54 protein-coding genes and 1 pseudogene (1 of these 55 cut by a window edge) are annotated in these 55,340 nt (G+C 72.2%); 23 read left to right on the top strand and 32 right to left on the bottom strand.

What is annotated here, in order from left to right:
• Nucleotides 1-26: 26 nt before the first annotated feature.
• Together ACFYPH_RS09215 and ACFYPH_RS09210 are read left to right on the top strand one after the other, a co-directional pair.
• On the top strand, nt 27-875 hold the full coding sequence (locus tag ACFYPH_RS09215) for a helix-turn-helix domain-containing protein (RefSeq protein ID WP_387180418.1): 849 nt from the start codon (nt 27-29) through the stop codon (nt 873-875).
• On the top strand, nt 865-1,044 hold the full coding sequence (locus tag ACFYPH_RS09210) for a DUF397 domain-containing protein (RefSeq protein WP_387180415.1): 180 nt from the start codon (nt 865-867) through the stop codon (nt 1,042-1,044). Before ACFYPH_RS09215 ends, ACFYPH_RS09210 begins: the two co-directional genes overlap by 11 nt.
• Before the next feature lie 87 nt (nt 1,045-1,131).
• On the opposite strand, the gene ACFYPH_RS09205 is transcribed toward ACFYPH_RS09210, so the two are convergent.
• From ACFYPH_RS09205 to ACFYPH_RS09170, 8 genes are all read right to left on the bottom strand, one after another.
• Complete coding sequence (locus tag ACFYPH_RS09205; protein ID WP_387180412.1) at nt 1,132-1,560, bottom strand: hypothetical protein; 429 nt, start codon at nt 1,558-1,560, stop codon at nt 1,132-1,134.
• A complete protein-coding gene (locus ACFYPH_RS09200; protein ID WP_387180410.1) occupies nt 1,550-2,215 on the bottom strand; it encodes a hypothetical protein in 666 nt (221 codons plus the stop codon). Before ACFYPH_RS09200 ends, ACFYPH_RS09205 begins: the two co-directional genes overlap by 11 nt.
• Nucleotides 2,212-2,472, bottom strand: a complete 261-nt coding sequence (locus ACFYPH_RS09195) for a hypothetical protein (protein WP_387180407.1) — start codon at nt 2,470-2,472, stop codon at nt 2,212-2,214. Before ACFYPH_RS09195 ends, ACFYPH_RS09200 begins: the two co-directional genes overlap by 4 nt.
• Before the next feature lie 2 nt (nt 2,473-2,474).
• A complete protein-coding gene (locus tag ACFYPH_RS09190) occupies nt 2,475-2,738 on the bottom strand; it encodes a hypothetical protein (RefSeq protein ID WP_387180404.1) in 264 nt (87 codons plus the stop codon).
• 110 nt (nt 2,739-2,848) lie between these two features.
• Nucleotides 2,849-3,346, bottom strand: coding sequence for a DivIVA domain-containing protein (locus ACFYPH_RS09185; RefSeq protein ID WP_387180401.1), 498 nt, complete (start codon nt 3,344-3,346; stop codon nt 2,849-2,851).
• 101 nt (nt 3,347-3,447) lie between these two features.
• On the bottom strand, nt 3,448-4,635 hold the full coding sequence (locus ACFYPH_RS09180; RefSeq protein WP_387180399.1) for an NAD(P)/FAD-dependent oxidoreductase: 1,188 nt from the start codon (nt 4,633-4,635) through the stop codon (nt 3,448-3,450).
• Nucleotides 4,636-4,717: 82 nt separating this feature from the next.
• Nucleotides 4,718-5,662, bottom strand: coding sequence for an RNA polymerase sigma-70 factor (locus ACFYPH_RS09175; protein WP_387180396.1), 945 nt, complete (start codon nt 5,660-5,662; stop codon nt 4,718-4,720).
• Between the two features lie 47 nt (nt 5,663-5,709).
• A complete protein-coding gene (locus ACFYPH_RS09170) occupies nt 5,710-6,378 on the bottom strand; it encodes a hypothetical protein (RefSeq protein WP_387180393.1) in 669 nt (222 codons plus the stop codon).
• Nucleotides 6,379-6,452: 74 nt separating this feature from the next.
• On the opposite strand from ACFYPH_RS09170, the gene ACFYPH_RS09165 reads away from it, so the two are divergent.
• From ACFYPH_RS09165 to ACFYPH_RS09155, 3 genes are all read left to right on the top strand, one after another.
• Complete coding sequence (locus ACFYPH_RS09165) at nt 6,453-7,244, top strand: class I SAM-dependent methyltransferase (RefSeq protein WP_387180390.1); 792 nt, start codon at nt 6,453-6,455, stop codon at nt 7,242-7,244.
• A gap of 535 nt (nt 7,245-7,779) precedes the next feature.
• Nucleotides 7,780-8,049: a hypothetical protein gene (locus tag ACFYPH_RS09160; protein ID WP_354856293.1), complete on the top strand. Its 270-nt coding sequence runs from the start codon at nt 7,780-7,782 to the stop codon at nt 8,047-8,049.
• Nucleotides 8,049-9,086: a hypothetical protein gene (locus tag ACFYPH_RS09155; RefSeq protein ID WP_387180387.1), complete on the top strand. Its 1,038-nt coding sequence runs from the start codon at nt 8,049-8,051 to the stop codon at nt 9,084-9,086. Before ACFYPH_RS09160 ends, ACFYPH_RS09155 begins: the two co-directional genes overlap by 1 nt.
• 13 nt (nt 9,087-9,099) lie before the next feature.
• Here ACFYPH_RS09155 and ACFYPH_RS09150 read toward each other — a convergent pair whose 3' ends face one another.
• Nucleotides 9,100-9,630: an SRPBCC family protein gene (locus ACFYPH_RS09150; RefSeq protein ID WP_387180384.1), complete on the bottom strand. Its 531-nt coding sequence runs from the start codon at nt 9,628-9,630 to the stop codon at nt 9,100-9,102.
• Nucleotides 9,631-9,942: a metalloregulator ArsR/SmtB family transcription factor gene (locus tag ACFYPH_RS09145; protein ID WP_354856288.1), complete on the bottom strand. Its 312-nt coding sequence runs from the start codon at nt 9,940-9,942 to the stop codon at nt 9,631-9,633.
• Nucleotides 9,943-10,029: 87 nt separating this feature from the next.
• Between ACFYPH_RS09145 and ACFYPH_RS09140 the strand changes: the two genes are divergently transcribed.
• Nucleotides 10,030-10,959 carry an LLM class F420-dependent oxidoreductase gene (locus ACFYPH_RS09140; protein ID WP_354856287.1) on the top strand — a complete coding sequence of 310 codons (930 nt, stop codon included), beginning with the start codon at nt 10,030-10,032 and terminating at the stop codon, nt 10,957-10,959.
• A 13-nt stretch (nt 10,960-10,972) separates the two neighbouring features.
• On the opposite strand, the gene ACFYPH_RS09135 is transcribed toward ACFYPH_RS09140, so the two are convergent.
• The gene (locus ACFYPH_RS09135; RefSeq protein ID WP_387180380.1) at nt 10,973-11,398 is read right to left on the bottom strand and encodes a hypothetical protein; all 426 of its coding nucleotides are present in this window, start codon (nt 11,396-11,398) and stop codon (nt 10,973-10,975) included.
• Between the two features lie 101 nt (nt 11,399-11,499).
• Between ACFYPH_RS09135 and ACFYPH_RS09130 the strand changes: the two genes are divergently transcribed.
• Complete coding sequence (locus ACFYPH_RS09130; RefSeq protein WP_387180378.1) at nt 11,500-12,270, top strand: hypothetical protein; 771 nt, start codon at nt 11,500-11,502, stop codon at nt 12,268-12,270.
• Nucleotides 12,267-13,544, top strand: a complete 1,278-nt coding sequence (locus ACFYPH_RS09125) for an FAD-binding protein (RefSeq protein ID WP_355064130.1) — start codon at nt 12,267-12,269, stop codon at nt 13,542-13,544. The genes ACFYPH_RS09130 and ACFYPH_RS09125 overlap by 4 nt, the downstream gene beginning before the upstream one ends.
• Here ACFYPH_RS09125 and ACFYPH_RS09120 read toward each other — a convergent pair.
• The 3 genes from ACFYPH_RS09120 to ACFYPH_RS09110 form a co-directional block, all read right to left on the bottom strand.
• On the bottom strand, nt 13,529-14,674 hold the full coding sequence (locus ACFYPH_RS09120; RefSeq protein WP_355064131.1) for a site-2 protease family protein: 1,146 nt from the start codon (nt 14,672-14,674) through the stop codon (nt 13,529-13,531). The genes ACFYPH_RS09125 and ACFYPH_RS09120 overlap by 16 nt on opposite strands.
• A 349-nt stretch (nt 14,675-15,023) precedes the next feature.
• The gene (locus ACFYPH_RS09115) at nt 15,024-19,082 is read right to left on the bottom strand and encodes a hypothetical protein (RefSeq protein WP_387180373.1); all 4,059 of its coding nucleotides are present in this window, start codon (nt 19,080-19,082) and stop codon (nt 15,024-15,026) included.
• A gap of 11 nt (nt 19,083-19,093) precedes the next feature.
• A complete protein-coding gene (locus tag ACFYPH_RS09110; protein WP_387180371.1) occupies nt 19,094-19,411 on the bottom strand; it encodes a CU044_2847 family protein in 318 nt (105 codons plus the stop codon).
• 346 nt (nt 19,412-19,757) lie between these two features.
• On the opposite strand from ACFYPH_RS09110, the gene ACFYPH_RS09105 reads away from it, so the two are divergent.
• From ACFYPH_RS09105 to ACFYPH_RS09095, 3 genes and pseudogenes are all read left to right on the top strand, one after another.
• The gene (locus ACFYPH_RS09105) at nt 19,758-20,450 is read left to right on the top strand and encodes a hypothetical protein (protein WP_387180368.1); all 693 of its coding nucleotides are present in this window, start codon (nt 19,758-19,760) and stop codon (nt 20,448-20,450) included.
• Nucleotides 20,450-23,677: an ATP-binding protein gene (locus tag ACFYPH_RS09100; protein WP_387180365.1), complete on the top strand. Its 3,228-nt coding sequence runs from the start codon at nt 20,450-20,452 to the stop codon at nt 23,675-23,677. Before ACFYPH_RS09105 ends, ACFYPH_RS09100 begins: the two co-directional genes overlap by 1 nt.
• 159 nt (nt 23,678-23,836) lie before the next feature.
• Nucleotides 23,837-23,920 (top strand): annotated as a pseudogene (locus ACFYPH_RS09095) (hypothetical protein); the annotation flags it as partial.
• Here the strand turns inward: ACFYPH_RS09095 and ACFYPH_RS09090 are convergent.
• The 3 genes from ACFYPH_RS09090 to ACFYPH_RS09080 all read right to left on the bottom strand — a co-directional run bounded on the left by ACFYPH_RS09090 (nt 23,897) and on the right by ACFYPH_RS09080 (nt 26,488).
• On the bottom strand, nt 23,897-24,718 hold the full coding sequence (locus ACFYPH_RS09090; RefSeq protein ID WP_387180362.1) for a putative toxin-antitoxin system toxin component, PIN family: 822 nt from the start codon (nt 24,716-24,718) through the stop codon (nt 23,897-23,899). The pseudogene ACFYPH_RS09095 and the gene ACFYPH_RS09090 overlap by 24 nt on opposite strands.
• 44 nt (nt 24,719-24,762) lie before the next feature.
• Complete coding sequence (locus ACFYPH_RS09085; RefSeq protein WP_387180359.1) at nt 24,763-25,272, bottom strand: helix-turn-helix domain-containing protein; 510 nt, start codon at nt 25,270-25,272, stop codon at nt 24,763-24,765.
• Nucleotides 25,273-25,633: 361 nt separating this feature from the next.
• Nucleotides 25,634-26,488 carry an alpha/beta hydrolase gene (locus ACFYPH_RS09080; protein ID WP_387180356.1) on the bottom strand — a complete coding sequence of 285 codons (855 nt, stop codon included), beginning with the start codon at nt 26,486-26,488 and terminating at the stop codon, nt 25,634-25,636.
• Nucleotides 26,489-26,807: 319 nt separating this feature from the next.
• On the opposite strand from ACFYPH_RS09080, the gene ACFYPH_RS09075 reads away from it, so the two are divergent.
• From ACFYPH_RS09075 to ACFYPH_RS09060, 4 genes are read left to right on the top strand one after another with little or no spacing between them, the layout of a single operon-like run.
• A complete protein-coding gene (locus tag ACFYPH_RS09075; protein WP_234584431.1) occupies nt 26,808-27,707 on the top strand; it encodes an ABC transporter ATP-binding protein in 900 nt (299 codons plus the stop codon).
• Nucleotide 27,708: 1 nt separating this feature from the next.
• A complete protein-coding gene (locus ACFYPH_RS09070) occupies nt 27,709-28,533 on the top strand; it encodes an ABC transporter permease (protein ID WP_387180353.1) in 825 nt (274 codons plus the stop codon).
• Between the two features lie 26 nt (nt 28,534-28,559).
• The gene (locus ACFYPH_RS09065) at nt 28,560-29,699 is read left to right on the top strand and encodes a sensor histidine kinase (RefSeq protein ID WP_387180350.1); all 1,140 of its coding nucleotides are present in this window, start codon (nt 28,560-28,562) and stop codon (nt 29,697-29,699) included.
• Complete coding sequence (locus ACFYPH_RS09060) at nt 29,696-30,328, top strand: response regulator transcription factor (protein WP_354856249.1); 633 nt, start codon at nt 29,696-29,698, stop codon at nt 30,326-30,328. The genes ACFYPH_RS09065 and ACFYPH_RS09060 overlap by 4 nt, the downstream gene beginning before the upstream one ends.
• Before the next feature lie 10 nt (nt 30,329-30,338).
• Here the strand turns inward: ACFYPH_RS09060 and ACFYPH_RS09055 are convergent, their stop codons facing one another.
• Both ACFYPH_RS09055 and ACFYPH_RS09050 read right to left on the bottom strand, forming a co-directional pair.
• Nucleotides 30,339-31,250, bottom strand: coding sequence for a L,D-transpeptidase (locus tag ACFYPH_RS09055; RefSeq protein WP_387180347.1), 912 nt, complete (start codon nt 31,248-31,250; stop codon nt 30,339-30,341).
• 76 nt (nt 31,251-31,326) lie between these two features.
• Nucleotides 31,327-32,772: an alpha-amylase family protein gene (locus tag ACFYPH_RS09050; protein WP_387180345.1), complete on the bottom strand. Its 1,446-nt coding sequence runs from the start codon at nt 32,770-32,772 to the stop codon at nt 31,327-31,329.
• 267 nt (nt 32,773-33,039) lie between these two features.
• On the opposite strand from ACFYPH_RS09050, the gene ACFYPH_RS09045 reads away from it, so the two are divergent.
• Genes ACFYPH_RS09045 through ACFYPH_RS09030 form a run of 4 tightly spaced genes read left to right on the top strand, consistent with a single transcriptional unit; the run spans nt 33,040 to nt 37,716 of the window.
• Nucleotides 33,040-34,704 carry a hypothetical protein gene (locus tag ACFYPH_RS09045; RefSeq protein ID WP_354856245.1) on the top strand — a complete coding sequence of 555 codons (1,665 nt, stop codon included), beginning with the start codon at nt 33,040-33,042 and terminating at the stop codon, nt 34,702-34,704.
• A complete protein-coding gene (locus ACFYPH_RS09040) occupies nt 34,701-36,167 on the top strand; it encodes an NADH-ubiquinone oxidoreductase-F iron-sulfur binding region domain-containing protein (protein ID WP_387180342.1) in 1,467 nt (488 codons plus the stop codon). The genes ACFYPH_RS09045 and ACFYPH_RS09040 overlap by 4 nt, the downstream gene beginning before the upstream one ends.
• A gap of 41 nt (nt 36,168-36,208) precedes the next feature.
• Nucleotides 36,209-36,838: a thioredoxin-like domain-containing protein gene (locus ACFYPH_RS09035; RefSeq protein WP_387180340.1), complete on the top strand. Its 630-nt coding sequence runs from the start codon at nt 36,209-36,211 to the stop codon at nt 36,836-36,838.
• Nucleotides 36,835-37,716, top strand: a complete 882-nt coding sequence (locus tag ACFYPH_RS09030; protein ID WP_355064182.1) for a cytochrome c biogenesis CcdA family protein — start codon at nt 36,835-36,837, stop codon at nt 37,714-37,716. Before ACFYPH_RS09035 ends, ACFYPH_RS09030 begins: the two co-directional genes overlap by 4 nt.
• Nucleotides 37,717-37,744: 28 nt before the next feature.
• Here ACFYPH_RS09030 and serS read toward each other — a convergent pair whose 3' ends face one another.
• From serS to ACFYPH_RS09005, 5 genes are all read right to left on the bottom strand, one after another.
• Nucleotides 37,745-39,028: a serine--tRNA ligase gene (serS, locus tag ACFYPH_RS09025; RefSeq protein ID WP_355064184.1), complete on the bottom strand. Its 1,284-nt coding sequence runs from the start codon at nt 39,026-39,028 to the stop codon at nt 37,745-37,747.
• A gap of 95 nt (nt 39,029-39,123) precedes the next feature.
• Nucleotides 39,124-40,233 carry a MerR family transcriptional regulator gene (locus ACFYPH_RS09020; RefSeq protein ID WP_387180337.1) on the bottom strand — a complete coding sequence of 370 codons (1,110 nt, stop codon included), beginning with the start codon at nt 40,231-40,233 and terminating at the stop codon, nt 39,124-39,126.
• Nucleotides 40,234-40,258: 25 nt separating this feature from the next.
• A complete protein-coding gene (locus ACFYPH_RS09015; protein WP_355135151.1) occupies nt 40,259-41,479 on the bottom strand; it encodes a saccharopine dehydrogenase NADP-binding domain-containing protein in 1,221 nt (406 codons plus the stop codon).
• 49 nt (nt 41,480-41,528) lie between these two features.
• On the bottom strand, nt 41,529-42,677 hold the full coding sequence (locus ACFYPH_RS09010; protein WP_387180334.1) for an alcohol dehydrogenase catalytic domain-containing protein: 1,149 nt from the start codon (nt 42,675-42,677) through the stop codon (nt 41,529-41,531).
• Entirely contained in the window at nt 42,674-43,123 is a 450-nt protein-coding gene (locus tag ACFYPH_RS09005; RefSeq protein ID WP_355064189.1) for a hypothetical protein, read from the bottom strand. Before ACFYPH_RS09005 ends, ACFYPH_RS09010 begins: the two co-directional genes overlap by 4 nt.
• A gap of 135 nt (nt 43,124-43,258) precedes the next feature.
• Here ACFYPH_RS09005 and ACFYPH_RS09000 point away from each other — a divergent pair, with 135 nt between their 5' ends.
• The gene (locus ACFYPH_RS09000; RefSeq protein WP_387180331.1) at nt 43,259-46,177 is read left to right on the top strand and encodes a LuxR C-terminal-related transcriptional regulator; all 2,919 of its coding nucleotides are present in this window, start codon (nt 43,259-43,261) and stop codon (nt 46,175-46,177) included.
• Nucleotides 46,178-46,198: 21 nt separating this feature from the next.
• Here the strand turns inward: ACFYPH_RS09000 and ACFYPH_RS08995 are convergent, their stop codons facing one another.
• From ACFYPH_RS08995 to ACFYPH_RS08985, 3 genes are read right to left on the bottom strand one after another with little or no spacing between them, the layout of a single operon-like run.
• Nucleotides 46,199-46,747 (bottom strand): DsbA family protein, encoded by a 549-nt coding sequence (locus tag ACFYPH_RS08995; RefSeq protein WP_387180328.1) that lies wholly within the window; start codon nt 46,745-46,747, stop codon nt 46,199-46,201.
• Entirely contained in the window at nt 46,744-47,241 is a 498-nt protein-coding gene (locus ACFYPH_RS08990; protein WP_387180325.1) for a redoxin domain-containing protein, read from the bottom strand. The genes ACFYPH_RS08995 and ACFYPH_RS08990 overlap by 4 nt, the downstream gene beginning before the upstream one ends.
• Nucleotides 47,242-47,301: 60 nt before the next feature.
• Nucleotides 47,302-47,988, bottom strand: a complete 687-nt coding sequence (locus tag ACFYPH_RS08985) for a BON domain-containing protein (protein ID WP_387180323.1) — start codon at nt 47,986-47,988, stop codon at nt 47,302-47,304.
• Nucleotides 47,989-48,404: 416 nt separating this feature from the next.
• On the opposite strand from ACFYPH_RS08985, the gene ACFYPH_RS08980 reads away from it, so the two are divergent.
• Complete coding sequence (locus ACFYPH_RS08980; protein ID WP_387180320.1) at nt 48,405-51,140, top strand: cellulose binding domain-containing protein; 2,736 nt, start codon at nt 48,405-48,407, stop codon at nt 51,138-51,140.
• Nucleotides 51,141-51,305: 165 nt separating this feature from the next.
• Here the strand turns inward: ACFYPH_RS08980 and ACFYPH_RS08975 are convergent, their stop codons facing one another.
• Nucleotides 51,306-51,713 carry a hypothetical protein gene (locus ACFYPH_RS08975; RefSeq protein WP_234589221.1) on the bottom strand — a complete coding sequence of 136 codons (408 nt, stop codon included), beginning with the start codon at nt 51,711-51,713 and terminating at the stop codon, nt 51,306-51,308.
• A gap of 139 nt (nt 51,714-51,852) precedes the next feature.
• A complete protein-coding gene (locus ACFYPH_RS08970; RefSeq protein WP_354859433.1) occupies nt 51,853-51,996 on the bottom strand; it encodes a hypothetical protein in 144 nt (47 codons plus the stop codon).
• Nucleotides 51,997-52,397: 401 nt separating this feature from the next.
• Here ACFYPH_RS08970 and ACFYPH_RS08965 point away from each other — a divergent pair, with 401 nt between their 5' ends.
• Nucleotides 52,398-52,760, top strand: a complete 363-nt coding sequence (locus ACFYPH_RS08965) for an STAS domain-containing protein (protein ID WP_354859435.1) — start codon at nt 52,398-52,400, stop codon at nt 52,758-52,760.
• Between the two features lie 10 nt (nt 52,761-52,770).
• Here the strand turns inward: ACFYPH_RS08965 and surE are convergent, their stop codons facing one another.
• On the bottom strand, nt 52,771-53,598 hold the full coding sequence (gene surE / locus ACFYPH_RS08960; RefSeq protein WP_354859437.1) for a 5'/3'-nucleotidase SurE: 828 nt from the start codon (nt 53,596-53,598) through the stop codon (nt 52,771-52,773).
• A complete protein-coding gene (locus tag ACFYPH_RS08955) occupies nt 53,595-54,572 on the bottom strand; it encodes a PfkB family carbohydrate kinase (protein WP_354859439.1) in 978 nt (325 codons plus the stop codon). The genes surE and ACFYPH_RS08955 overlap by 4 nt, the downstream gene beginning before the upstream one ends.
• A 171-nt stretch (nt 54,573-54,743) precedes the next feature.
• Here ACFYPH_RS08955 and ACFYPH_RS08950 point away from each other — a divergent pair, with 171 nt between their 5' ends.
• Complete coding sequence (locus tag ACFYPH_RS08950; RefSeq protein WP_387180315.1) at nt 54,744-55,196, top strand: SRPBCC family protein; 453 nt, start codon at nt 54,744-54,746, stop codon at nt 55,194-55,196.
• A 117-nt stretch (nt 55,197-55,313) separates the two neighbouring features.
• On the opposite strand, the gene ACFYPH_RS08945 is transcribed toward ACFYPH_RS08950, so the two are convergent.
• On the bottom strand, nt 55,314-55,340 hold the final stretch of the coding sequence (locus tag ACFYPH_RS08945) for a hypothetical protein (RefSeq protein ID WP_387180312.1). Its footprint extends 534 nt past the window's final position; only the last 27 of its 561 coding nucleotides appear in the window; the start codon falls outside the window, past its right edge; it ends in the stop codon at nt 55,314-55,316.

Genomic DNA, 55,340 nt, shown 5'->3' with positions numbered 1-55,340 from the left:
GAGTGATGGTGGTGCACCATATGCGCATGCCTCGATTCACTCCTGCAACACCGCGCTCCCGCAGGCTCGGCCGGGAGCTGCGCAAGCTACGTGAAGCAAAGGGACTGACCGGTGACGGCGCCGCGGGGGTCGTCCGCTGCTCGCCGTCGCGGATCAGTCGGATCGAGTCCGGCGAGATCAAGCCTCGCGTCGGCGACGTCATGGAGTTGCTGGTCGCGTACGGCATCAAGATTGACGAGGAGCCCGGCACGTCGTTGCTGGAGCAGGCGCGTGGCCTGCGCGAAGAGGGCTGGTGGCAGCGCCTCGGCGGCAAGTACGCCACCTACATCGCCTACGAGACCGAGGCCATCGAGCTGAAGAACTTCGAGCCGATGCTGGTGCCGGGTCTACTCCAGACCGAGGCGTACGCCCGCGAGGTCAACCTCATCGGCCGGGAGACCGACCCCGAAGGCGTCAAGGAGCGGGTCGCCGCTCGGATGACGCGGCAGGAGGTGCTGCACCGCAAGCCGACACCGCTGCGGATGCACGCCATCCTCTCCGAGGCGTCGGTGCGGACCGAGGTCGGCGGTCCGGCTGTGCTGCGCGAGCAGCTCGACCACCTGGTCACGCTGAGCCGGCTGCCGAACGTCACGATCCAGGTGCTGCGCTTCGAGGCCGGCGCCCATCTGGCGGACGGCAGTGGCTTTGCGCTGCTTGCCTTCGAGCCGGACGATCCGCCGCTGGGCTACATCGAGACTCTTGCCGGCGAATTGTTCCTGGAGTCGAGCCGTGACATGGCGCGGCTGTCGGCGGCGTACGACAATCTGAGGACCCTGGCTATGTCGCCGACCGAGTCGATCAGGTTCATCAAGGAGTTGAGCGAGGATGCAACGTAGCGCTTGGCGCACGTCGAGCCGGTCCGGCAGCAACGGTCAGTGCGTCGAGGTGCGGGACCGGGGCGCTCAGGTGGACGTCCGCGACTCCAAGGCCCCCGACGCCGGCATGCTGAGCTTCGAACCGGCGGCCTGGGACACGTTCATCGGCAGCATCAGGGCGTCGCACTGACTTGCCAGGGTCTGCGGGGCAGCGGTTGATCCGCTGCCCCGCGCGTCGTTGCGGAAGCTGGTGCTCTGCGTTAGCGACGCCGGATGCCTACAGGTACTCGGCTGCGAGTTGTTCCGCCTCGTTCACAAAACCGTCAAGCTCGGAAGGTGACATCTTTGCCTCAAGAAGTAGTTGCCCGAGGACGAAGACCTCAGCCGCGATCATGGTGTCGGCGGGGATGTTGTCGGCCAGTTCCTCTTCGCCGAGGGCCGCACGGATGAGCCCCTCCATTTCCAGGACTGGCAGGGTGTCGCCTTCCTCGTACTGCGCGCGGGTTGCCGACACCCAGGCAGCCACCTCGCTTGGGGTAGCTTCGGGCTCGAAGCGCCGGTGGACGGCGAGGGCGAAGGCAGCCCCTATGACCTGGAGGCCGCCGACCCAGCCGCTCCCGCCGATCTCGCCTACCAAGGCATCGGCGGCATCCCAGTCAGCTCGGGCCAACGCCCGAATCAGATTGCTGAGTGCACTAACGTCCACGTCTCCAAAACCTCGCAATCAGTTTGCCGGTTACCGCTGCCAGTCGGCTTGCCGCCACACCCGCCAGCAAGCCGACTACCACGAGATTTCCCGCAGCCTCCGCACCATCGATCCTTGCCCGAGGTGCCGAACCCGGAACCGTAGGGGTGCCAGTAACCGTTGATTGTGTCCCTGAAGGACCTTTAGGGTTAGTAAGCACTTTGATCAACTTCTGTGTCTTGTCGGTGGCGTTGGCTGCGTGCTCTTGGAGATCGTCAGCTTTCCGTAGGGAGCGGTTGACCCAGCCCCGCGCCTTGGCGCGAGCCAGATCACGGCGATCATTGTCCGCCAGGAGATCCTCACCGGACGGTGGTCCCGTGGCGGCTGCCGTCGATCGCGGCACTGACCCGGGAGCGATGGCGTTCAGGAAGTCGGCGATGTTCCGGGCCGCGTCACTGCTCAGCCGGGCGAGCCGGTGGGCCTTGTCCGCCCCGGCCCGACTCTGGCTCACCGCCGCACGCAGCTTTGGATGGTCGGTGCCCCTGCCTACGTCGGCGTACCGGGCGCTTCCTTCGGCGACATCCGCTGCGGCGCGGTCCGCCTGCAATGCGACGGCGTCCAGCCGCTCGATCGTGGACTTGAGTTGGGCCACCACCTGAGCAAGCAGGCTGCTCACCCCAACGCCTTCCCGAACTCGTTACCACTCTCCTGTGCGGCGGTGACGGCGCGGAGGGTCAGCTTTACCTCGCGCATCGCCTCGGTGACGGCCTTGCGAGCCTTCGCCGCCTCATCACGCTGACTGTCATGCAGGGTCGCAAGCATGAGCCCAGCAGCCTCATTCAGGGAATCGCCGACACTCTCGACCGTGGTCCTGCCCTGGTCGAGCAGTTGGCTCGCTTCTCCGAGCGCGGCCTTGACCTCGCCGATGCTCACGGTCAGCCGAGAATGCTGATGTACTGCCGGGCTGCCGCAGTGCTGCCCTGGAGAGTGGTGGCTGCCTCGATCAGGCGTTGTTTACTCTGCTCGGCTCGGGCGATGGCCTCGGAGAGGGCGGGGTGCCCGGTGCCGGCGGCGACTGCGCGCAGTCGGGCTAGCACCTGCTCCGTGCCCTCGATGGTGGCCCGGATCTGGCTTGTCGTCGTGTTGCTCTGCTCGGCTGCCTGGGCGAGCGCGGCTTTGACTTGCTCGATGCTGGCCATGCCGTCCTTCCGATCGACTGCGCGGCGAGGGATGCCGGTGTTATGCACGTGCAGTAGCGACGCAGACACTACCCAACATGAATCCCTTTCCGTAGCCCGTCTCGTGGACGTCAGGCGTGACGGCTCGGATCGTCGTCCGCCGCCGCTCGGGCGGGCGGTATCGGAGAGGGCTCCCAGCGGGTACCGGTAATCCCGGCAGCCTGTTCGTGGGCCCGGTTCAGGATTGTCTCCGCCTCCCGTCGCGCGGCGGTCACGATGCCCTCCGCTTCCAGCCGCGCGACGGCGCGGTGGTCGTCGGCCTGCTTCTCGGCGAGGTCGAGGATCTGCTCCACCCGGGTACCCAGGCCGCTGAGGGTCGGCGTCTGTCGCTTCCGCCGTCGTTGCTCGGCGACCATCGTCGCGCCGGCCGCCGCCTCGCTGCCAGCGTCGCGGTCGACCAGGCCGTCCTCGACGAGACTCGACTCCGTGGTGCCGACCAGGGAGAGCGCCACGCCGAGGGCGGCGATCGCGACACCGGACCAGACGGCGGCCGGCCCGAGGGACGGGCCGGCCGCGGCGCCGACGCCGAGCCCGACGAGGACGGCCGCGGTCCTGACTGGCTTGCGCACGAGTTCTCCTCGGGTGGCGCGGGGACGTGTGTCTCACGTTCCAGCATGACGATCGGGTCAAGCGTGGACCGCAGGGTTCACCGCGAGCCCCGGCTGGCCCGTCACGACACCGTCGCGGCGTTCTCCGTCCGGGTGGTGGTGACGCGGCGGCGGCGCACCGGGTACGGGATCGGGTGGGCGATGCTCCAGGCGGCGCCCCTGCACACGACCTCCTTGTAGCGGGCCGCCAACCGTCCGGTGAGCAGGGACGGCTTGGCCCGGTCGTCGGCGGTCACGTACTGGATGATGCCGTCACGGCGGCCGAGGCTGATGCACTGGTTGAAGTAGCGCAGTGGGGCCTTGGGGATCTTCACCCGACCGGTCAGCCGGGCGGCGATGGCGTCGGCCGCCTGCCAGGCCATCGGGGTTCCCGAGGCGCAGGACATCCGCAGCGGCTTGCCGCCCGGCCCGTCGGCGAGCCCGGCGTCGCCGACGGCGTACACCTCGGGGTGCGAAACGGAGCGCATGGTGTCGTCGACGACGATCTGCCCGGTGGCCGCGACCGTCAGGGTCGTGGCGGCGGCGATGGGGTGGACGGCGAAGCCGGCCGTCCACACGGTCACCTGCGCCGGGATCGTCCGACCGTCGCCGGTGACGACGCCGGTCGCCTCCACCCGGGCGACGTCGGTGTGCTCGTGGACGGTGATGCCGAGCCGGGCCGCGACGCCCCGCAGGTGCTGTCGCGCCTTCCCGGTGAGCCAGTCACCGAGGCCGCCGCGGGTGGCGAGCGCGACGTCGAGGTCGGGCCGGGCCTCAGCGATCTCGGTGGCCGCTTCGAGGCCGGTGAGGCCTCCGCCGACGACGAGCACGGTCGCGCCGGCCGCGAGGTGGGCGAGGCGGTCACGCAGCCGCAGCGCCGACGGCCGGCCGGCGATGTCGTACGCGTGCTCGGCGACACCGGGCACGCCGTGGTCGGCGGCGGCGCTGCCGAGGGCGTAGACGAGCGTGTCGTACGCGATCTCGTCGGCGCCGCGCTCGTCGGTAAGCGCGACGGTCCTGCGGTCGACGTCGACGGCGGTGACCCGGGCCCGTCGCATCAGCACGCCGGTGCCCGCGTACACCTGGCTCAGCTCGTGGCGCTTGAGGTCCTGGCCGGTGGCGAGCTGGTGCATGCGGACCCGCTCGACGAAGTCGGCCTCGGCGTTGACGACGGTGATCTCGATGTCGTCGGGGTGCAACCGGCGGGCGAGGCGGCCGGCGGCGATCGCTCCGGCGTAGCCGGCTCCGAGGACGACGATGCGGTGCTTCATGGCGGCACTCCTGTCTCGGCGATGGTCGCTACCTGAACCGGACAGCGACGAGATTGCTGACAGGAGCCGGCTATGACCTGGGTCACCAGACGTGCAGGAGTGGTTCGGAGTGTGCGGCGACGGACCACTGGCGGGTGACGCGTTCGAGCTTGTCGGGGTTGACCTGGACGCGGATCGCCGCGACCCCCTGGGGTGTCACCTCCAGGGACATGACGCCGACGACCTGCTGGCCGGTCACCACCACCACCGCGGGGCCGCCGTTGACGACCTCGGCGTAGAGGGCGGGGCTGCCGCCCACCAGGTTCCGCTTGACGTCGCTGGGCCGGAACAGACCGCGCAGGAACTTCGCCACCGCCAGCGCGCCGACGACCGGCGTCGTGCGGGCCGGGATCTTGCCGCCGCCGTCGCCGACGCTGGTCACGTCCCCGGTCAGCAACTCCACCAGCCGCTGAACCTCGCCGCTGTTGGCCGCCGTGAGGAACTCCGTGACGATCCTCCGCGCGGCGGCGTCGTCGACGTCGGCATGCGCCCGCTCGACGGTGACGTGCTGCTTGGCACGCCGGTAGATCTGCTGGCAGTTCGACTCGCTGACGCCGAGGATCTCGGCGATCTCACCGTGCGGGTAGCCGAACGCCTCGCGCAGCACGTACACCGCGCGCTCGTTGGGTGACAGCCGCTCCATGAGGGTGAGCACCGCCATCGAGACCGATTCGCGCTGCTCGACGGTGTCGACCGGGCCGAGCATCCGGTCCCCGGCGAGGACCGGCTCGGGAAGCCACGTGCCGACGTAGGTCTCCCGCCGGGCGCGCGCCGAGGTGAGCTGGTTGAGGCACAGGTTGGTGAGCACCCTCGTCAGCCACGCCTCAGGCGTCTCGACGCGCTCCCGGTCGGCGGCCTGCCAGCGCAGGAACGTGTCCTGCACCGCGTCCTCGGCGTCGCTTGCCGAGCCCAGCAGCCGGTAGGCGATCGCCTCCAGGCGGCCCCTGGAGCGCTCGAACACCTCGACCTCATCCGGACGCAGCGGCATGGCTCGACAGTAACCACGTCCGTCGCGTGGCCACGCGTGGTCCCGGGTCAGCAGGCGGAGCGCAGGTGGTTGTTCCGGTACCACGAGCAGATCCTCGTCACGCCGGGCGCCTCCGCCAGTCGGCGGCGCAACCGGTCCTGCCCGTCGGCCGACAGTCCGGGCTCGAACTCGACGAAGCTGGTCGGGCCCTCGTCGCCGTCGGTGTACCGGGTCTGCAGGCCGCGCACGCTCGAGTCTCCCGGCTCGACGAAATTGGTGAACCCGGAACCCGCATCGGTGTGGACGACGAAGCCCACCGGCGGGGACGTCAGCGAGTCGTGCACCGCTCCGGCCGACGCCACGACCGGAACGACTACCAGCGCCGCGCCGACGAGCACCGACAGCCGGGCCCGCCACGGCGACCAGCGCGGATCCGCGGTGGTCGCCAGCAGGACCAGCAGCGCCGGCAGGATCCCGTCCGGCACGGGCCCGCAGGCCAGGACGAGCAACGGGACACCCACCGCCAGGCAGGCGTACGTGAACTGCCGCCGCCGCGCGACGAACAACGGGACCACGGTCAGCGCGACCGCGACCCACCCGATCCGGAAACGCAAGGTGTCGCCCCCGGTCTGGTACGTCCAGCCGAGACTGACCACGGAGGCCACCAGCGCGGTCACCACCAGGATGCGCTGCCACGCGTGGACCCTGTGCACCGTCGACGTCCGGATCATCGTCACGGCGGCAGTGTGCCAACCCGGCGCAACGAGGCGCTGCACACCTGCGCCACGGGCGGCTGTCGTATCGTGCGGACATGACACACCCGGTGTGGGCGGACGCCGATGCGTACGAGGCGTACGTGGGTCGGTGGAGCAGCCTGGTCGCGGGCGATTTCGTACGCGGACTGGCCGTGGCACCCGGGCGGCACTGGCTGGACGTGGGCTGCGGCACCGGCGCGTTGACCTCGACGGTCCTCGGCGAGGCCGATCCCGCCCGGATCACCGGCATCGACCCCTCGGCGGGCTTCATCGCTCAGGCGCGTGCCCGCGTCCAGGATGCGCGCGCGAGCTTCCACGTCGGTGACGCCCGCGCTCTGCCGGTGGCCGACCGTGCCGTCGACGTGGTGGTCAGCGGGCTGACGCTCAACTTCGTGCCCGAGCCGGCGCGGGCGGTGGCCGAGTTCGCCCGGGTCGTCCGGCCGGCGGGGGTGGTGTCCGCCTACGTGTGGGACTACACGGAGGGCATGGCGATGATGCGGCACTTCTGGGCCGCCGTCGCCCACCTCGACCCGGCCGCGGCGGGGCGGGACGAGGCGAGTCGCTTCACCGTGTGCCGGCCCGGCCCCTTGCGGGAGCTGTGGGTGGACGCCGGCCTGCGGGACGTGTCGGTTCGACCGGTGGACGTGCCGACGGTGTTCGCCGACTTCGACGACTACTGGCGGCCGTTCCTCGGCGGGCAGGGCAGCGCCCCGTCGTACGTCACCTCGCTTGGCGAGCCGCAACGGGCGGCGTTGCGGGACCTGTTGGCCGCCCAGTTGCCGATCGAGCCGGACGGCTCGATCCGGCTCACCGCGCGGGCCTGGGCCGTGGCGGGCACGGCGCCGTGACGGGGACGGGTCAGGCCGGCTACATGAGGCCGGCGCGACAGGCGAAGGACACCACCTGTCGTCGGCTCGCGGCACGCCGGTAGTCCAGCACAGCGCGCTGTCGGCGAGCTTCCGATCGGCTGTCCCGCGCCCGGCGCGGCCCGACACCAGGGCGTATGTCGCTAACCGGACAAGACGGTAAAGCCCCTGGTAGAGCACGCTTAGGGCAGGCGAGAAGGCGGACGGATGTCGGGCCACATCCCAGTCCTCCGGCCCACCGCGGACAGCATCGTCCGCGTCGGTGCCGCCCTCACCCAGCCCGGCCCCGCCCCGGCGGGCACGGCACAGCCGCCGGCCCGACCACCCGTACGGCTCGGCCCCCCACACCGCTGCGGGCGCCAGCGGCGGTGGCCATCGCCCACCGCCGGCGACGCCGCCCACCGGCCGCGCCACCGCTTCGTGCCCCACCAGCCTTCACGCATCGTGGATTCCGCCTGGTCCGGCGTCGCTCACCCGCGCGTCCGCCCCGGCGACCTCATCAGAGAGAGGCCCTGACATGGCGGCTCCTACCGCGACCGCAGCCCTGAACGCGTCCGTCTTCGCGCCGGGTGACCAGATGCTGCTGACCGTCACGTACTCCGACGCCGACACCAAACCGCTGACCGTCACCATCGTGGTCACCGACGCGCAGGGCAACAGCAGCGCGCCGGTCAAGGTCACCGCGGTCATCGATCCGCTGGCCGTGACCGTGACCGACAACTCCGGGCGTACCTGGTCCCGGGTCTCCGACAACGGCTCAGTTGCCGTGTACCGGGCGGTGGCGTGATGCCCCGGGTCACCGTCCAGGTTCGCGACGCGGCCGGCAACACCGCGACGGCCGGCGTCGACTACAGCCTGCGCCAGCCGGTCCTCGGGGGCTACTACCTGTCCGGAGGCGCCGACCCGACGGCCGACATGGCCGGTGGCAACTTCCGCTCGCTGACCCAGTACCGCAGCTTCGCCGACGGGTACATCTTTCCCGGCTACAACCGGCCCTGGCTCATCAACCTGGGCAAGGCCGGGATGCAGATCAACATGGTCCTTGAGCTGAAGCACTACGGCGCTCCGAACGCCGGGCCGCAGACCTTCACGGTGGACGGCGTCACCTACACCGTGCCGGCGCCGTCGATGACCATCCAGCAGCGTCCCGGCACCACCTGGCCGAAGGCGTACGGGTACACCCAGGTGCTCAACGGCCAGTGCGACGGGTTGTTCGCGCGTGCCCTGTCCCAGTACCGGGCGCTCGGTTTCGGGGTGAACATCCAGCTCGCGTCCGAGTTGGACACGGACCACGAGTTCGGCACGACCGAGGCTGGCAAGGCGTACACCTGGGCCGAGTCGGACCGGCGGGCGGTGCAGGCCATGACCTACATCGTCACCTGGTTCAAGGCCCGCACGTTGCCCGCCGGGACGACCTTCTCGGTCGGGGTGGGCGGGTTTGACCGGGCGTGCTTCCAGCGCACCCACCCGGAGACGCTGATGTCGCGGCTGGACTACCTGCAGTGGAACGCCTACGCGACAGCCGTCGGCCAGACCGCGCTGGCCCGCTTCCGCCGGACGAAGGACTGGGCGGTGGCGGACCTCGGCCCGGTGGCGCTGTCCCGGCCCGTGATCATCGCGGAGTACGGGGTGCGGGCGGCCCAGATCCCGGACCAGGCGGCCTGGATCCGCACCGTTCCGGCGGCGATCGCCCAGCTCAACGCCGAGCGTGGCCCGTTGATCGCGCGGACCAACTACTTCAACTCCGGGTGGGGCACGCTGTCGCCGAAGGCGGCCGGGTTGGCCGCGCTGCGCACCGCGTACGCCACCCGGCCGTACGTCTGAGGAGGGGCGGCGGTCACTCGGCGTCGAGCTGCTCGGCGTACGTGTCGCGCAGCGCGGGCCAGCCGAAGTCCTTGGCCTCGGCGCCCCGGATCGGGCCGACCGGGTCGCCGTCGAGCAGCCGGTCGGCCACGTCGAGGCAGAGGTGCCAGCCGGCGGCGACCATCGGGAGCAGGGCCGGGTCGGCGACGCTGTGCCGCAGGGTGAGCCGGGTGCCGGCGCCCAGTGGGGTCAGCTCCCAGCGCAGCAGGTCGTCGCCCCAGGTGTACTCCAGCAGGTGGGGCGGCTCGGCCCGTCGTACCGTCGCCGGTTGCTCCTGGGTGGTCTCGCCGTCGACGAGGGTGAGCACGGCGGCGCCGGGGTCACCGAGGTTCCGGTCGGCGAGGAACGGGGCCCACTGGGCGAGTTGGGTCGGGTCGGTCAGCGCCGCCCACACGGTGGCCGGCGGCTGCCGCAGGTCACGGACGAAGACCAGGATGGCGCCGCCGTCGGTGGGCTCGGCGCGCACGTCTGCGGGTGGGCTCGGGCGGAATGCGTCGCGGTTCATTCACTGCTCCTGACTGTCCAGGTGCCGTTGCAGGGCGTCCAGGTGCCGGGTCCAGAGCCGGCGGTACGGGGCGAGCCAGCCGTCCACCGCTCGCAGCGGGCCCGGCTCGAGGCGGTAGATCCGCTGCCGCGCCGCGGTCCGGCAGGAGACGAAGCCGGCCTCGCGCAGCACCCGCAGGTGTTTGGAGACGGCCGGCTGGCTGACCCCCAGCCCGTCGACCAATTCGCCCACACTGCGGTCGGCGTCGCGGAGCGCGTCGAGGATCCGGCGTCGGGTGGGCTCGGCGAGGACGGTGAAGGCGTCGGTGGACATCTACCTAATATTCCTTCTCCGTTATATGTCTGCCAAGGTATATGACGAGGACGGGCGGTGGCCGGTGCGGCTACCTATGCTCGGACCATGGAACTGCGGATCTTCACCGAGCCCCAGCAGGGCGCCACCTACGACCAGGTGCTCGCGGTGGCCCGCCGCGCCGAGGATGACGGCTTCGGCGCGTTCTTCCGGTCCGACCACTATCTCAGGATGGGCGCGGGGAGCGGCGACCCCGGCCCCACCGACGCGTGGACCACGCTCGCCGGCCTGGCCCGCGACACCAGCCGCATCCGGCTCGGCACCCTGATGACCGCCGCCACCTTCCGGCTGCCCGGCCCGCTGGCCATCACCGTGGCGCAGGTCGACCAGATGAGCGGCGGTCGGGTGGAGCTGGGCATCGGCACCGGCTGGTACGCCGAGGAGCACACCGCGTACGGCATTCCGTTCCCGGCTCTGGGCGAGCGGTTCGACCGGCTGGAGGAGCAGCTCGCGGTCATCACCGGGCTGTGGTCCACCCCGACCGGGCAGCGGTTCAGCCACGCTGGCCGGTACTACCCGGTCAGCGACTCCCCGGCCCTGCCCAAGCCGGTGCAGCAGCCCCGCCCGCCGATCCTGCTCGGCGGGATGGGCCCGAAGCGCACGCCCCGGCTGGCCGCCCGCTACGCCGACGAGTTCAACCTGCCGTTCGCCTCGCCGGCGGACTCGGCGGCGCAGTTCGAGCGGGTCCGCGCGGCGTGCGCCGAGATCGGTCGGGACCCAGGCGACCTGGTCTGGTCCAACGCCCTGGTGCTCTGCTGCGGGCGCAACGACGCCGAGGTGGCCCGCCGGGCCGCCGCCATCGGCCGCGAGCCGGACGAGCTGCGGGCCAACGGTCTCGCCGGCACGCCCGACGAGGTCCTGGACACCATCGGCCGGTACGCGAAGATCGGCAGCCAGCGGCTCTACCTCCAGGTGCTCGACCTGACCGACCTGGACCACCTCGACCTGGTCGCGACCGAGGTGCTGGCGAACCTGTGAGCCGACCGGCCGGTCAGGCGCCCCGGTGGGCGCCGACCGCGCCCGGGTCGCGCAGCACGGTGTCCAGCCGGCCGTCGCGGTCGCTGTCCACATAGGTGATGTCCGGTACGCCGTCGCCGTCCACATCGATCTGGACGACGTCGGCGACGCCGTCCCCGTCGAGGTCGGTGACCACCTCGACCGAGCCGTCCAGGTGGCGCGTCACGATCGACTGCGGCCCGGCGGCGGGTTCGCGCGGCGGCGGACCGGGCGACGGTACGGGCGTCGGCGCGGGCGCGGGGGCGGGTGTCGGACGGGGGCCGGGCGTGGGCGACGGGTGGCTCGACAACCGGACGCCCGGCGGGGCGCTGGCCGGCTCGACAGCGCTGCCGGTCGGGTCCAGCTCCTCCTCCGACGGATACACGTCGCCCCGCAGGGCCGGATCACGGTAGCTGCTCATGGGCGTAGGGTTCCCCGACGATGGCGAGAACAACCGTGCCCGATCGTCCGGTGTCCGTGGCGCCCGGTCTGTCAGAGGATGCGGGGACCGACGCCACGGTCATGAACGGGGGTCCGAGCGTGGAGCTGCGCCGGAGCCGGGGGGCCCGGGTGCTCGCCCTGGTGTGCGTACTCGGTGGGGTGCTCCTGTTGGTCTACCCCAGCGACGGCGCCCTGCTACGGACGATCGTCGCCGTGGGTGCGATCGCGCTCGGCGCGGTGGCGCTGGTCAGCGCGATGCGGCCGTTCCGCTTCGGGATCACCCCGGAAGGGCTCAGCATCCGGCGGCCCGGCCTGCGCCGGGAGATCCGGTGGGCCGAGGTCGACGCGCTGGTCCTCGACGAGCCGCCCCGCCACGACGGCTACTCGACACCGCCGCGCCTGCTGCTGGTGCCCGCCCCGGGTGTGACGTTCGAGCCGGTCACCGCCCGCCACTCGATCGACGGCCGGCCGGCCATCGAGCTGCTCGTCTTCGACCAGGTCCGGGAGCAACCCGAGCAGGTGGCCGAGGCGCTGGCGCGCTGCGCCGGGGACCGCTTCGTCGACCTGGTCGCTCTGCGCCGCGCCGCCTTCGCGGCCCCGGACCTCCCGGTCGGCCTGCGTGGCTACCAGATGGATCGGGTCGACCGGTTGATCCGACGCGGCCAGGACGCCCTGATGTCCGGGGACGCGGCGACCCGGCAGGCGGCCCGGGGCGAGATCGAACGCGCCACGGCCGCCGGTCTGCCGATCGCCCAACGCGGTTACCACACGTTCCAGACGGATACGGTTCTGGACGCCCTCATCGCCGCGTTGGCCGACCACCAGTCCACCGATCGGGAGACCGCCCCATGACCGCGCAGGGACAGCACCTGACGTCGAGCAGCGACGTGCCACGCCGCAACTGGGCCGGCAACGTGCGCTACGCCGCGCGGGAGTTCCACAGCCCCACCACCGTCGACGAGGTGCGCCGGCTGGTCGCCGGCAGCTCCCGGATCCGCGCGGTGGGCACCGGACACTCCTTCAACCGCCTCGGCGACACCGAGGGCGACCTGGTCAGTCTCGCCGGCCTGCCCCCGACCGTGGAGGTGGACCGCGAGCGCGGGCAGGTCACCGTGAGCGGGGCGATGCGCTACGGCGACCTCGCCGGACACCTGCACACCCAGGGGTACGCGCTGGCCAACCTCGCCTCGCTGCCGCACATCTCGGTCGCCGGCGCGGTGGCCACCGCCACCCACGGCTCCGGCCCCACCCACGGCAACCTGGCCACCTCGGTCGCCGCCCTGGAGCTGGTCACCGCCGATGGGGACCTGACGCACGTGGACCGCGACACCGACGGCGACACGTTCGCCGGCATGGTGGTCGGGCTCGGCGCGCTCGGCCTGGTCACCCGGGTCACCCTGGACCTGGTGCCGGCGTTCGAGCTGCGCCAGTACGTGCGCCTCGACCTGCCCGTCGAGGCGCTGGACGAGGCGCTCGACTCGGCGTACAGCGTGAGCGTGTTCACCGACTGGCGTACCCCGCGCCTGCGGGAGGTGTGGCGCAAACAGCTCGCGAACCAGCCGCCGCCGGAGGCGGACTGGCTCGGCACCACGGCCGCCGACCAGCCGCGACACCCGGTGCTCGGCATGCCGGCGGAGAACTGCACCCCACAGCTCGGCGTGCCGGGCCCGTGGCACGAGCGGTTACCGCACTTCAAGCTCGGCTTCACCCCGAGCAGCGGTGACGAACTCCAGTCCGAGTACCACCTGCCGCGTACGGCGGCGGCCGGGGCGCTCGCCGCGCTGGCCGAGGTGGCGCACCTGATCGCCCCGGTGTTGCACGTGTGCGAGCTGCGCACGGTGGCCGCCGACGAGCTGTGGCTCAGCCCGAACCACAGGCGGGACAGCTTCGTGGTCCACTTCACCTGGGTCGACGACGCCGACGCGGTGCTGCCGGTGCTGGCCGAGGTGGAGGACAGCCTGGCGCCGTTCGCGCCCCGCCCGCACTGGGGCAAGGTCTTCGTCACCGCCCCGACCGAGCTGGCCGCCCGCTACCCCCGCCACGCCGACTTCGCCGCCCTGCTGACCCGCCTGGACCCGACCGGCACGTTCCGCACCGACCTGCTGGACCGCTACTTCCCCCGCTGACCGGCCGGGGTGCGCAGGCTGCCGCGCTGGACGGCACGGCTGATGTCGCTGGGGGAGACGATGCCGGTGAGCATGCCGTCGTCGCTCACCACCAGGGCGCGACCGTCGGCGCACTCGTTGAGCCGGGGGAGCAGGTCGTTGAGCTGTTCACCCGGCCGGGCGAGCACCAGATCGTCGGCCCGGCAGGCCACCTCGGCCAGCGTGGTCGACGCGCGCCGCTCGGCCGGTACGCCCCGCACCCGGTCCACGGTGACCAGGCCGGTCGGTCGGCCATCCTCGGTCAGCGGCAGCGCCGAGTGCCGGTACGCGAAGAGGTAGTGGTCCACGAAGTCGGCGACCGTCATGTCCGCCGAGGCGGTCTGCGGCTGCGGCGTCATCACGTCGGCGACCCGGATTCCGCGCAGCGCGCTTCCGGCGCGGGCCTGCCGCTCCTCCACCCCGGCGGCGCCGATCAGGAACCAGCCGATCAGCACCAACCAGAGCCCGCCGAAGCCGACACCGGACAGGAACCGCCACAGCCCGAGGCCGATGAGCAGCGCGCCGAGCACCCAGCCGGCCCGGGCGGCCACCACCGAGGCCCGGCTCCGGTCGCCGGTGGCCTTCCACACCGCGGCGCGCAGCAGCCGGCCACCGTCCAGCGGTGCGGCCGGCAGCACGTTGAAGACCGCCAGGAGCACGTTGATGCCGGCCAGCCACGCGATCGCGCCGAAGAGCAGCCCACCCTGCCCGGCCAGCGCGAACAGCAACGCGATGACACCGAAGAACGCCCCGAGCAGCAGGCTGACCAGCGGACCAACGCCCGCGATCCGCAGCTCCGCGCCGGGGTCGCGCGGCTCGCCCCGCAACTCGGCCACCCCACCGAACAGCCACAGCGTGATGCCGTCGACGGTCAGCCCGTTGCGCTTGGCCACCACGGCGTGCGACACCTCGTGGGCGAGCAGGCCGACGAAGAAGACCACCGCCGCGGCCAGACCGGCGAGGGTGTACGCCACGGGCGAGCGGTCCGGGTACGAACGCGGGAACTGGTTGGCGGCCAGGGCCCACGCGATCAACCCGAAGATGACCAGGACGCTCCAGTTGACGCCGACCGGCACCCCCGCGATCCGGCCAAGCCGGAAACTGGCCCTCATCCCGGGCGCATACCCTCGGTTAGGCGAGCCATGCGACATGCGGCGCCCAATTGAGTCAACCGGAAGGCGAAGCGGCTGGCCAGCCTGATCCGCTACTACGCCACGTAGCACGGACGGCGACCGGTGGCCCGGACGCACCGGATCGGCCAGACCCGCGACGTCATGGTGTACCGGATGGTCGCCAAGGACACCATCGAGGAGGAGGTGATGGCGTTGCAGCTCGTAGGGCGGAGCTGTTCAGCAGCGTCCTGGACGGTGGCGAGTTCGCCTCCACGCAGTTCACCGCCGCCGACATCAGAAGTCTGCTGGAGTGAGTGGTGCCAGCGGGGATGCACAGGCGCGACCAGCATTAGTGGCGGGCGGAGCCATGGGTGTTGGGCTGGTCCGTGATCATCAGGGCCAGCAGCCCATGCTCCAGCCCAACGACCAGCGTTTCGTCAACGACGTGGCAGGTCAGTGCGGGGTGCCGGACCGGAATACTCCGGACCAGCCGGTGCGTTTCCGGATCCCAGATCCGGACGGTGCAGTCCAGGCTGGTCGAGGCCAGGACCTCCCGATCCCCGTACGGCATCGGGCGGAGGGCGGTGACCGCATCGGTGTGCCCGGACAGGATGGCGACCGGGCGGCCGTCGGCCGGGTCCGACAGTCGGATCGTGCCGTCCGCCCCGCCCGAGACCAGCATCATGTCGGAGTGCACGGTGACGGAACCGAGCGCGCCCACCGCGTCGTGGTGGACGCGTTGCTTCCACAGCGGGCCACCGTCACTGTCCCAGAGCCGCATGGTTCCGGTGTCGTCCGCTGAGGCCAGGACCTGGCGGCCCTCACGCGTGACGATCGTGAGGGCGGTGAGCCCTCCCGGGTGCCCGGGGAGGCTGTTCCGTAGGGCCCCGGTCGCCGGCATCCATAGGCGCACCATCTTGTCGTCCCCGGCCGACGCCACGATCTGCCCGTCGTCGGCGTCGATGACACAGATTGCGTTGACCGGATCCGAGTGCCCGCCCATGACCTGCTTCAGCGTCGGTAACGACGCGGTGTCCCAGAGCCGGGTGCTCCCGTCGTCGTGACCGGTGAGCAGGAGGGTCGAGTTGCTGCCGAGGGGGGCGAGGCCGTTGATCGGGCCGAACCGGCTGTGGAACTCCCCGCGTGGCGTGCCGTCGGCCGGATTCCAGAGTCGTACGCTGCCGTCGCTACCGCCCGAGGCGAGCAGCCGCTCGCCTTCCACCTGGATGGTGCAGAGTGCGGTGACCCGCCCGACCTGCCCATCGGCAGTGGGCCGGTCGGCAAGTTCGGCGTCCGGGTTCCACAGTCGGATCGTGCCGTCGTCCCCAGCCGTCACGAGGACCTTGCGATCGGTCATTGAAAATTCACAGACGGCGCGGATCCAGCTTGCGTGTCCCCGCAGACTGGGATGCTCGACGCCGGAGGTGACATCCCAGAGCCGGATGACGCCGTCCTCCCCGGTGCAGGCGAGCAGGGTCACGCCGCCGGCGTCGATCGTGCACAGGTCGGTCACCGGTCCGGTGCCGACCGCGAACTCGCGAACCAGACTCCCGGTGGCGGCGTCCCACAACCGGGCCAGGCCGTCGTGGCCCGCTGACGCGAGCAACGTCCGCGCCCCAGCGCGGACCGCGCAGAGGGTCGTCACCCATCCGGTGTGTCCGGCGAGTGTCGTGAGGGGCTCACCGGTCACCGGATTCCACAGCCGCACGGCCCCGTCGAGCCCGGCCGACGCGAGCACCCCCGGCCCGCCGGTCGGCAGATGCGTCACGGCGGTGGCCCAGTCGGTATGGCCGGTCAGAGTGTGGCGTAGCGTTCCGGTGGCCAGATCCCAGACCCGGACCGTTCGGTCGTCGCCAGCCGAGGCGAGCAGGTCACCGGTGGGCAGCGGCACCGCGCACACTCCACGGACCCAGTCGCCGTGCCCGCGGAAGGTGTGCACCGGCTGGCCGCTGAGCGGATCCCAGATGCAGACCAACCCGTCGTGGCTGGCGGTGGCGAGCAGCGTCTCGCCGCCCACCCGAATCGTGCACATGCTGCGCACACAGTCGTCGTGGCAGCTGAGCAGGCTTTCGGAGCGGTTGGTGAGCGGGTCCCAGAGACGTACCGTGCCATCCTCACCGGCGGAGGCCAGGAGATTACGACCGGCCACAGTGATCGGGCAGATGTCGTAGACGCCCTGTGCATGGCTTTCGAAGACTCCGCGTTCCTGCCGAGGTGGGGTTCGGGCCCAGCGCGCATGGTAGGGCGCACCGGCCGATGAGACGTTGCTGTGCAGGCCGTCGAGCTTGTCGACGACGGAGAAGAGCGCGGCCCGTACCGCCGGCGCCGCGCCGATGGCGGCCGGAGTGCGCTGCAGGAGGTGTGTTCGGGAGCGGGCGGCGTCGCTCTGCGCCGAGCTGGTTACCCGGAGCAGGCGGTCAAGCTGGGCGTGCAGGAGGTACGTGTCGTCGTCGAGAAGGTCGTCGACGCACCCGGCGCGGGCGGCGTGCCCAGGCAGCGACCGCAGCAGGTAGTCGGGCGCCGCCGCCCAGTTACTCTCCCGACCGATCGCCGACCACCCGCGGAACAGGCGCCGTTCGTCGGCATCCAGGCTGGTCACGTCCGCGCGGGCGGCCAGCAGGGCGTCGTTGAGAGCTTGGTGGAACAACCGGTACGTGGGCCGTTCCGCGCCGCCCGTCTCGACCAGGAAGTTCGCGGCCGAGGTTCGGGCGAACTCACCCAGTTCAGCCTCGGTGGCAAGCCCGTCGAGCGCCGCTACCGCGCTCTGCCAGAGCGACAGCGGCAACCCGGGTGATTCGGCGTACGCCAGGGCGGTCAACGCCAACCGGGCCGGTGCGGAACCCGCGTCGGGAAGCGAGGTCAGATAGGTGTCCAGGGCGTCCGCAACCGTTCCGCTGAAGGTCACCCGGGTGGGGTCGATGGCCACGGTGTCCCGCAGCGCCCGCGCCCGCGCGACCAGCCCGGCGACGAGAAAGTTGCCGTTCGCGAGTTCTGCGATCCGCCGCGCGACCGGAACGGCTACGGCTTCGTCGGCGTACGGGTTGCCGGGACGCTCGGCTCCCCGAAGTTGAAGAGTCGCGCAGGCATAGTCGACCAGATCCGACTCGGCGAAGAACTCCGGTGCGTCAAGGTCGATCAGGTCAACGTCGTCGCCGAAGCAGCCGATCAGGTCGCCGTGATCGTCGGAACGCCGGCTGCCGACGACGACCTGGACACCGACATCGGCGCTGCTGGCCAGCGGCAGAAGAACCTCGTCGACCAGCAGTCGGGCCTGTTCCGGGCTGGATGTCTCGTCCAGCGCGTCCACCACGACGTTGATCCGCGCCGGTCGGCGGGCGAGGCGCTCCCGCAACGCCGGAACGAGTTCGCTGACACGTTCCGGTAGCACGATTCCGGCGGCGCGGGCGACCTCGGTCGCCACGTCCAATGCGCTCTTGCCCTTGGCATGGACAGCGCAGGACACCGAGCCGAGCCTGGCCCGCCAGGCGGAGTCGGACGCCGGCAACGTCGCTCTGATCGTCGCGTCGGCGGTACTGACGATGCGGCCGAGGACCGCTGACTTCCCGACCCCGGGGGATCCAGTGACGATCATGGGCCGACCCGCGGGCTCGTCATTGCCCAGCCAGTCGGCCAACCGGCGCAACGCGACCTCGCGCCCCCGGAATCGGGAGCCGGGCTCGGTGGCGACCGCGACCCCGCGGGCCCGGGGTAACCAGTGTCGCCCTGCCTCGTCGTCGGTCGCGAGCGTCCAACCCCAGGCGGCGAGCGCCGCGTCATCGGCGTCCTCGGCTCGCCACCGGGCGAGCGAGGTCAGCTTCAGTTCCGGCATCAGCGCGTCGATGTGGGAAAGAGTCAGCGCCTGACCGTGACCGGCGGCGTCGGCCTCCAACAGGATTCCCACCACGGCCTCGTAGTCGGGTGACCACAGGGCCGCGCCGCTGAAACCCTTGGCGACGCCGGGCTCTGACTCCGAGATGAGGCGGACCCGGCCCCAGCCGCCTTCGTCGCCAACCCGACCATAAGCCGGACGGCCACCTTCGGTGTCCTGCGGAAAGCCGTACGCCCACCACGGTCTACCGCCGAGTGCCTCGGCCGGCAAAATCCTCAATCGCGCTGCTGCCACGGCGGCGGGCACCGGCTCCACGAGCTCGAGAAGTACCAGGTCGAGGTGCTGCTCGATTCGGCCATTGTGCAGGCACTGACGGACCTGCCGACGATTCCAGTAGGTGACGCCTGCCCTGGGAAAGGAGATCCACAGGTCGTCGCGGAGTTCGCCGTTGACGAAGGCCACGTGCTCGCAGGTGAGAATGAGATTCGAGTCGATGACGAAGCCGGCACCAATGGACCCGTGGTTCTTGGCACCGGCATGGATCGCGACGGTCCACGGGGCGGTCGGCGCAACTGTCACCCGGCGGGCCCCTAACTGTCGAACGTCGTGCCGTCATCCGGCGGCATTCCCGGTTGCCAGGAGAGGGTGACCTCGAAGTTGCCCTCGGTGGCGGCCTTCGCGATGAGCCAGTTCGCGGTGCCAGTCACCTTGACACCGAACTTGACCTGCACCGCGTCGGGTGTCAACGCCCTTACCTGCTCAAGCAGCTCGCGGGCCGCCTCGATCGCTGGTGCGGCGGCGTCCCTGACCCGACCCGCGACGTCGCCGGCGCTGGCTGGTTGAAAGCCGGCAACCGGTTCGATCTCGATCTGGGCGATCGTCCTGTCGTCCACCTCGTAGCGGACCACCTCAGACGACACGCCTGACCTCCGGTATAGAAACGGCTAGGGACAATGCCGGCGATCGGATAGGCGAAGATCACCAGAGATGCCCTGTTGGTAACGAGCGCAATGCTGCACGGGGGTCGAGTTGGTTGGCAAGCGAGCAGGCATGATCGATGGTCGGCGGACTCGCTGGCGGCCGGCGAAAACGGCGTCGACCAGGCAGTTTGCAAATCGACTACGATCTCGCTGTCGGGTATCCGCTGATCCAGAATGGACCTTGCGCCGTGCTCGCTCGATAGAGAGAATCGGCCCGGTATACCGTGACCTGCGCACACGGTCGACGATCAAACCCCTCCGGCACCCATCGCAGATGTCCGCCGTGGCCGCGGCAGGCTTTCGCACCCTCAGGAGCACAATGCCCCACGACGGACTCACCCCCGTGCAGCGCTACGTACTCGTTCGGCTGATGATCAACGCGGACGCTCTGCCGTTCAAGGTCTTCGGCAGTCTGAAGAAGGACAAGCGTGAAGATCTGGTCAACCGGGAGTTCCTCGTCGTCACCGGGTCGCCGATGATCCTGGATCTGACCCAGAAGGGCCATGACCGGGCGGTCGCCGAGCTCGGCGCCGAGCCGCCCAAGGGATCGGGAATGCCAGGCGCGACCCTCTACGCCGCTCTCGACTTCATGCAGCGGTTGCTGGAGCACACCGGCACCGAGCCCAAGGACCTCTTCCGACTCCGGCTGGCGACGAACCGGCCGATCGTCGCGGCCGGACCGGCAACGGATCAGCCGGCCGAGGGGATCGACCTGGGGCAGCGCATCCGTTCGGCGTACGCCCAGCTGTCACCCCGACCCGGCGACTACATCGCGCTGGCCTCGTTGCGCGCCGCGTTGACGGGGGTGCCCGACCCGCAGATCGACGCAGCCCTCATCGACCTCAACCGTGCGCCCGACGTGCACCTCGTGTCCGAGTCGAACCAGAAGGCCATGACGGACGAACAGCGGGCAGCCGCGGTCAGTATCGGCAATCAACACAAGCATCTCCTCGCCATCGGCCTGTAATGGAGGAGGACGAGCGACGGGCGCTCACCGCGCTCCGGTTCAACTGGGCGCCGACCCCGGACGATGTGTGGCAACCCCCGTCCTTTCACGTCGCCGGCCTGCATGAGCACGCGGTCGAGTTGATCCTGGACGGGGTGGCGGAGGCGCGCCAAAGCACCGACTCCAGCCCGATCGGTGTCGCTCTGCTCGGGCAGCGCGGCACGGGCAAGACGCACCTGCTCGGTTACGTCCGTGAGCGGGTGCAGGCCGAGGGTGGCTACTTCTTCCTGGTCAGTCTCTTGGAGGCGAGCACTTTCTGGAGCAACGCCGTGTTGTCCATCCTGGACGGCTTCGCCCGACCGGGCGCCGACGGCAAGACCCAGCTCAGACTCTTCCTTAGGAGGCTGGCTGAGACGGTCGACGCGCCGCGGCCGGTCCGACGCGCCATCATCGGCGAGTACGAGCTGAGCCGGACGGCGCTGGACGCTTTCGTCGATCTCATCCGCAAGCACGACCGGCAGGTCGGGATCGAATGTCAGGGCACCGCTCGGGCGCTGGTGCTGCAAGCGGCGGAGTCGTCGGCCGTGCAGGACGTGGGGTACGGGTTCCTCTGCGCCAACGACGAGGAGGAGCCGGGCGAGCGGGCCGTCTGGGGGATCCGGCGCGGCAAGCGGTCCGCACAGGAGATCGTCCGGGACATCTCTCGGCTGCTCGCGCTGACCGGCCCGACGGTCATCGCGGTCGACCAGCTCGACCTGCTGATCGCCCAGTCGGTCAAAGCGACCACGGGAGATAGCGAGCCCGACCACTGGCGGACCTCGCTGCTGCTGGAACAGGTCGCCGGTGGGCTGATGGCGCTGCGTGAGGGGACCCGCCGGACCCTGTCGGTGGTCGCCTGCCTGCCGCACACCTGGATGGAGATCAAGTCCCAGGCCACCGACACCGTCCAAGACCGTTTCCGGGAGGCGGTCCGGCTCAAGGAGATCCCCTCGCCCGAGCTGGGCCAGGCGATTATCCAGCGACGATTCACCGCACGCTTCGACGAGACAGCCTTCACCCCGCCGTACCCGACGTGGCCGGTGCTGCCGACTGCCTTTGCGGAAGCAGTGCAGTTCACGCCCCGCGAGATGCTCCGCGTCATCGACCGGCACATCCGCAGCTGCCTCGCCGTTGGAGAAGTTCGTGAGCTGTCGCATCTGCTGGTCGGGGAGTCGGATGCCGGTCGTGTAACGGCGCCGGACCAGTCCGCGGTGCCCAACCTTCCCGGGCAGGCAGACCCTGCCACCAGCGCGAAGCTGGCCCGTTTCGACGCGGATTTCGCTGAGTTCCGCAATCGGGCCGACCCGGGTCCGGCGCTGGAGCAGGAGACCGAGGACTTCGTCGTACCGGATCTGTTGAAGGCCGGTCTCACCGCGTGGATCGCGGAGCGCGGCCCGGCCTGGGAGGGGTTCAGCATCGACCCGCAGGCCGGCGGTAAGCCGGCCCTGCACGCGCGTCTGCGGCTCAGCCTCAACGAGGAGATCGAGGACGAGCAGCACTGGTCCTTCCGGGCGGTCAGCGCCCGGCACCACATCGCGGCACTCAATCGGATCCGAGTCGCGAGCACCACCGCTGGTCTGGCCGAAGGAGTGTCGAGACGACGCCTCTATCTGCTGCGAAACCCGGGCTGGTCGACCGGCACCCGGACCAAGGAGGTCCTCGCCGCGTTCACCGCGGCGGGAGGCAGCACACTGCCCTTCAGCCAGCAGGATGTGTCGAGTCTGATGGCCCTGCGGGAGCTGATCGACAGACACGGCTCCGAGACGCTGCGACCCTGGTTTCTCAGCCGACGTCCGACGGAGAAGATCGCACTGCTTCGGCAGGCGCTCGGCGACGTGGCCACCGAAGCCGAACCGCCCGATGGAAGGGCTGGGCCAACCACCCACGCAGAGCACGGCCTGGCGCCGGGTCCGGCGACGGCTGCGGTGCACGTCGAGCCAAATGCCGACGTTGAGGCGGCGAACGCCGTGCCGGTCGGCATGGTGGTTGGCGGCAACGAGCCGGTCTCGGTGGACCTGGAGGCACTGCGGCGACACACCGCGATCTTCGCCGGATCGGGATCCGGCAAGACCGTGCTGATCCGACGACTGGTCGAGGAGTGCGCTCTGCGCGGCGTCTCGGCCATTGTGCTTGACCCGAACAACGACCTGGCCCGCCTCGGCGATCCGTGGCCGGTTCCGCCGCAGAACTGGGGTGGCGATGATGCTCGCCTGGCGGCTGACTACCTCGCCAACACCGACGTCGTGGTGTGGACGCCCCGCTGGCAGGGTGGGCGACCGCTGAGCTTCCAGCCGTTGCCGCAGTTCGCCGACATCCTCAACGACTCGGACGCCTTCGCCGCCGGGGTCGACGCCGCCGTGGCCGCGCTCGCCCCGCACGCCCGCGCCGATGGGCCGACGGACCGGGCACGGCTCGGTCGGGCCGTGCTGCGCGAGGCGCTGACCAGCTACGCCCGGACCGGCGCGAGTGACCTGCGGGAATTCATCGCGCTGCTCGGCGCCCTCCCTGAGGGTGTGAGTCAGCTCGACGACGGCGCCAAGATCGGCGCGAAGATGGCGCAACTACTGACCGCCGCCATGGTCAACGATCCACTATTCGGTGGCACCGGCACCGCCGTCGACCCCGGGGAGCTGCTCACCCCACCCTCCGGCTTTCGGGCCCGCATCTCGGTGATCAGTTTCGTGGGGCTTCCCGACGACCAGCAGCGGCAGACCTTCGTGAACCAACTGCAACTGGCCCTGTTCGCGTGGATCAAGCGGAACCCGGCGGGGGACCGACCGCTCGGCGGGCTCTTCGTCATGGACGAGGCGCAGACGCTCGCCCCCTCCGGGGCGATGACGGCGTGCACGCAGAGCACCCTGGCGTTGGCCTCGCAGGCCCGCAAGTACGGGCTTGGGCTCGTCTTCGCTACTCAGGCGCCGAAGGGCCTGCACAACCGGATACCCGGCAACGCCGCGACCCAGTTTTTCGGTCTGCTCACGAGCATGACCCAGATCGACGCGGCGCAGGAGATGGCGCGCGCGAAGGGCAGCTCCATCCCCGATGTGGGCCTGCTGACCGCTGGCCAGTTCTACGCCGCCGTCGAGGGCGGTGTGTTTGTGAAGATGCAGGCCCCGGTCTGCCTCAGTCACCACCCGAAGAGCCCGTTGAGCCATGAGGAGGTCATCGAGCGGGCAAACCGCGGCGTGACTGACCCGGCTCGGATGTGACGGCCCGGTCAGTGGCTCCGCACGGGAGCGAGAGCGGACGGAAGCTTCGAGCGTCGAGGATGGCCATTCGCAGGGCATCTGTGTCGTCACGCGCTGTGGTAAAAATCCAGGAATGCCGCTGCGCAAGCGGACGCCGGTCGGCCGCTGCTCGCCGGGCTGATGGAAATTGAGCCGTGGCTACACCAGTGGCACTCCGGCGAGCGGCCCGGGTTCCCGGGATCACCCGCCGAGTTCGTCACCGACTTCATCAACGCCGAGCTGGCCCAGCTCAGCTCCGACCGCTCCGCGCTGGCGCTGCTGCGGGGTGTGCCTGGTCTGACGTGAAGCGTCAATGCCCCTCCGCGCGGGCGACGGCAACTCCGTCCGCCGCTTTGTCGCTCTTGCTGGCCCGTGGGCCGGGAGGCTGTCCACTTCCGGCTTGACGGTCGGCGCTCCTGAGGTGCGATGCGGAGAGCGTGAACGAGGGAGCGCCGCCGGGAGCTGTGCCAGGACCTGCGATGCGAACGTCGGGGCGCCAGACCTGCGAAGGAGCTCGAGCAGATCATCGAGGGCCAAACGAGGCTTACCCGGTGCCCGCCCCGTGTCTGCACTCTGCCTTCTGAGGACGTCGATGACGAGGGAAGGCGAAAGATCGAACTGAAGGCACAGAAAGCGGTCCGGTCGCATCACCTCAATGTGGAGCGGATCCACTGCGGATGCCGGAAAATCCTTCACGTTGTTGGTGATAATGACATCGGCTCGCCCGGTGATGGCGGCTGCAAGCACGTGTCGATCACCCTCATCATTCCCCATGTCAGAAATAAGCGAATCATGGCCAGTTACCATGGCGTCCACGAAGGTGTCGTTCATATCGACGAACATCGCATCAAGCCGCTCGGCGTTTACCTCTGGGCGGAGTCGCAGGATCGTTCGTCGTGTCTCTGCGAGAATCTCCCTGCTCCACAGCGGACGGTAAAGATCGTCCTCCGCGACGCGAAGGAGTGTGTCGCGGAGGACGTTTGGCACCAAGACGTTCGCGTCGAGCAGGGCGGAGAACGGCACCAACCGAGCCTATGGGGTCCGACCGCGCAACGGAAGTATCTGCTTCACGTTCGGTTGTCGTCTTCGTCGACGGAGTCATCATCCGTCAGGTCGTAAAGGTCGAGCCCGATGCTCTCTGTGGTCATGCGCTGAAGCAGCTCCCGGCGTTCCTTTCGACGCTGCCTCTGGTATTCCAGTACGTCCGCGAGTCTGATGCGACGGTGGCTGTTGGGTCGCTCGTGCGGGATCTTTCCTTCGTCTAGCAGCCTTGTCAGAGTCGGCCGCGAGACCCCGAGCATGTCCGCGGCCTGTTGCGTGGTGAGCGTCGTGTGCTGTGGCGCGATCGTGACGGCGTAGCCGCTGGCCAGGGCTTCGAGCGCTTTCACCAGGATGTCGTGCAGGCCGTCGGGTAGAGGCACGGTGCTTGAGCCGTCCCCGCTCACCAGGCGTGCTCGCGTCTCCGGCACCACCTGTCCACGGTCGCGCAGGACCTGAAGCAGGTCGATTACCTCAGCGCTGTGGGCGGGGTCGGGCAGGATCGTCTGCTCATCCATGACACGGTTGGGTGCGGTCATGGCGCCAGCATTCTACTAATTCGAAAGAAACGCAACGTGATCAAGTCTTGTTGCCCGGCATGGCGAAAATCGGACAAATGGCCGATGGATCGGTCTGGGCCAGGTGGGTCCCATGCCGCCCGGTATACCTTGATACCTTCGCGGCACTGCTGAAGGGTGACGATGCAGTCCTGAACGTGGGCTGCGGGCCGTCGCTAGCGTTCTGGGCCCCCCACATCTTGCGATGCAGCTCCTCGAGACGCTTCGACGCCAGACTGAGCTGCGCGAAAACCTGGTCGAGCCCGTCGACGACCTGCCCGACGACGGCCCGCTACCGCGGCCACCCTCGCCGACGCGGTCGCCGCGCTGGGGTTGTGACGCGTCAGCGGCGGGGGGCCTCGCTGGCGATCGTCGCCTCGCGGGGCAGCGCCGCCGCGCGCAGCGCCCAGTCCAGGGCGTAGTCGGCGACCGCCTCCCAGCCGGGCGCCCCGACGGTGAAGTGCGACCGCCCGGGGAACTCCTCGTACGCGGTGAGCGCCCGGGACTTCTGGTAGAGCCCCGCGTTGGCACGGACCACCGACGCGGGCACCACGTGGTCCTCCCCGCCGGCCATCAGCAGCAGCGGCGCGCGGTCGTCGCGTCCGTTGTCGACGCGGGCGGGTGAGCGCGGGTCGAGGTTGGCGAACGCCCCCTCGAAGAACACCCGACCGGCGCCGGGGACCGCATAGCGCTGCCAGGCCCGGTCGGAGTCCTCGCGGCTGAGCGTGTTGCCGAAGGTGTAGGCGAAGTCGTCCGGGGTGAACGGGACGGCCCTGTTCCGGTTGGCGGGGCTGCGCAGGATCGGGAAGCCGGAGCGCAGCTGGCTCAGCGGCACCTTGAGCACCCCCTTCACCGCCGCGGGGTGCACCCCGACGGCCGCCGCGCCCAGGCCCCGATCCACGAGGACCTGCGTGAACAGGCCACCGAACGAGTGCCCCATGATGATCGGCGGTTGGGGGAGCGCCCGGATGATCCGGTCGTAGTGGGCGATGATCGTGGCCATGCTCTGCTGCGCGATCGGGGTGGGGTCGTCGCGCAACTGCTCCACGGACCGGTCCATCCCGGGCCAGGCGGGGGCGATGACGTGCATGCCGCGCTCGGTGAACCGCTCGACCCACCCCTGCCAGCTGCGCGGGGTCATCCAGAGTCCGTGGATCAGCACGACCGTGTCGACCCGGCCCTGCGGCGTGGCACCCATCGCGTCCTCCCGGTGTCGCTGTCCGGCCCGGCGGTTACCCGCTGCCGCGCTGGCAATGCCTGCCGGTGGGCTCGGACCGGGCGGAGCGCAAGAGCCAGGGGCGGTGGCGGACCTGTCGGAAGGCGATATGACGCAGAGGTATATCTATGACTCTGAGTCATATCGCTCTGGGCCGTATCTCCTGCCATGGCCGTCACACTCCGTGTCCAGCCAGGCGTGCCACATCGACCCGCCGGCGGGCCGTCCCTGACAAATGTCACGGCCGGAACGTGACGGCCGCTCCGGGAGCCGACGTCCGCGACGCCGGAGCATCTATTGCATGACCAGTACGCATCCGGCCGTCGAGCTGAACGGCCTCACCAAGACCTTCGGTACGGTCACCGCGGTCGACGGGCTGAGCCTGCGGGTGCAGCCCGGCGAGGTGGTGGCGTTCCTCGGCCCCAACGGGGCGGGCAAGACCACCACCATCGACATGCTGCTCGGCCTGGCCCGCCCGGACGCGGGCACGGTCCGCGTCCTGGGCGGCACCGCCGACGACGCGGTGGCCCGGGGTCGGGTCGCCGCCGTACTCCAGACCGGCGGGCTGCTCAAGGACCTCACCGTGGGCGAGACCGTGCGGATGACCGCCCACTTCTACCGGCACACCCGCCCCGCCGCCGAGGTGCTGGAGCGCGCCGGCATCGCCGACATCGCCGACCGGATCGTGGGCCGGTGCTCGGGCGGTCAGCAGCAGCGGCTGCGTTTCGCGCTGGCCCTGCTGCCGGACCCTGACCTGATGGTGCTCGACGAGCCGACCACGGGGATGGACGTCGAGGGCCGCCGGGACTTCTGGCAGGCCCTGCGCCGCGACGCCCGCGACGGCAGGACGGTCATCTTCGCCACCCACTACCTGGACGAGGCGGACGCGTACGCCGACCGGATCGTGCTGGTCCGGCAGGGACGGATCGTCGCCGACGGCACCACCGCGGAGATCAAGAACCTGGCCGCCGGCCGTACGGTCCGGGCCACCCTGCCCGGCGCGGACCAGGCGGCGCTCGCCGCGCTGCCCGGTGTGGACGCCGTGGAGGTACGCGGCGACAGCGTGCTGGTGCGTACCGGGGACTCGGACGCGATCGCCCGTCACCTGCTCACCCGGACCGCCGCCCGGGACGTGGAGATCACCTCCCGCAACCTCGAGGACGCCTTCCTCGCCCTGACCACCGAGCGCATCGGAGCCTGAGATGTCCACCCTGCCGGCCACCCCCGCCGCCACCCGCACCGACCGACCCGACCGACCCACCCAGCCCGACCGCCGGCTGCCCGCAATGGGTGGCTTCGCCCCGGCCGTCCTCGGCATCGAACTGCGGCGGGTGCTGCGCAACCGCCGCACCCTCGCCTTCACGCTGATCATGCCGGCTGTCTTCTTCCTCATCTTCGGCCTGCCGCAGCGGGGGCAGACACTGGACAACGGCCGACCCGTGACGGCGTACGTCATGATCAGCCTCGCCGTGTACGCGGCGATGGTGGCGACCACCAGCGCGGGCGGCGCGGTGGCCACCGAGCGGGCGTTGGGCTGGAGCCGGCAGCTGCGGCTCACCCCGCTGCGCCCGACCGCCTACGTGGCGACGAAGGTGGCCACGGCGATGACCCTCGGCCTGATCGCTGTCGTCATCGAGTTCGTGGTGGGCGCCGCGGCCGGCGTCCGCCTCCCGCTGGACGTCTGGCTGCTGTCCGGGCTCGCCGCGTGGCTCGGCTCGCTGGTCTTCGCCGCGTTCGGTCTGTTCATCGGCTACCTGGTGCCGGCCGAGAACGTCATGCAGTTCATCGGGCCGATCCTGGCCGTGCTGGCCATGTTCGGCGGCCTGTTCGTGCCGGTCGAGGTGCTGCCGCACGTGCTACAGCAGGCCGCGAAGTTCACTCCGGTGTACGGCATGGGTGAGCTGGCCCGCGCCCCGCTGACCGGCGACGGGGTGAGCATGGCCGGGGTGGCCAACATGGTCTTCTGGACCGTGGCCTTCGGCGTCGGCGCGGCCCGGCTGTTCCGCCGGGACACCGCTCGGGTCTGACCGCCGCGACCGCTAGCGTGGAGCCGATGGACCTCCCGACGGGGCAGCCCCAGCCGATGAACCGCCAGTGGCGGTACATCGGCTGGCTGCTGGCCGCCGTGTGGCTGTTCTTCCTCAACATTCCGATCTCCACCGCGCTGCAGCAGCCGGAGCCGTGGCGGCGGGTCGTCGGGGTGACCGCCCTGGTCGTCTTCGGTCTGGGCTACGTGCTGCTGTTCCAGTGGGCCCGCCGGCTGCGCCAGCTGCTGCTGCCGATCCCGGCGGGGCGGGCGCGGGTGGGTCTGCTGGTGCTGCTCGCGGTGGGCCTGGTCAGCATCCCGGGCACCGGCGGCGACTGGCTGGCGACCCTGGTCTACGTGGCCGCGGCCGGAGTGTTCCTGCTGCCGCCGTGGGAGGCGTTGGTCACCGTGGCGCTCTGCGCCGTGACTCCCGCGCTGGCGTCCTGGCTGGTGCCGGGCTGGGAGGCGGAGCACGGCATCGTCTTCGCGGTGCTGCTCGCCTCGTTCGCCATGTTCGGCGTGTCCCGGTTGGCTCAGCGCAACAGCGAGTTGCAGGCAGCGCAGCAGGAGATCGGCCGGCTCGCGGTCGCCGAGGAGCGGGCCCGCGCCGCGCGCGACCTGCACGACATCCTCGGGCACTCGCTGACCGTGGTGGCGATCAAGGCCGAGCTGGCCGGGCGGCTGATCGAGGTCGACACCGTCCGGGCGGCCGCCGAGATCGCCGAGGTGGAGAGGTTGGCGCGGGCGGCGCTGGCCGACGTGCGGCAGACCGTCGGGGCGTACCGGGAGGTCACCCTCGCCGGGGAGCTGGCCGGCGCGCGGTCCGCCCTCGCCGCGGCGGGCATCGCGGCGGAGTTGCCGGCCGAGGTGCCGGAGCTGCCGAGGGAGTGGGACCGGCTGTTCGGGTGGACGGTACGCGAAGGGGTGACCAATGTGGTCCGGCACAGCGGCGCGCGGTGTTGCACGATCCGGGTGCGCCCGGACGGGGTCGAGGTGAGCGACGACGGCCGGGGGCCGTCCACGCCGGACGCCGGCGCCGCCGGGTACGGGCTGGTCGGTCTGCGGGAACGGGCCCGCCGGCTGGACGCCGTGGTGACAGTGGGCCGCGGGCGGGACGACGGCACCGGCTTCCTGCTGCGGGTGCACGCCCCGGTGGCGGCCCGGTGAGCGCGGCGGGTACGCCGATCCGGCTGCTGCTCGCCGACGACCAGGCGCTCGTCCGTGGTGCGTTGGCCGCGCTGCTGTCGCTGGAACCGGACCTGACCGTCGTGGCCGAGGTGGGCCGGGGCGACGAGGTGGTGCCCGAGGCCCTCCGGCACACGCCCGACGTGGCCCTGCTGGACGTGGAGATGCCCGGCCTGGACGGGATCGCCGCCACCGCCGCGCTGCGGGCGGCGCTGCCGGCCTGCCGGGTGCTGGTGGTGACCACGTTCGGTCGGCCCGGCTACCTGCGTCGCGCCATGGAGGCCGGCGCGAACGGCTTCGTGGTCAAGGACACCCCGGCCCGCCAGCTCGCCGACGCGGTGCGCCGGGTGCACGCCGGCCTGCGGGTGGTCGACCCGACGCTGGCCGCGGAGACCCTGGCCACCGGGGCGAGCCCGCTGACCGAGCGGGAGACCGAGGTGCTGCGGGCGGCCCGCGCCGGCGGCGCGGTCGCCGAGCTGGCGAAGGCGCTGCACCTGTCCGAGGGGACGGTGCGCAACCACCTCTCCGCGGCGATCGGCAAGACCGGCGCCCGCAACCGGGCCGCGGCCGTGCGCATCGCCGAGCAGAACGGCTGGCTCCTCGGCGACTGAGCGGCCCCGCTCAGGCGGTCGGCGGCGGGGTGGCGAGCCGGTCGACCACCACCAGGCTGCTGCCGGGTCGGACCTCGGCGAGCAGTTCCCGCTGGCCGCTGCGGTTGACCCGGATGCAGCCGTTGGTGGTGTTCTCGCCCAGTTCGTCGTCGTTGTACCAGGTGTGCAGGCCGATGTGCGCGCCGCGCAGCCCGGTGGGCACCGCCTCCGGGTCGTCGGGCACCGAGCCGAGGGCGTAGATGTCCACCCCGCCGTAGACCTTCCCGGGCGGTGGGGTGCGGCCCAGGACGAAGGTCCGCCCGAGCGGCGTCTCCTGCCCGGACTGGCCGAGACTCGTCTCCCAGGAGCGCACCGCCTTGCCGGACCGGTACCAGGTGAGCCGGTGCGCCTTGCGCTCGACCACGATCTGGTCGCGCAGCGCCACGGTGTCGAACCCGCCGGGTGGCAGCCAGGCGAGACGCCGGTTGGCCGAGGGCAGCAGGACGGCCGTCCAGCCGACCCGACGCTCGGCGATCGGCACGGTCAGCTCGACACCGGCGAGCGTCGGTTCGAGGAAGGCGCGCGGCCGTCCGCCGGGCGCGTCGTACGCGGCGATCCGCCGGGTCGGGTGCACGCCCTCGGTCAGGGGCGTGACGTCCATCGTGGCCGGGTCGGCGGGAAAACCCTTGGGCGCGGGGTCGTAGTCGAGCACCGGCAGACTGGCCGGGGCGGGCGCGGCCGGCGGGACCGACTCCTCCGGGCTCTGCTCGATGCTGCTCGGCGTCGGGTCGGCTGCGGCCACGTTCTGCCTGTCGGGGGCCGTCGAGCGTGGGGTGAGAGCCTGGCCGACCAGCAGCGCGGCGGCAAGCAGCACGGGTACGGCGATGCCGGCGGCGATCCAGCCGGCACGGCGGCGGTACGGGGACATTCGGTCAAACGACACCAAACCACTTTATGGCGGTGGACGGTCCGGGGCCCCCGGTTCGGCGATACGCGCCGGCCGGAGGCCCCGGGGTCGGTCAGACCCGCGCGCCGATGTGGATGGCCACCGCGTCGTGCGCCGGCACGTTCGCGGCGAACCAGCCGTTACCGTCCACGGTGATCACCGGTCCGCTGCACGTGCCGCCCGCGTACGTGCCGTGGATGACGTCGCAGTACCGGCCGGCGGGCAGCCCGGTGTAGTACGAGCGACCGTTCACGGCGGAGTCCTCGTCGTTGAGCGTGACGAAGCCCTTGCCGCTGCGGCTGAACGCGATGTGGTTGTTGCCGTTGTCGTACCAGTTGGCCACGCCCGCGCCCTCGGTGGCGTTGCGGAAGCCGACCATGTTGGCGATCACCGGCCAGCGGTGCTCGCACTCCCAGCCGGAGTAGCAGGCCGTGTTCAGCGTCTTGTTGTTGCCGTCCGAGGGCGGGCCGGCGTCGCGGTTGCTGAAGGTGTAGCTGGACATGACGGTCGGCGAGCCGTACGGCCAGGCCAGCATGAAGGCGTTCGCGAGGGCGTAGATCCCCCGGTCGCGGTAGGTCAGCACCCCGCTGTTGTCCCGCTGGGTGTCGTGGTTGTCCACGAACACCGCGGCCGACCCGGTGGGCAGGTGACCCCAGCCCTCGCCGAAGTTGCTCAGGTACGCCAGCTTCTCCGAGCGGAAGACCCGGGCCAGGTCCTTGCCGTAGCGGAACTCGTGCACGTCACCGTTGCCGGTGTACTCGGTCGGCTGGACCGGCTCGCCGGCGCCGTAGATGACCTCCTGCACCAGGTACGCCGAGCGGGACAGCTTGCCCCGGATCGCGGCGATGTCGGCGGCCGGCATGTGCTTGCTGGCGTCCAGCCGGAAGCCGTCCACGCCGAGCGAGAGCAGATCGTTGAGGTACGACGCGATCTTCGTCCGGACGTAGTCCGACTCGGTCTTCAGGTCCGACAGGTTGACCAGCTCGCAGTTCTGCACCTCGTACCGGTCGTTGTAGTTGGCGATGTCGTCGCCGCCGTTGCGCCCGCAGTGGTGGAAGTCCTGGGTCTGGTAGATGCCCGGATAGTCGTAGTGCGAGTACGACGAGCCGGCCCAGCCGGTGCCGCCGTTGTCCTGGCCGGACATGTGGTTGATCACCGCGTCGACGAGCACCTTGACGCCGGCCGCGTGGCAGGTGTTCACCATCGACTGGAACTGGGCCCGGGTGCCCTTGCGGGACTCGATCCGGTAGCTGACCGGCTGGTACGCCAGCCACCACTGGTTGCCCCGCACGTGCTCCTGCGGGGGCGAGACCTGGACGTAGCCGTAGCCCTTCGGGCCGAGCGTGCTCTGGCACTCGCTGGCCACCGACGGCCAGTTCCACTCGAAGAGCTGGACGATGACCTTCTTGGCGCCGGACGGGCTGGCGGCGGCCGGGGGCGCCGCCGCGGTGAGGGGGACGAGCAGGCTGGCGACCAGGCCGAGGGCGAGGATCGCCGAGCCGCGTCGACGTCGGTGCATCGGGACTCCTGACGGGAGCGGGGGTGGGGGTGGTGGTGCGGCGGGGGATCGCATCGGCTGCTCGAATCTTGCAACCCATGCTGAAATTTGCCGAAAGGTTACAAGCGTGTTGCAACGACTGTCAATGTATGGATGTCGATCACTGTCCACGGTGGCCGTTACACGCGTCCCGGCGTCGGTCGGTTCGATCCGGCCCAGAAATTTCCGTCCCCGGGTGATCCGCTCGCCCCGCCGGTCCGTACTGGATGGGGGAGCAGGGGTCGGCCGGTGGTGCGCCGCCGCGAGACGATCGAGGAGCAGATGGCCCGGGCAAAGCAGAACCAGAAGGCCACCGAGGTCCGGACCAGCACCAGCAGTCGGGGGGTGCGGACCAGGTCGCGCTCGGCGACGACGTTGCTGATCGCGTCCGCGCTGGCCGCGCTCTGGGCGGCGACCATGCTGACCGGCGCCGGCCAGACGGCGTACGCGTACGGCTTCTTCTTCACCGAGTTCTTCGCCGGGGTGATCGCCCTGGTGTCGTTGAGTCTCACCGTGATGCTGGGCCTGCTCGCCACCGACCGGCTGGTGCTGGGCATCTCGCACCGGGTGCTGATGCAGTCGGCGCACCGCGCCACCGGCGTCCTGGGCGTCGCCGGGCTGTTCTTCCACGTCCTCACCAAGATCGCTACCGGTCGCGCGGCGGCGACCGACTCGCTGGTGCCGTTCGTCGGCGGCCGGGGCCTCTACGTCGGCCTCGGCACGGTGGCGGCCCTGCTCATGGTCAGCGTGATCTGGACCGGCATCATCCGGGCCCGTTTCGCCGGCGTCGGTCCGAAGTGGCTGTGGCGCGCCCTGCACTCCGCCGCCTACCTCGCCTGGCCCTTCGCGATCGTGCACGGCCTCAACGCCGGTCGGGCCGCGAAGTCCTGGGTGGTGCTCAGCTACCTCGCCTGCATCCTGTTCGTCGTGCTGGCGCTGCTGGTTCGGCTCTCGGTCACCATCGGCCGGCGCAGCCGGGAGCAGCACCAGGCCGCCGTGCGCAACGCGGTGCTGGCCGGGCGGGCCACCGAGGAGGGCCGCGGGCGGTCGCTGCTGGCCGGCCTGAGCCGTCGCCGCGACGCCAGCGAGGACAAGCGCCCCGCCTGGGCGGAGGCGACCACCGCCACCTGGACGGCGCCGCCCGGCCCACGGCGGCGCGACCCCGAGCGGTTCACCGTTCCGGTGGTGCCCGAGCCCGGCTCGCTCGCCGAGCCGGCCCGGCCCAGTCGACGGCGGCGGGACGAGGCACCGGCGGCTCGGCAGGACGCCGACCGGCCGACGCGTGGACGGCGCGACGAGGCGGAGACCACGACCCGCCGGTCGAGCCGGCGCAGCGTCGAGGAGACCGGCACCCGTCTTCGCGACGAGGAGGAGTTGGAGCCGGTGACCGGGCGGCGCGCGTCGCGTACCCGTGACGAGGAGACCGCCCCGACCCGGCGCCGTCGCGCCGAGGAGCCGGCCGCCGAGCAGAGCAGCCGCCGGTCCCGCTCCGAGGACGAGGGCACCCGTTACTCGGCGCCGCCCCGACGGGCCGTCGAGGAGCCGGAGGAGCCGTGGGACAGCCCGCGCCGCTGGCAGGCCGGCGAGCCGATCTCCGCCGGCCCGGTCTCCGCCGAGCCGATCTCGGCCGGCCCGATCTCGGGTGGTCCGATCTCGGCGGCGCCGCGCAGCGGCAGCGGCCGGCACAGCGTCGAGGACGATCTGCCGGAGGAGCCGGACTACTGGCGCCCGCCGGCGCGGTACGTGCCCGAGGAGGTGCCGCCGCCCGTCGACGACACCCCGACCCTTGTCGACCTGGCGTCGCGGCGAGCCCGGCGGGCCGCCGGCGAGGGCCGGTCCGCCAAGCGCCGCAAGGCCAGCGCGGACGCCGTGGACGGGGCGTACTGGGCCGGGCTGCGGGGTGAGGCGAAGTGATGCGCACGACCGTGCCACCGGTGGCCTGCGTCGGTGAGCCTCGGCTGACCGCCGGCTTCGCCGAGTTCGGCCGGCTCGACCTGGCCGCGCACGAGGAGGTGCACGGGCCGATCGGCCCGATGGAGCCGGCACAGTTGCTCCGGCTCGTCGAGGGCATGCAGCTCAAGGGCAAGGGCGGGGCGGGCTTCCCGTTCGCCCGCAAGCTGCGCGCGGTGCTGGAGTCCTGCGAGCGGCAGGACCTCGCCGCGGTGGTGGTCGTCAACGCCAGCGAGGGGGAGCCGGCCAGCTGGAAGGACAAGGTGCTGCTCACCCGCGCCCCGCACCTGATCCTCGACGGCGCGGCGCTGGCCGCGTACGCGCTGGACGCCGAGGAGATCGTTCTCGGCGTGGCCGACGACGGTGTCGGCCGGGACTCGCTGATGGAGGCCCTCGCGGAGCGCCGGATGCCGGTGCGGACCACCATCGTCACCGTGCCGCACCGGTTCATCTCCGGCGAGGGCGGCGCGCTGGTCAACGGCATCAACGGGCTGCCGCACATCCCTCCGGGCACCAAGAAGCGCTCCAGCGACTCCGGCGTCGGCGGCCTGCCCACCCTGCTGTCCAACGCCGAGACGTACGCCCAGCTCGCCGTCGGCGCACGACTCGGCCCGTACGAGTACGCGGCGCTCGGCACCGACGACGAGCCGGGCACCGTGCTGCTCACCGTGACCGGCGCGGCGGCCCGGCCGGCGGTGGTGGAGTGCACGGCCGGCATGCCGCTGCGCGACGTTCTCGACCTGTGCGAGGTCCCGGACGTCCAGGGCATCCTGATGGGCGGCTACCACGGCAAGTGGATCACCCCGGAGGCGGCGGAGAAGGCCGAGGTCTCCCGCAAGGGCCTGGCCGCGGTCGGTGGCACCCTCGGCGCCGGCATCATCATCCCGATCGGCGTCGACACCTGCCCGCTCGGCGAGGCCGCCCAGGTGGTGCGCTACCTGGCCGGCGAGTCCGCCGGCCAGTGCGGCCCGTGCAAGATGGGCCTGCCGGACCTGGCCCGCGCGGTCGACCTGGCCGTGGCCGGCAGCCAACCGGCCGACGTGGTGCGGGCCGCCGCCGGCGACGTCAAGGGCCGCGGCGCGTGCAGCCACCCGGACGGCACGGCCCGGTTCGCCCTCTCCGCGATCGAGGTCTTCGCCGAGGACCTGCGGCTGCACAGCACCGGCGACGGCTGCGGCCGGCGGGTCAAGGGCGTCATGGGGCTGCCCGGCGCGCCCGACCCCAATCCGCAGATGCTCACCCTGGACTGGTCCCGCTGCGACGGGCACGGCCTCTGCGCGCACGTGGTGCCGGACTTCATCCGGCTCGACGGCAACGGCTATCCGGCGTTCCCGACCACGCCCGTGCCGACCTGGCTGCGCGAGGGCGCCCTGAAGGCCGTCAAGGTCTGCCCGGAACTCGCCCTGCGCCTCGCCAAGGCCGAGTAGGGAAAGGCACTGACCACCACACCTGTCGAACGGAGCTGCGGATGCGCAAGCCGATCGGGCGGACAGCGGCGGCGTACCCGCGCCGCGCCGCCATCGTGGGGGCGCTCGTCGCCACCCTGCTCGCCACGGCGTCCTGCACCGGCACGGTGCCGCCCGACGCTGCCGCCGCCGGGACCGCGCCGGCCCCGGCCAGCTCCCCGGCCACCCCGGCTGCCTCCGCGACCGGCTCGCCGTCGGCCGCGCCGGCCCCGGTCCCGGTCCGGGTCCCGGACGTCCTGCGCTTCAGCGGGACCACCCTCACCGGCAGCGCGTTCGACGCGACGCGACTGGCCGGCCGGCCGGTGGTGCTCTGGTTCTGGGCGCCGTGGTGCGCCACCTGCGCCAGCCAGGCGTGGACGGTGGCCGAGATCGCGCCGAAGTACCGGGACACCGTGCCGATCGTCGGCGTCGCCGGGCTCGGCGAGCAGCGGGACATGAAGAATTTCGTCAGCGAGTTCGACCTCGGCGACACGCCGCAGATCGACGACCGCAAGGGCGTGCTCTGGAAGCGGTTCAAGGTGACCGAGCAGAGCATCTTTGTGATCATCGACCGGGACGGCAAGGTCGTCCACCAGGGTTTCCTGGACGGTGAGGCGCTCAGCGCCCGGGTCGCCGCCCTGGCCGGGGCGTGACCGCCCCGCTGCTGCTCGCGCTGACCGCCGGCATGCTCGGCGCGGTCAACCCGTGCGGCTTCGCGTTGCTGCCCGCGTACCTCTCGCTGTTGGTCGCCGGAGCGTCGGACGCCCGCGGCGCGGTCGGCCGCGCGCTCACCGCGGCGGCCGGGCTCACCCTGGGGTACGTGGTGGTCTTCGGCGCCTTCGGCCTGGCGCTCGCGCCGCTGGCCGGCTGGCTGCGTCCCCGGCTGCCGTGGCTGACCGTGGCGCTCGGGCTGCTGCTGGTGGTGGCCGGTTGCTGGCTGCTCGCCGGTCGGCGGCTGCCCGCGCCCGGGTGGACCGCGCGGGCGCCCCGGCTGACCAGGTCCTGGCCGTCGATGGCGCTGTTCGGCGCGGTGTACGCGCTGGCGTCGCTCGGCTGCGCCATCGCACCGTTTCTCGCCATCGTGGTGACCAGCCTCCAGGCCGGCTCGACCGGCCGCGGGCTGGCCCTGTTCGGCGCGTACGCCCTCGGGATGGGTCTGGTGGTCGCGGTCGCCGCGCTCGGTGTGGCGCTGCTGCGCGACGGGCTGGTGGCCCGGCTGCGCGTCGCCGGCGCACTGGTGCCCCGGCTCAGTGGCCTGGTGCTGCTGCTCGCGGGCGGGTACGTCGCCTGGTACGGCTGGTACGAGCTGCGGCTGGCCGCCGGCCGCCGCGACGCCCTGCGCGACCCGGTCATCCGAGCGGCAACACAGTTCCAGCAAACCCTGTCGAACACCGTCGACACGCTAGGCCCGACACCACTCCTGGCCGCCCTGGCAGCACTCCTCCTGGCAGCCCTCCTGCTCAGGCGCCGCCGCCCTCCCAGCGTCGATCATGAAGTTGTTGCCGAGACACGCCGAGGCGGCGGGCAATAACTTCATGATCGACAGCGGGAGGCGGGGTTTAGCGCGGGGACAGGCGGTCTGTGCCCAGGCGGTCCTGGAGGACCTCGGGGACCAGGACTGAGCCGTCGGCCTGCTGGTACTGCTCCAGGATGGCCGGGAAGAGCCGGCTGGTGGCCAGCGCGGAGCCGTTGAGGGTGTGCACGAAGCGGGTCTGCTTGGCACCCGGCTCGCGGTAGCGGATGGCCGCCCGGCGGGCCTGGTAGTCGCCGGCCCAGGAGACCGACGACACCTCCTTGTACTTGCCGGTGCTCGGCATCCACACCTCGATGTCGAGGGTCTTCTTCATCGAGGCGCTCGCGTCACCCGCCGAGAGCAGCGTCCGCTGGTAGTGCAGACCCAGCCCTTCGACCAGGCTCTCGGCGTGGGCGAGCATCTCCTCCAGTGCCGCGTCCGCCTGCTCGGGCAGGGTGAACTGGAAGATCTCCACCTTGTTGAACTGGTGCCCGCGCACCGTGCCGCGCTCGTCCGAGTGCGACCCGGCCGACTCCCGCCGGTAGCAGGGCGTGTACGCGAACGCCTTCAGCGGCAGCTTCGTGGTCTCCAGGATCTCGTCCTGGTACGCGCCCAGGATCGCCGTCTCCGACGTGGGCAGCAGGAACTGCCCGCGCGGCGCGGAGTCGGCGTCCAGGTGGTAGACGTCGTCGTAGAACTTGGGGAACTGACCGGCGGCGAAACCGGCCGAGTCGAGCAGCAGGTGCGGCGGGAGCAGGAACTCGTAGCCGGCCCTGATGTGCTGGTCGACGAAGTAGTTGAGCAGCGCCCACTCCAGCCGCGCGCCGACCCCCGTGTAGATCCAGAAGCCGGAGCCGCCGAGCTTGACGCCGCGCTCATAGTCGACCAGACCCAGCGCGCGGGACAGCTCCACGTGGTCGCGGACCTTCTCGATCACCGGCGGCTCGCCGAAGGTCTTGACGACCCGGTTCGCCTCCTTGCCGCCGGGCAGGACGTCGTCGCTGGGCAGGTTCGGCAGCTCGCTCATCGCGTCGCGCAGCCGGGCCTGCACCTCGTCCAACTGGGACTCCAGCTCGGCGAGCTGCTTGCGCTCGGACTCCGGCGCGGTGACCTGCGGCTCGGTGCCGGCGCGCTTCGCCTGCGCGTACGCACGGGCCTCGGCCTTGCGGCGCTGCCGCTCGGCGTCGATCTCCGTGATCAGGGCGCGCCGTTCCTGGTCGAGCCGCTGGATCTCGTCCAGGGCCCGATCGACCTCGGCGGGATCCAGACGCTTCGCCAGCGCGGTCGCCACCGCCTCGCGATCCTTCCGGATCAACTCCATGTCGAGCATGCTGCTCCGTACGCCTCCGTCCGGGGTTCACTGGTGAACCATCAGATGCTACCGTCGCGCACGTTTCCACCCGGGGACGGGGAGCGCGACAGGTTTTACAGCCGGATCGGCATCAGCACGGAGAAGGTGTCCTCGTCGTTCGGGCGGCGCACGGCCAGCGGGGCGATCGGCCCGTCCAGCTCCAGCACCAGCTGCGGGCCGCCGGCCGCGTCCAGCGCGTCGAGCAGGTACTCGCCGTTGACCCCGAACCGCAGCCCGCTCACCGGATCGGGCGCCGGGTCGGCCGCGGCCAGCTCGGTGGGGTGCAGCAGGCGCAGGCCGCCGGAGTCGTCGAGGCCGAGGACGGAGACCGCCAGCGGCGTGCCGGCGTACTCGCGGGCCAGCGTGGGAGCGGCCGGGTCGCGCAGTGCCGCGCGCAGCGCCACCACGTCCACCGGGATGCGGTACGCGGCCGGCCGCTCGCCGACCGCCTCGCGCAGCAGCCGACGGTAGTCCGGGAAGTCGTACGGCAGGGCGGTGCCCGTCAGCGTCCGACCGGCCACCGTCACCCGCAGGTCGACGCCGGCCACGGTCAGCCGCACCTCCCGGGCGTCGGCGGTGTCGAGCAGCCGGCGCAGCCGGTCGACGAGGTCCACCGGCACGAGCACCCGCGCGGGCGGTCCGTCGACGGCCGCACCGGCCCGGGCCAGCGCGAGCCGGTGCCGGTCGGTGGCGACCAGGCGCACACCGTCCGGCTCCACGTCGAGCAGCACCCCGGACAGCGCCGGCAGCTCCGGGTTGGCCCCGACGGCGAAGCGCACCGCGTCGAGGGCGGCGGCCAGCTCGGCGGGGGAGAGCAGCAGCGTGGTCACCGTCGTGGGCGCCGGGTCGACCAGGGCCCGGAGCCGGACGATCTCGCGGCGGGCGTCGGCCAGCCCGTCGGCCAGCCGGCGCAGGTGCGCGTCGAGCAGCCGGTGCACCTCGGCCGGCTCGGCGCGGACGGCGGCGGCGATCTCGGGCACCGGCATGCCGACCCGGCGCAGCCCCGCGACCAGCCGGGCCGGGCCGATCTGCTCGTCGGTGTACCAGCGGTAACCCGTCACCGGGTCGACCAGGGCCGGCGTCAGCACGCCCGCCGAGTCGTAGAAGCGCAGCGCGCTGACGGTCAGGCCGCTGGCCCGGGCCAACTCGCCGATGCTGTGCAGGTCGCTCACCACGTCGGGCATCCTGCCCCCTCGACCTGGTCGAGGGTCAAGCCGCCGGCTCCGCGTCCCGCTGCGCCGTCGGCGTGGCATCGTCCCGCTTGAGCACCCGGAAGGTGAGCCCGGCCCGGACCAGCCGGTCCAGCAGCGCGTCACCCATCGCCGCGACCGGGGTGAGCTGGCCGGCGGTCGGCGGCAGGTCGTCGAACGCGAGGCAGAGCGCCGACTCGGCGAGCATCTTCGCCGTCTCGTCGTAGCCCGGGTCGCCCCCCGCGACCTCGGTGACCACGCGCTTTCCGCCGCCGGTGCCGACGAACCGGACCCGGAACCAGGACGACGCCCGCTGCTGCGGGGTCGGGCCCTGCCCGGAGGCGAGCCGCCCGAGCAGCCAACGTCGGGTGGGCGGCACCTTCACCAGGCCGACCAGCGCGCCGAGCCCCACCGCGCTGACCAGCACGGTCGGCAGCCGCTTCACGGCGGCGAAGTGCCGGTAGCGAAAGTCCGGGCCGTACTCCGGGCGGCTGGCGGCCGAACGGCGGATCACCTGCGGGTCGATGGTGGGCAGCGGCACGGTCCAGATGCCCAGCTCCGCCGAGCGGGCCAGCCGGCCGGGCACCGCCCGGACGCGGCGGTCGGTGGGGCGCGGCTCGACCGCCCGGCGGGCCCGGGCGGCCCGGCTGGCCTCCCCGGTCCGGGCGAACGCGGTGAGCGCGGAATGGTACGTCCCGGCGGAGAACCGGCCACCGGCGCGTACGTAGCCGTCCACGGTGATCGGGACGCCGGCGGGCAGCTGCTTGACGGTGAACCAGACGCCCAGATCGTGGGGGATGGAGTCGAACCCGCAGGCGTGCACCAGCCGGGCGCCGCTGGCGGTCGCCTCGGCGTGGTGGCGGACGTACATCAGGTCGACGAACTCCGACTCCCCGGTGATGTCCAGGTAGTCGGTGCCGGCTCGGGCGCAGGCCGCGACCAGTGGCTGCCCGTGGTGGACGTACGGGCCGACGGTGCTGGCGACCACCCGGGCGCTCTCCGCCACGGCGCGCAGCGACCCGGCGTCGGTCACGTCGGCGGTGAGCAGCGGCAGGTCGGCCAGCGTGGGGTCGATCGCGGCGAGCCGGCCGCGCACGGCGGCGAGGCGATCGGGGTTGCGCCCGGCCAGCGCCCACCGCAACCCGGGCGGCGCGTGCCGGGCCAGGTACTCGGCCGTCAGCCCCCCGGTGAAGCCGGTCGCCCCGAACAGCACCACGTCGTACGCCCGCTCCCCAGCCATCCCCCGAGTCTGCCACCCGCCATCGCCCAGCGCCGATCGGAGGGCGCGGTCACGGTGTGAACACGGCCCGGACGCAGCCGTCGGCGCGGTCGGCGAACAGCGCGTACCCGCGGAGGCCGTCCTCCAGCGGCAGCCGGTGGGTGGCCAGGTGCTCGGTACGCAGCTCGTCGCGGGCCATCCGGTGCAGCAGCATCGGCACGTCGCGCAGGTCCGGCCGGCGTGCCCCCCGCACCGTGAGCCGCTTGTCGGTCACCGCGCCCAGCGCGAACGCGTCCACGTGCCCCTGGGCCCCGCCGAGCACCACCACCACGCCGTCCTTGCGGCAGGCGTGCACCGCCTCGCGCACCGCGTCCGGGCGGTCGACGTCCCGGCCGGCCAACCGATCGACGACCGACCGCGTCGGCGGTACGCCCACCGCGACCACGCACACGTCCGGGCCGCGTCCACCGCTGCGCTCCCGCAGCTCCGCCGCGACGTCGGTACGGCGGTAGTCCAGCGGCTCCGCCCCGGCGTGCCGCTCGGCCATCCGCAGCCGCTCCTCGTGCCGGTCGACGACGAGCACCCGGGCGGCGCCGTGCAGCGTCGCGGCGCGAGCGGTCAACTGACCCACCGCCCCGGCGCCCCACACCGCCACCACGTCGCCGGGTCGCACCTCGCCCAGCTCGGCCGCCAGCCAGCCGGTCGGCGCCGCGTCGGCGGCGAACAGCGCCCGGTCGTCGCCGACCGCGTCCGGCACCCGGAACGCGCCCACGTCGGCGTACGGCACCCGGACGTACTCGGCATGGCCGCCCGCGAAGCCACCCGCCGCCCGGGGCCGGCCGAAGCAGCCGGCGTCCGAACGCCCCCGGTCCGGATCGACGCTCGCCACGTCGGCGCCGCCGTTGTCGCAGCAGGAGTGCCGGCCCCGGCGGCAGTACCAGCAGCCGCCACACGCGACACTCGCGCCGACCACCACCCGGTCGCCGATCCGGTGTCGCCGGACCGCCGGGCCGGCCTCGACCACCTCGCCCAGGAACTCCGTCCCCAGCACGTCACCGGCACGCAGCAGCGGGTCCCGACCGGCCAGCAGCGGCAGGTCGGCGCCGCTGGTGGCGCTGCGGCGGACGCGGACGATGACGTCCCGCTCGTTGCGCAGCTCCGGGTCGGGCACCTCACGTACCGCCAGCTCGTCGGCGGCCACCCAGCACAGCGCCCTCACCCGCGGGCCGTCCGGCGGTCCAGCGCCGAGCGGTCCGCGCGCAGCACCTCGCCGGCCTCCACGCGCTGCTTGACCTGGCGCAGTGTCCGGCGGACCAGCAGCTGCGGGTCGTCGCCGACCAGATGCGCGGCCAGGCCGGGCGCCGCGGCGGCGCCGGCCACCGGGCGGGCGGCCAACTCGGTGCCCCGGTCACCCGGCGCCGGCCGCACCCGCACCTCGACCGTGCCGTCCAGGTCGCGCAACGGCTCCGGCCACCGGCCGCCGGGAAGGACCTGGTCCGCGGGTCGGTCGACGGTCACGACCTCCCACCCGGCCGCCGTGGTCCGGTGGCGGTCCGCGCCGGGCCGGCCGCGCCGCCGGGGTACGCGCAGCAGCCGCGCCGCCCCGGCCCGCGCACCCGTGCCGAGGGCGGATCTCGCCCGCGCCAGCCGTCTGATCGGTCCCATCCGTCCTCCCGGTCCACGTCTCCCGATCGTCGGTCGCGCCGGGGTGAAGCGGGCTCGCCCGGAAGGGGTGAACAGGTTCGGGCCGGGTAACCGCTCGCCGACCGGGGGTGGAACGCGTCGTGGGGGTGGGGCCGGGTGCCGGAACAGCAGGATCACGCGCGAGTCGGCACGGCACCGCGACGTCGGGGGGAGCAGCCGGCGCTGCTGGCGTCGCGGCTGACCCCGACCGTGCCGCCCGAGCCGGTGGTGGCCCGGCCCCGCCTGCTGCGCCGGCTCGACGAGGGCAGCGCCGGGCCGGTCACCCTGGTGGCCGCGCCCGCCGGCTGGGGCAAGACCACCCTGCTCGCCTCCTGGGTCCGGCTGACCGAGCCCGGGTCGATGTCCGGGCCGGCGTGGGTCTCGGTGGAGGCCGGCGACGACGGCGACCGGCTCTGGGCGTACCTGGCGGCGGCGCTGCGCACGGCCACCGGGGCGGCGGACGACGACCTGGTGACGCCGCTGCCCACCGGCCCGCCGCGCCCGGACCAGCTGGAACTGCTGGCGGCCGGGCTCGCCGCCGCGGAGCAGCCCGTGCTGCTGGTCCTGGACGACCTGCACCGGATCACCGACCCGGCGGCGCTGACCGGGCTGGAGTTCCTGCTGCGGCACTCCGAGCAGCGGCTGCGCCTGGTGGTCGGTGCGCGGGCCGGGCTGCCGCTGGCCCTGCACCGGCTGCGCCTCGCCGGCGAGCTCACCGAGATCGGCCCGGACGAGTTGGCCTTCACCGACGACGAGGTGGCCGACCTGCTGACCGCGCACGCCGCACCACTGCCGGCGGCGGCGGTGCGCCGGCTGCGCGAGCGCACCGGGGGTTGGCCGGCCGCGCTGCGGATCGCCGCGCTGGCGTTGCGGGGGCAGCCCGACCCCGAGCGCTGGGTGGGGCAGTTCGGCGGCGACCAACCGGAGGTCGCCGGCTATCTGCACGAGGAGGTGCTGGCCGCCATCGACCCGGCCGACCGGGACCTGCTGCGCCGTACGGCCCTCGCCGAGACCGTCTGCGCCGATCTGGCCGAGGCGTTGACCGGCCGCGTGGACGCCGAGCAGGCGCTGGCCGACCTGGCCGGGGCCGGCGGCCTGCTGCACCGGGAGGAGACCCGCCCGCCCTGGTACCGCTGCGACCCGCTGCTCGCCGACCTGCTCCGCGCCGAGCTGGCCCGGATGCCCGCTGACGAGGTGCGGGAGCTGCACGCGCGAGCGGCCGACTGGTACGCCGGCGCCGGCCGCCCGGCCGACGGGCTGCGGCACGCCCTCGCCGGCGGGCGGTGGGGCCTGGCCGGCGACCTGTTCGTCGCGCACTGGCCGGAGCTGACCCGCTACGACCGCGACCCGGTCAGCGGGCCGCCGCCGTCCCCGCCGTCCCCGCCGCCGGAGGTGGTGCACGCCGACCCGGAGGTGGCTCTGGCCTGTGCCGCCGAGCGCGCCTACGCCGGTGACCTGCCCGCCGCCGCCGGCCATCTGCGCACGGCCGCCGGGCACGCCGGCGCGCTGCCCGTGCCGCGGCGGGACCGGTTCCTGCGGTTGACCACCGCGCTGGAGCTGACCCTGGCCCGGCTCGCCGGTGACCTGCCGCAGGCGCGTGCCGCCGCCGCCCGGCTGCTGCGCACCCGCCCGACCGACGGCCCACCCGCCGGGGTGCCGGATCGCCGCGCAGCCGGGTCGCCGGATGACCAGGCGGCTCGGGTGCCCGAGCCCACGTCGACCCGCCCGTCGGACGCCGACGACGCCGACCTGCGGGCCTTCACGGGCACCGCGCTGGGTCTCGTCGAGCTGTCGGCCGGCGCGCTGCCCGACGCGCGGTTCGTCCGTGCCCGGGCGGCGGCCCGGGAGGCGGGTCGGCCGCGCACCGAGCTGGTCGCCGCCAGCCGCTCCGCGCTCCTGCTCGCCGTCCGCGGTGACCTGCGCGCGGCCGAGGCGGCGGCCCGCGACGCGCTGGGCATGTCGCCCTGCCGGGGCTGGTCCTCCCGGCTCGACTGCGGCTACGCGTACCTGGCGTTGGCAGTGGTGGCCCTGCACCGCGACCAACCCGAGGAGGCTGCCGCGAACCTCGCGCTCGCCGCCCCGGCAACCGGCGCGGCCTTCGCGGTCGGCCCGGCCGGTGCGGTTGGCGCGGTGGGCTCGGTTGGCGCGGTGGGCTCGGCGGGTCCGGGCGGTGGGGTCGGCCTCGCGGAGGCGGGTCCCGCCGACGGGTCGGGGTCGAGCGCGGAGCCGGTGGCGGCGGCGGTCCTCGCGTGGTGTCGTGCGGGGCTGGACCGGGACGCCGGCGACCCGGCGGCCGCCCAGCGGCTGCTCGCCCGCGCCCGGGAGGCTCTGCCCGACGAGCCGGCCGCTGCCGAACTGTCGGGCCTGCTCCGGGCGGCCGAAATCGAGACCCGGGCCGAGCGGGGTGACCTGGACAGCGCCCGCGACCTGCTGGCCGGTGTGACCGGCGACGCGGCCACCCCGGCGCTCGACGTGGCCCTGGCCCGGGTGGAGCTGCGGGCCGGCGACCTCGGCGCCGCCGGGCGGGCGCTGCCGGACTGGCAGGTGCCGCCGGCCGCCGCCTGGCCCCTTCCGGTACGCCTGGACGCCGGCCTGCTGGAGGCGGTGCTCGCCGAGCGGGCCGGGGACGTACGCCGGGCCGGGCGCGTCCTGGAGCAGGTGCTGGACCTGGCCGGCCCGCAGGGCTGCCGCCGGGCGTTCACCCGGGCCCAACCGTCGGTGCGGGACCTGCTGGCCGCCCACCTGGATGCGGGCACCGCGCACTTCTCGCTTGTCAGCGATCTGGTCCGGGGCGTCGAGGAGAGCGCGCCCCGGCCGGCGGTCGAGCCGGGTGGCCTGCTCGACGAGCCGCTCACCGAGCGGGAGCTGACCATCCTGCGCTACCTGCAGAGCATCCTGTCCAACGTGGAGATCGCCGCCGAGCTGTCGTTGTCGATCAACACGGTGAAGACCCACGTGCGCAACATCTACCGCAAGCTCGGCGCGACCCGCCGGCGCGAGGCGGTCCGGCGGGCGCGCGAGCTGCGGCTGATCTGAGCGGCCGGGCAGCCGCCCCGATCAGGCGTTCGCCGCCGCGTCCACGGCGGCCAGCAGGTCGGGCAGGTCGTACCCGCCGTCGTGCCGGACGTCGTTGACGAAGAGCGTCGGCGTGCCGTTGACCCCGCTGCGGATCCCGCCGACGAAGTCCCGGCGTACCCGGTCGGCGAACTTTCCGCGCTCCACCTCGCCGTTCAGCTCGTCCGGCGGCAGCCCGAGCTGCTCGACGCCGAGCGAGAGGTGCACGGGGTCCAGCTGGTCCTGGTGCTCGTACAGCCAGTCGTGCATCTCCCAGAACTTGCCCCGCGCCGCGGCGGCCTCCGCCGTCTCCGCGGCCCGTTCGGCGTACGGGTGGACGTTGGCGATCGGGAAGTACCGGTAGACCAGCCGTACCGTGTCGGCGCGCTGGCGCAGCAACTCGTGCAGGTTGGCGTACGCGGCACCGCAGAACCGGCACTGGAAGTCGCCGTACTCGATCATGGTCACCGGGGCGTTGGACGGCCCGCGGGCGTGGTCCTCGATGGTCACCGGCTCCCGGAGCCGGGCGGTGACCTGAAGTGGGGTGGTCATCGGGCCATCACCTTCCGATCGCGGGCGAGGTTGTCCAGCGCGTCGAAGATCCCGTCCGCGCCCGGGTTGACGTCGGGTGCCGACAGGTAGCTCCACGCCACCATCCCGGCCTGGTCGAGCACCACCAGCGCGCGGGCCGCCTCGCCCTGCGGGGTGTACGCGCCGTACTGGCGGGCCACCTCGCCCTTGGGCTCGAAGTCGGACAGCAGCGGGAAGGTGATGCCCCGGCTCTCGGCGAACGCGCGGTGCGACCAGATGCTGTCCACCGAGATGCCGAGCACCATCGCCTGGTACTGGTCGAACACCGGTGCCGCCGCCTGGTAGAGCGACATCTGGTCCCCACAGACCGGGCTCCAGTCGGCGGGGTAGAAGACGAGCACGACCGGGCGACCCCGGAACTGCTCGGGGCCGATCTGGCGCCCGTCCGGAGTGCTCGCCAGGGTGAAGCCGGGCGCGGGGCGCCCGGGTTGGATCAGCCCGTTCGGATCACTCATGCGCCCAGCCTGCATCCGGGGCGGGTGAGGCCGGCTCACCCGCCCCGGGTGGTTGCGCGCTCAGCGCAGGACCGGTGCGACCGCGATGTGGTTCTGGACCTCCCGGATGCCCGGTGCGGACCAGGCCACCTGCTCCACCTCGGCGCGTTCGGGGATGGAGTTCACCAGTCCGGCGAGCACCGCCGTGTCGCCGTGCACCCGGACGGTGATCCGTTCGGCCTCGGTGGCGCCGGCCCGGGCCAGCGCGTCCACGATCCGGTCGGCCACGTTCGCGCTGTCCGGCGGCGCGCTCGGCCGCACGGTGACGCCGTTGCTGACGCCCCGCACGCCGGTCAGCCGGGAGACCGCCCGTTCGGCGGCCCGGCGCTGGTACTCCCACTCGACCTCGCCGTGCAGCGTCACCCAGCCGGCCGAGACGGTGACCTGGAGCTTCTCGATGGGCACGAACGCGTCCCACTCCAGGGCGTGGCCCGCCGCGGCGGCCACGTCCGGGTCGGCGCGCTCGTGGCTGCCGGGCAGCTGCACGGTCAGATCGTTGGCGACCGCGCGGACTCCGACGACCCGGTGCGCGGCCCGTTCTGCGGCCCACTTCTTCGCGTAGCTGTCCACCCGCCCGGTCAACGTGACGACGCCCTCGGCGACGGTCACGCCGATCTCGTGCGGCTGCACCCGGGGTTCCCAGGTCAACTCGTCGAGTACGGCGGACTGGATGTCCTGGTCGGTGCGCGTGATCGTCGCGATGGCCATCGGCCCTCCCTCGCTGCGTGCGCTGGCTGGCGGACCGGTTGACGCGAGTGGCCGGCTGGCCCGCCGGCTCCGATGGTGTCGGCCACCGGGGTGAGCGGACCTCACCCGATCCGGACGACGGACCCACCGGACCTGCCCGCGCCGCGCGTCGACCGGTCCCGCCGTCGATGGTGGGAGCGCTTCCATAGCGGCGTTGAATCGGTTAGGGTGAGTGCGTTCCTCGATCGCGGGAGCCTCGCGTCGGGTGGTTGGAGCCAGGGCAAGCTCCGATCCGTCCCCCGCGTCGTCGTCCGTCCCCCGGGCCACGGCGCACCACCTTCGGTCGATCCTTCCCGCGTCGTCGCCCGTCCCCCGGGCCGCGACGCCACCCTGGTCGATCCCGTCTCCCGGGTCTACACCCCCGAGAGGAACCACAGATGCCCAGATCACTGGCCGGCGCTCTCGTGTCGGCGTTGGCCGTCGCAACGGCCGTCGTGGCGGTCCCCATCACCGCCGCTGGCTCGGCGCCGGCCCCGGCCGCCGCCGAGGCGTACACCTGGCGCAACGTGCCGGTCGGCGGCGGCGGCTTCGTGCCCGGCATCGTCTTCAACCCCACCGAGAAAAACCTGATCTACGCGCGGACGGACATCGGCGGGGCCTACCGCTGGGAGCAGTCCAGCCAGTCGTGGACGCCGCTGCTCGACTGGGTCGGCGCGGACCGCTGGGGCTACAACGGCGTGGTCAGCATCGCCACCGACCCGGTGCAGACCAACCGGGTGTACGCGGCGGTCGGCATGTACACCAACGGCTGGGACCCGAACAACGGCGCGATCCTGCGCTCGTCCGACAAGGGCGCCACCTGGCAGGTCACCGAGTTGCCGTTCAAGAACGGTGGCAACATGCCGGGCCGGGGCATGGGTGAGCGGCTGGCCGTCGACCCCAACCGGAACAACATCGTCTACTACGGCGCCGAGGGCGGCAACGGGCTGTGGCGCAGCACCGACTACGGGGCGACCTGGGCCCGGGTCACCGCCTTCCCCAACGCCGGCAACTACCGGGCCGACCCCAGTGACCCGAACGGCTACAACGGGCAGAACCAGGGCCTCACCTGGGTCAGCTTCGACAAGAGCACCGGCACCGCCGGCTCCACCACCCAGACGATCTACGTCGGCGTGGCGGACAAGGAGAATCCGGTCTACCGCAGCACCGACGGCGGTGTCACCTGGACGCGCATCCCCGGGCAGCCCACCGGCTACCTGGCGCACAAGGGTGTCGTCGACCCGGTCGGCGGTCACCTCTACATCGCCACCAGCGACACCGGCGGCCCGTACGACGGCGGCAAGGGCGACGTCTGGAAGTTCACCCGCTCGACCGGGGCCTGGACGCGGATCAGCCCGGTGCCCTCCAGCAGCGCCGACGACTACTTCGGCTACAGCGGTCTGACCATCGACCGGCAGCACCCGAACACGCTGATGGTGGCCACCCAGGTCTCCTGGTGGCCGGACGCGATCTTCTTCCGCAGCACGGACGGCGGAGCGACCTGGACCCGGATCTGGGACTTCACCAGCTATCCCGAGCGGTCCCGCCGCTACACCATGGACATCAGCGCGGTGCCCTGGCTGACGTTCGGCGTCAACCCGGCGCCTCCGGAGTCCGCGCCCAAGCTCGGCTGGATGAACGAGTCGGTCGAGATCGACCCGCACGACTCCAACCGGATGATGTACGGCACCGGCGCCACCATCTACGGCACCACCGACCTCACCAAGTGGGACACCGGCGGTCAGCTCACCCTCCGGCCGATGGTCCGTGGCCTGGAGGAGACCGCCGTCCTCGACCTGGTCAGCCCGCCCAGCGGGGCACCACTGATCAGCGCGCTCGGCGACGTCGGCGGCTTCCGACACACCGACCTCGACACCATTCCGTCGATGCTCTTCACCCAGCCGATCTTCACGAGCACCACCAGCCTGGACTACGCCGAGAGCAAGCCCGCCGTGCTGGTGCGGGCGGGCAACTTCACCGACGCCGACCGGCCCAACGACAGCCACGTCGCCTTCTCCACCGACGGCGGCACGAACTGGTTCCAGGGCACCGAGCCGTCCGGGGTCAACACCGGCGGCACGGTCGCCGCCGCAGCCGACGGCAGCCGGTTCGTCTGGGCGCCCGGCGACGCCGGCCAACGCGTCGTCTACTCAGTAGGCTTCGGCAACTCGTGGGCGCAGTCCGCCGGCATCCCGGCCAACGCGATCATCGAGTCCGACCGGGTCGACCCCAACCGGTTCTACGGCTTCAGCGCCGGGCGGGTCTACCTGAGCACCAACGGCGGCGCGACCTTCACCGCCACGGCGGCGACCGGCCTGCCCACCTCCGACGTCCGGTTCAAGGCGCTGCCCGGTCAGTCGGGTGAGCTGTGGCTGGCCGGGCCGGGCGGGCTGTGGCGCTCCACCGACTCCGGTGCCAGCTTCACCAAACTGGGCGGCGTCAGCGCCTCCGGCAACGTCGGCTTCGGCAAGGCGGCGCCCGGCCGGACCAACCCCGCCGTCTTCCTCTACGGCACGGTGAACGGTCAGCCCGGCGTACACCGCTCCGACGACGGCGGAACGACCTGGGTACGCGTCAACGACGACCGCCACCAGTACGGCAACCCGACCGAGGCGCTGACCGGCGACCCGCGTGTCTACGGACGCGTCTACCTCGGCACCAACGGTCGCGGCATCCTGGTCGCCGACCGCACCGGCGGCACACCGACCACGCCTCCTCCCACCACGCCGCCCCCGACGACGCCGCCCCCGACGACGCCACCCCCGACGACACCGCCTCCGACCACGCCGCCTCCGACCACGCCGCCCCCGACGACGCCGCCCCCGGCTGGTGGGTGTGCGGCGACCTACCGGGTGACCGGCTCCTGGTCGGGCGGCTTCCAGGCCGAAGTGGTGGTCAGCAACCCGGGCACCCGGCCCATCGCCGGTTGGACGCTGGGCTGGACCTTCCCCAACGGCCAGCGGATCAGTCAGCTCTGGGGCGGCACCCACACCCAGACCGGGGCGGTCGTCTCGGTCGTGGACAGCGGCTGGAACGGCGCGCTCGGCGCCGGTGCCAGCACCACGATCGGCTTCCTCGCTTCCTGGACCGGCAGCAACGCGCCGCCGGCCACCGTGAGCTGCACGAGTCGCTGACCCGGTGGCCCGGCGTCGTCCGGGCCACCCGAGAACACCGGTCCGCCGGGGCTGCCTGAGGGGTCCGGCACCCCGGCGGACCGGCCCCATCCCGATCGTCGAGCCACCCACCGAGAAATGCGAACGGGCCCCGTCGACCAGAAGGTCGGCGGGGCCCGCTCGGGGCTAGTCGTCCAGGCCGACGGGGGAGTTGGGGCGGTCGACGTCGACGAACTCGACGTCGTCCACCGCGCGGTCGTCCCGGCTGCCGGCGGCACGGGCAGCGGAGCCGACGGCCCAGCCGACCGCCGCGCCGACCAGCGCGGCCCCGATCAGGAGCGTCCACGGCAGCGCCGGCTGGCGCCCGGCGAGCGCGTCAAAGGCGCGCGAGGCCCGACGCCGGGCCTCCTCCGCCGCGGAGCCGACCAGGTCACCCGCCCCGTCGGCGAGATCGCCGCTGCTGCGACGGGCCGAACGGGCGGTGTCCCGGACACTGTCGCCTGCGGAGCTGACGGCGGAGAGCAGGTGCTCCCACGCCTGGTCCGCGATCCGCTCCGGCTTGCTGCGCCGGTCCAGCAGGTTGGTTCCGAACATCGTGGTTACCTCCTCGGGTGCCGAAGCCGCCGGCCACTTCGGACTTCGGCGTCTGTCCAGCGCGGCAGGGTTTCGCTGATTCCGCAGTGCCCCGGGCCGGTCGGCCGCAAACCCGGTCGGCCGCGGCTCACCCGCCCCCTCAGCGCACCGCCACCACGGCCGCACCGCGGGCGAAGTCGTCGTCATCGTCGTCGTCATCGTCGTCCCCGCCGCCGAAACCGCAGGCCAGTACGAGGGCGAGCAGTACGCCGACTCCGGCCAGCCCGGCCAATCGCTTGATCATCGAAGGTCCTCTCCGCCGCGGTGGGTGTCCCGGGGCTGATGCTAGGTGGCGTCGGCAACCGCCCGACCGGATCGGACCGGACGCGTTCGGGCGATCGTGGCGCGACACGCCGGTCCCAGGCGCGGCCGGCGTACGGGATGGGTTGGTTGTCGGGCGTGTCGGGTCACGCCCGTTACCCTGGTCCGGCGACGCGTCGGTTCCGACCGATCGTGGAGTGGTCAGATAACGAAAAGTATTGGTTGATCAGATACCGAAAAGTGGGGATATGGGCGACTTTGTTCGCCCGGATCCGTGAATTGCTCATCCCGAGGGGTGGCGACCGAGGCCGTCGGAGGAATACTCTCGGTCGCGGCCCGCGTACTGATGAGACGCCCGGGGGACGGGCGGGTGGAGGTGCTCGCGTGAGCCTGTCGATCGTGAAGTCGGTCCTGTCCGGTGGTGTCGTGGAGATCGCCCCCCGGGGCGAGATCGACGTCGACACAGCGTACGAGGTGCGTGAGGCGATTGCGGAGGTGCTGGCCAAGAGCCGTCCGGTCCGCATCGAGCTGAACATGAGGCTGGTCACCTTCATCGACTCGGTCGGCATCAGCGCCATGGTCGCCGGCTTCCAGACCGCCGAGGTCAGCGGCGTCAAGCTGGTGGTCACCGAGCCGAGCCGGTTCGTGCACCGTCAGCTCTGGGTGACCGGTCTGCTCGGTCTCTTCGGCGCACCGGAGCCCTACTTCGCCGGGGCCGCCACCCCCGAGGTGCTTCCGGGCGCTTGAGCGCCCTCCGTCAAGGCTGCTCGTCCAGACCGGTCAGGTCCACGTCGGTCACCTCGGTGACCGCTCGGATGGCCGTCACCGACGCGTACCCGGCGGCCAGCAAAGCCAGGTCCGTGCCGGGCTGCGCGGCCTGGCCGGGCTCCTCCAGCGCGGTACGCACGAAGCCGTGCCCCGACTCGGCCACCGTCATCTGCACCTGACCGAAGCTGGCCAGGGAGCCGCGACGTACCCCGCGCAGCCGTCCGTGCGGCAGGTCGGGGGCGTTGACGTTGAGCACGCTCTCCGGCGGCGCGGCGGTCAGCCGGGGGAGCAGGTCCAGGGCGACCCGCGCGGCGGTGACCCAGTGCCGTTCGGCGTCGCGTACGCGGGCTGCGGCGTCCACCGCGGCCCCGCCGCTGCCGGCCGTCGCCTCGCCCGCGGAGAGCACGTCCAGTGAGACGGCCATGGCCCGGCACCCGTTCGAGGCGGCGGTGAAGGCGGCGCCCACCGTGCCGGAGTGCAGCACGGCGCGGCCGGCGTTGGCACCCCGGTTGATCCCCGACAGCACCACCGACGGCGGCGGGCCGAACGCGCCGTGCAGCGCGATCAGCGTGATGAAACCGGGCGAGCCGGCGACCCCGTACGCCGGCACGCCCGCCAGGTCGGGCAGCGGGTGGTCGTGCACCACCACCCGCCCGTCCCGTTCCACCGCGCTCATCGCGGCGCTGGTGCCGCTGGCCTCCTCCATCGGCGCGGCGACCACCACGTCCAGGCCCCGCTGGGCGGCGGCCACGGCCAACGCCTGGATGCCCGGCGCGGCGATCCCGTCGTCGTTGGTCACGAGCACCCGCAGCGTCATCGCTCGACCGCCCGGTCGGCCAACTCGTCGGGGGTGGTCCGCTCCTGTTGCCGACTGTCCGCCGGGACGAGCCGGACCCGCTCCACCAGCCCGGTGATCGAGTCCAACCGTCCGGTGCCCAGCCCGTGCCGGGTCACGTTCAGTGCGCCGGCCGCGGCGCCGGTACGGATGGCCGTCCGGATGTCGCCACCACGGGCGATCACGGCCGCCACGCCGGCGGTCATCGAGTCGCCCGCGCCGCGCGGATCGGCGGCCTCCAGCCGGGGCATCTCCACCTCGAAGAGCTCCCCGTCGATGAGCGCCAGCGCCGGCTGGTCGGCTCGGCTCACCACCACCGTCTCGGCGCCGGCGGCGTGCAGGTCGTACATCGCCCGGGTCAGCTCGGCGCCGTCCCCACTGCGGGCGCGACCGTCCCGGATTAGCTCCTCGTGACTCACCTTCAGGAAGAACACACCGCCGTCCAGTACGGCGCCCAGGTGGTCACCGGACAGATCAGCCACCACCCGGCTGCCGTTGGCGCCGAGGTCGGCGGCGAAGCGGCGGTACAGGTCGGCCGGGACGAGCCACGGCGCATTCGGGCCACTGAGGACGCTCACGTCGGCGCGAAGTCCCTCGCCGAGCGCCAGGTTGTACAACTCGTCCAGCTCGTGGCGGCTCAGTCGGTCCCCGGGCACGTCCACGACCTCCTGTCGGGACCCGCCCCGCCGGTCGTGCACGTACCCGCCGCTGCCGGAGTCGCGCATCACCACCTTCAGGTCCACCCCCTCGCTGACCAGCAGCGGCTCCAGCACCTGACCGACCTCGCCACCGAGCGCGGCGCAGAGCACCACGTCGACCCCGAGCGACAGCACCATGCGGGCCTGCCAGACGCCCTGGCCGCCGGGGTGCAGGTGCAGTTCGGGCTGGTCGTTCGGCTGATCCACGGTCACCGTCAGTTGCGGGGTGGGCGCGAAGACCATCACGTGCCCGCTCACCGGTCGTCACCGAACATGTGTCCACCCTCCGTCACAACCGGTGATTTCCCATCAGCCGACCGTAATGGGAATGCTGCGCGAATACCGGGACAACGGACGGTGTCCGTCCGGGCGTTGCCAGCCTGAGCCGCGTACGGGACGATCGTGCGACCAGCGACCTCGGGAGACTGTGTGCTCAGCAGCGACAGCTTCAGCTACACCGTCCAGGCCCGCTGCTCACTCGCCGAGGCGGCGGCGTTGTTGAGCGACCTGACCCGCCAGGGCGAACTGCACCCCCTGATCGTCCGGGTCCGCCGGGTGCCGCCCCGTCCGGGCGCCCGAGCCAGCTACACGATCAACGACAGGCTGGCGGTGGGGCCGTTGCGCTTCCGCACCACCTACCAGGCGGACGTGCTGATCAGCGAACCTGACGAGATCGTCACGGTGGCCCGCCAGTGGCCGGCCACCACCGTCCGCAACCACACCCGGTTGCGCGCCGAGCCGGACGGCCTGGTCCGGATCGACGTCGACATCACCCTGCGCGCGCCGACGCCCCTGTTCCGGTACGCCTTTCAACAGGCCCGCGCCGCCCACCTCGCCCTGGCCACCCGCCTCGGTGCGGCCCTCGACCGCCCCGAGTCATGATCGTGCCTCGCCGATCATGGAGTTGTGGTGGGCCACAAAACGCCCATACAACGCCAAGGCAGGCACCACAACTCCATGATCGCCGGGCCATCCAGCACGGGTTGGCCGGCCGGAGCCCTAACGCAACACTGTTGACTTCCGTGT

The organism is Micromonospora sp. NPDC005252 (genome assembly GCF_042872475.1).
Classification (GTDB): Bacteria; Actinomycetota; Actinomycetes; order Mycobacteriales; family Micromonosporaceae; genus Micromonospora.
This window is presented reverse-complemented; position numbering and strand designations above follow the sequence as displayed.

Excerpts from the sequence above, each read along its gene's own strand:
- ACFYPH_RS09005 (WP_355064189.1), bottom strand. The coding sequence starts at position 43,123 with ATGGGACCGATCAGACGGCTGGCGCGGGCGAGATCCGCCCTCGGCACG.
- surE (WP_354859437.1), bottom strand. The coding sequence starts at position 53,598 with ATGACGCTGCGGGTGCTCGTGACCAACGACGACGGGATCGCCGCGCCG.
- ACFYPH_RS09070 (WP_387180353.1), top strand. The coding sequence starts at position 27,709 with ATGTCCACCCTGCCGGCCACCCCCGCCGCCACCCGCACCGACCGACCC.
- ACFYPH_RS09105 (WP_387180368.1), top strand. The coding sequence starts at position 19,758 with ATGTCCGCCGTGGCCGCGGCAGGCTTTCGCACCCTCAGGAGCACAATG.
- serS (WP_355064184.1), bottom strand. The coding sequence starts at position 39,028 with ATGCTCGACATGGAGTTGATCCGGAAGGATCGCGAGGCGGTGGCGACC.
- ACFYPH_RS09215 (WP_387180418.1), top strand. The coding sequence starts at position 27 with ATGCCTCGATTCACTCCTGCAACACCGCGCTCCCGCAGGCTCGGCCGG.
- ACFYPH_RS09160 (WP_354856293.1), top strand. The coding sequence starts at position 7,780 with ATGGCGGCTCCTACCGCGACCGCAGCCCTGAACGCGTCCGTCTTCGCG.
- ACFYPH_RS09140 (WP_354856287.1), top strand. The coding sequence starts at position 10,030 with ATGGAACTGCGGATCTTCACCGAGCCCCAGCAGGGCGCCACCTACGAC.
- ACFYPH_RS09210 (WP_387180415.1), top strand. The coding sequence starts at position 865 with ATGCAACGTAGCGCTTGGCGCACGTCGAGCCGGTCCGGCAGCAACGGT.
- ACFYPH_RS09150 (WP_387180384.1), bottom strand. The coding sequence starts at position 9,630 with ATGAACCGCGACGCATTCCGCCCGAGCCCACCCGCAGACGTGCGCGCC.
- ACFYPH_RS09050 (WP_387180345.1), bottom strand. The coding sequence starts at position 32,772 with ATGCACCGACGTCGACGCGGCTCGGCGATCCTCGCCCTCGGCCTGGTC.
- ACFYPH_RS09165 (WP_387180390.1), top strand. The coding sequence starts at position 6,453 with ATGACACACCCGGTGTGGGCGGACGCCGATGCGTACGAGGCGTACGTG.
- ACFYPH_RS09015 (WP_355135151.1), bottom strand. The coding sequence starts at position 41,479 with ATGGCTGGGGAGCGGGCGTACGACGTGGTGCTGTTCGGGGCGACCGGC.
- ACFYPH_RS09145 (WP_354856288.1), bottom strand. The coding sequence starts at position 9,942 with ATGTCCACCGACGCCTTCACCGTCCTCGCCGAGCCCACCCGACGCCGG.
- ACFYPH_RS09135 (WP_387180380.1), bottom strand. The coding sequence starts at position 11,398 with ATGAGCAGCTACCGTGATCCGGCCCTGCGGGGCGACGTGTATCCGTCG.
- ACFYPH_RS09180 (WP_387180399.1), bottom strand. The coding sequence starts at position 4,635 with ATGAAGCACCGCATCGTCGTCCTCGGAGCCGGCTACGCCGGAGCGATC.
- ACFYPH_RS08990 (WP_387180325.1), bottom strand. The coding sequence starts at position 47,241 with ATGAGTGATCCGAACGGGCTGATCCAACCCGGGCGCCCCGCGCCCGGC.
- ACFYPH_RS09075 (WP_234584431.1), top strand. The coding sequence starts at position 26,808 with ATGACCAGTACGCATCCGGCCGTCGAGCTGAACGGCCTCACCAAGACC.
- ACFYPH_RS08995 (WP_387180328.1), bottom strand. The coding sequence starts at position 46,747 with ATGACCACCCCACTTCAGGTCACCGCCCGGCTCCGGGAGCCGGTGACC.
- ACFYPH_RS09155 (WP_387180387.1), top strand. The coding sequence starts at position 8,049 with ATGCCCCGGGTCACCGTCCAGGTTCGCGACGCGGCCGGCAACACCGCG.
- ACFYPH_RS09085 (WP_387180359.1), bottom strand. The coding sequence starts at position 25,272 with ATGACCGCACCCAACCGTGTCATGGATGAGCAGACGATCCTGCCCGAC.
- ACFYPH_RS09020 (WP_387180337.1), bottom strand. The coding sequence starts at position 40,233 with ATGCCCGACGTGGTGAGCGACCTGCACAGCATCGGCGAGTTGGCCCGG.
- ACFYPH_RS09035 (WP_387180340.1), top strand. The coding sequence starts at position 36,209 with ATGCGCAAGCCGATCGGGCGGACAGCGGCGGCGTACCCGCGCCGCGCC.
- ACFYPH_RS08980 (WP_387180320.1), top strand. The coding sequence starts at position 48,405 with ATGCCCAGATCACTGGCCGGCGCTCTCGTGTCGGCGTTGGCCGTCGCA.
- ACFYPH_RS08975 (WP_234589221.1), bottom strand. The coding sequence starts at position 51,713 with ATGTTCGGAACCAACCTGCTGGACCGGCGCAGCAAGCCGGAGCGGATC.
- ACFYPH_RS08985 (WP_387180323.1), bottom strand. The coding sequence starts at position 47,988 with ATGGCCATCGCGACGATCACGCGCACCGACCAGGACATCCAGTCCGCC.
- ACFYPH_RS09125 (WP_355064130.1), top strand. The coding sequence starts at position 12,267 with ATGACCGCGCAGGGACAGCACCTGACGTCGAGCAGCGACGTGCCACGC.
- ACFYPH_RS09130 (WP_387180378.1), top strand. The coding sequence starts at position 11,500 with ATGAACGGGGGTCCGAGCGTGGAGCTGCGCCGGAGCCGGGGGGCCCGG.
- ACFYPH_RS09175 (WP_387180396.1), bottom strand. The coding sequence starts at position 5,662 with ATGCCGCTGCGTCCGGATGAGGTCGAGGTGTTCGAGCGCTCCAGGGGC.
- ACFYPH_RS09100 (WP_387180365.1), top strand. The coding sequence starts at position 20,450 with ATGGAGGAGGACGAGCGACGGGCGCTCACCGCGCTCCGGTTCAACTGG.
- ACFYPH_RS09065 (WP_387180350.1), top strand. The coding sequence starts at position 28,560 with ATGGACCTCCCGACGGGGCAGCCCCAGCCGATGAACCGCCAGTGGCGG.
- ACFYPH_RS09080 (WP_387180356.1), bottom strand. The coding sequence starts at position 26,488 with ATGGGTGCCACGCCGCAGGGCCGGGTCGACACGGTCGTGCTGATCCAC.
- ACFYPH_RS09190 (WP_387180404.1), bottom strand. The coding sequence starts at position 2,738 with ATGGCCAGCATCGAGCAAGTCAAAGCCGCGCTCGCCCAGGCAGCCGAG.
- ACFYPH_RS09120 (WP_355064131.1), bottom strand. The coding sequence starts at position 14,674 with ATGAGGGCCAGTTTCCGGCTTGGCCGGATCGCGGGGGTGCCGGTCGGC.
- ACFYPH_RS08970 (WP_354859433.1), bottom strand. The coding sequence starts at position 51,996 with ATGATCAAGCGATTGGCCGGGCTGGCCGGAGTCGGCGTACTGCTCGCC.